This window comes from Paenibacillus selenitireducens (genome assembly GCF_002021565.1).
Classification (GTDB): domain Bacteria; phylum Bacillota; class Bacilli; order Paenibacillales; family Paenibacillaceae; genus Paenibacillus_K; species Paenibacillus_K selenitireducens.
In genome coordinates this window covers 57,672-115,342 of record NZ_MSZX01000011.1, presented here as the reverse complement: position 1 = coordinate 115,342, position 57,671 = coordinate 57,672, and the positions used below count along the sequence as shown (strand labels likewise).

Here is a 57,671-nt window from a genome sequence, read left to right as displayed (position 1 = left end):
CAAAGGATGGATGTTCAGATCCTGATCACGCTTGGCAGTATGGAATCCAGTTATTTGGAAGTATCCCAGAGCTATGGGCATGCCAAACGGTTGCAGGAGTACTTCCTTACCAATTCGGAAGATGCCATTATCCGTTATGATCAAATGATGGCGTCCGATCATCCGATGGGGTCCGCTCCCATCGACATGTTCGAATACGAACAGCTCCTGCTTAGCAAGAATAAACCAGCGCTTCGCACCTATATCGACTCCCTGTTCGCGAGGCTGCAATCCCTGGAATCCATCACGCCCGTCCAACTCCATAACTGCGCCATCGATTTAATCTTGTGTACGAAGCAAGTGGTGAAAGACAATAAGCTGAATCACGAACTGGCTACAAGCGGATATAAGCAGCTATTTACGGCGCTATTCCGTGCCCATACCATGAGTCAATTGACGACCCATGTGAAATTTATTGCCGACTCTGCCATTGATTATCTATCGACGGAAGATGACGAGTTCAGTCCGATCGTCAAGCAAGTGCTGCATCAGATCAAGACAAGACATGCTGAGGAGCTGTCGTTGAAGACATTAGGGCATAAGCTCAACATCCATCCGTTCTATCTCGGACAATTATTCCAGAAAGAAACCGGCGAGAGCTTCTCCGATTACTTGAATGCCTACCGAATCAAGAAGGCACAGCACTTGCTGAAGACAACCACAATGAAGACAAGCGAAATATCGAGAAATATCGGATACTTGGAACCCGGCTACTTCTATAAAATGTTCCGAAAATATACCGGCTTCTCTCCTACGGAATACCGCGGCCATCAGAAATGATGCCCTTCTTCTCCTGATGTGCATGACATGACATGACTTACTCATGCCATGACTCGCTCATGCCATGAGAAAAACCGTCAGGGGATCACCCGACGGTCTTTTATTATGTGAACCTATACGTTGGTGGATAGGTGAGATGGGTTGGTGTTTTGCGTTTCAGCTGTCGTAGATACGAAATCTTGTCAAATGAAATAAGCTCTTGGTGTATGTCGGACATGAGAGACCTTATTGTTTGCTATGCTCATAGATTAGCCGTTTTTGCGGACCTAGATGCCCTTATTCCATCCGAATTATGAGTTTATAGCTTATGTTTAGCATAATAAGTGCTGCTGTGTCCGTTCACCCTGCATTTTGAGTACTTTTGGCATAATTAAGGTCTCCTGTGTCCGTTCATTGCTCACTCCGTTCCCTACACCCTAATTTGATCTCAGCAATCTCTCAAAAAGTTATACATTCTAGAATGTCAAAAAAATCGCTAATGCATTTCGCATTAGCGATCTTTAAGATCATCTATATTATTTCTCTTTTGCAATATACCAGTAAGCAATCCCGACGAACAATGCCCCTCCGACGATATTCCCTAAGGTGACTGGAATTAAGTTCGCCGCCAATCCTGCGAACGAAACCGTCTCAGGATGCGGGATGAATAATGAAATCGATAATAATGTCATGTTCGCAACGCTGTGCTCGAAACCCGAGGTAATAAAGGCAAATAAACACCAGAAGATCATGATCAGCTTCGCTGTCTCTTCTTTCAATTTCAAGGAACACCAAATCGCCAAGCATACGAGTATATTACAGAGAATGCCGCGCATGAATAGCTCCATGAAAGGCGCGTTCATTTTGGTGCTGGCAACCGAATTGATGAAATCCGCAACACCCCCTGTAGCGAGTCCCGTATAGACGAAAATGGCTGCAACCAAGATCGAACCCGCGAAATTTCCGATGTAGCTATACAGCCATATTTTCAACGTATCCAACCAGGTCGTCTTCTTCTCTAATGTGCTCACGGTCAGAATGAAGTTATTCCCCGTAAACAACTCTGCGCCCGCCATAATGACGAGACTCAAGGCAATCCCGAAGGAAATCCCCATGATGATCTTTGTACTTGGTACATGAGCCGGCGCCAACAATCCACCAATCGTGAAGATCAGAATAATTCCCAATCCGACGAATAATCCTGCCAGCATCGAAGATGTAAGATATTTTCCTTTACTGCGATTCATTAACGAGACCTTCGCAACTCCCGCTTGATTAATCGTCTGAATGATATCCTTCATCCTAGCCGAGGCCCCCTATATACACGTATCCATCAATGATCTCGGTCTCATACGTCTGAATGCAGCCGTCATCCGGTTTCTGTACTTCGCCGGTAACCAGCGAGATTTTCCAATCATGTAATGGACAGAAGACATATTCACCCGATACGATACCTTCGGCTAAAGGGCCGTCCTTATGCGGACAACGGTTACTCACGGCCCGAACATCGCCATTCGATAATCGAAAAATCGCGATCGATTGATCCTTTACTAGTACTTCTTTTCCGATTTGTACGGCCAGGTCTTCCAGCTTGATGACTTTGATTTTATCCGTTGTCGTGCTCATCGTGATCGCCCCTTTATCGTTTTTCGATGCTATACATATTCTGGCGTTGTTCGTCTTCTAACGTTGCTCTCCATGCCTCGCGGTACGTGCCCCGCGCCTGCTCGAATCTTGCTGCTAATTCAGCAACTTGGCTTGCTTCGCCTAATGCTGTGCGAACGGTCTCTACGCCAACGCGCTCCACCCACGGAGCTGTACGCTCACCGTAGATTCCCGACTCCCGATACAATTGAACATAAGCTTTCGCCATCAATACGACTTCGTCTTCCGTTGCCACCGTAGTTAAGCTGTCGCATTCCCGTACTTCCGTTCCGCCATTCCCGCCAAAATAAAGCTGGTATCCATTCTCCACGCAGACGATTCCGAAGTCTTTGGTTAGTACTTCTGCGCAGTTCCGCGGACAACCTGTCACACCCATTTTCATTTTGTGCGGTGTATCGACCATCTCGATCTCTTGCTCCAGGCGAATGCCAAGTCCCAGCGAATCTTGCGTCCCAAATCGACAGAACTGTGAGCCTACGCAAGATTTCACATTCCGAAGCGACTTCGAATACGCGTATCCTGACTTCATGTCTAATTCCGCCCATACATTAGGTACATCTTCCTTCTTCACACCGAATAGACCTACACGGGCCGCGCCAGTAATTTTCACCAACGGGACATTATATTTCTTCGCCACTTGTCCGATCCGAATCAGATCATCCGGCGTTGTCGTTCCCCCGTACATCCGTGGTACGACGGAGAAGGTTCCGTCCTTCTGAATATTGCCGTCCATCCGTTCGTTCACGAATCGGGATGCTTTGTCATCTTCATACTCCTCGGGACGCAGCATGCGAAGATAGTAGTTCAAGGCAGGACGACACTTCGAGCAGCCTTCTTCATGCTTGAATCCAAGAACCATACGAACCTCTTTCGGCGTATGCATGCCTTTCTCCTTAATCGCTGCAACCACTTCATCCCGGGAGAGTGTCGTACATCCGCACATGCCGCTGACTTCAGCCGATGCATCGAATTTATCGCCTAACGTATGCGCGAGGATCGCTTCCACCGTACCCCGGCATTTGCCGCAAGAACCGCCTGCTTTGGTTACGGCTTTCACTTCGTTGAACGAAGTCAATCCATGTTCCAGAATGGCCCCCACGATCGTGCCTTTGGTCACCCCGTTACACCCGCATACCGTCTCATTTGCGCTCATCGAAGCTACATCGAGCCCGCTCTCTTCCCCAGCTTTGTGAAGGACTGAAGCACTTGTAAACTCTTGTACATCGGCTCCCTTCTTCAACATGCTGAACAAACGTGTACCATCCGACGCATCGCCGTATAATACTACGCCGACGACTTTGTTGTCTCGAACTAACACTTTTTTGTAAGCGCCTGTGAATTCATCCTGAACGACAATCGATTTGGTATTCTCGCACGGATGAATTTCGCCACCGGAGAACAGATCACAACCTGCCACCTTCAACTGGGTCGATAAAATGCTTCCTTGATAACCCATTGTCGGCTGCCCCGTCAAGAAATCCGCTAACACGATGCCTTGCTCATATAATGGCGCGACGAGTCCGTAAGCAATGCCGCGATGCTCCGCACATTCACCCACCGCATAGATCAATGGATCCGATGTCTGCATGTAGTCATTGACTTGGATCGCCCGATTCACATCCAGTCCCGCTTCTCTCGCAATCGCCACATTCGGACGAATCCCAACGGCCATGACGAGCAGATCACACTCGACACTCGTACCATCATCGAACCGAAGACCTTGGACGCGCTGCTCCCCATAAATCTCCGCTGTTTTCTTCTCCATTAAGAATTTCATGCCTTGCTTCTCAAGGTCCTTCTGCAGCAGCTTGGCAGCCGCGTGGTCGAGCTGCATCTCCATCAGGTTCGGCAGCAAGTGAACAACATGTACATCCATTCCCCGATCCAATAATCCACGAGCAGCTTCCAATCCGAGCAGTCCTCCGCCAATGACCACGGCTTTTTTGTATTGCTTGGCTGCATCCATCATGTGCTGTGTATCCTCAATTGTGCGGAATCCCACCACGCCTTCCAAGTTATGACCTGGAACAGGCAGAATGAAAGCACTCGAGCCGGTCGCGATGATTAACTCGTCATACGGAATCGTTGTTCCTTGATTCGTAACCACGTGACGCGCTTCACGTTCGATATGCGTGACACGTTCATTAGAGATGAGCTTGATCTGATTGGCTTCATACCAATCCCAATCGTTAATATTAATATCGTTAAATGTCGTCTTTCCTTGCAGGACATTCGATAGCATAATGCGGTTATAATTCGGGTATGGTTCATCCCCGATCATCGTGATGTCATACATATCGGGTTGTCTTTTCAAAATTTCTTCAATACAGCGTGCCCCCGCCATCCCATTGCCGATCATCACTAAACGTTTTTTCATCTTCACGCCTCCGTTACTTTGTGAAAATAAGTACATGAGTGGATTATATAAGAAATGAAAAAGGAAACGAGTGATTACGATCACTTTATTTAGTAAATTTATGGGTCAAATTTTCATGGGAACAAAAAAAAAGCTGCCGCACAATTGAACAGTGACCCGATTATGGATACTTTTGAAAAAGTGTCCATCTTGCGGGCCACAGTTTAACTAAGCGACAACCTTCTTTTCCAATGTAGGAACACAAATGAACTAATTGTTAGAAAAATTTCACCGTGATTTGTGGCATGCGTCACTGTATTTTAAGCGAGGATATCCTTAGGACTTTGGAAATTTCATGAAGTGAGCGTCGCAGTCTGTAAATCAACAAAACCCATCCGCGTGGGATGGGTTTTGCACTAGCCTCTATGAAACTGTTTTATGGGTACACTACCTCAGATCATGCCGCTTACTCGACGTCACCTGTCCATTCGTTCATGCCGCCGTCCATGTTAATCACCTGAAAACCTTGCGATTCTAAAAATTGCGCAGCTCTCATGCTTCGTCCACCAGCTTGGCATACGATAACGTATTCTTTGGCTTTATCCAATTCATGCATTCGGAATTCTAATAATCCTAGCGGGATGTTGATCGCTCCCGGGATGATCCCTGTCGCTACTTCCTCAGGCTGTCTTACGTCAATGATGTTTATCGGTTCATTCGCTTGGACTTGTCCCCATACGGCTGTCGGTTGGATATTCTTCATGGTTCAATCTCCTTCTGTAATTCGTTGATATGATGAATATTATATACCCTATGGGGTATATAATCAACTACAAGTAAACCTGTGACTTAGAGTAAACGAAAAAGAAAAAAGCATACCACCTGGACACTCGTAAGTATCCTCGATGATATGCTCATGCGAACGGGCTAGACCATCGCAATAAATTCATTCTCCGATATGACCTTGAAGCCTTCCCGCTTCAATAACGCGGAAGTCACCCCTTCACCCGGTATCCGTTGATTCGAAAACGTTCCGTTATAGATCATCTGGCTTCCGCATGAAGGGCTGTTCTCTTTCAACACGATATACGTCGCTTCAACCTGCCTAGCCAGCTCTAATGTCAGATTGGCGCCTTTTAAATAGAGTTCCGTTACATCCGTTCCAGACTTGTCGATAATTCGGGCCGTGCCGCCTAACACGTCTTCCCCCGTCCCTCCCACAATCTCAGCAGGTTCGCGGGGTGTCGTGAATCCTCCCATCAATTCCGGGCATACCATCATGGCTTGCCCGTCTTCGACGAGTTGTTGAATCCGTTCTACTAAACGATGTGTACCATTATAGCGGCATTCGATGCCGCCGAGGCATGAGCTTACGATGATCATGGGTGAGTCCCTCCTTTGTGGAAATTTAGTCGTTACATATGAGTTACATCGGAATTTTTCAATCTTGTTTGAGTAATTTCTTCATTGTAGAGAAAAATATTACTGTAAGTAATACAACATCAGTAATATCATATCACGTATAAATTTATCGGGTAAATATTTTGATAAATACAATGCTAGATTAGAAAGTGAGAAGTTGATAAAAGATTTAAATGAGAAAAACCGTCAGGTGATCACCCGAAGGTCCTTTATTGTGTGAACCTATACGACGGTGGATAGGTGCGATGGGTTGTTGTTTTGCGTTTCAGCTGTCATAGATAAGAAATCTTGACAAATGAAATAAGCTCTTTGTGTGTACCGGACATGAGAGACGTTATTGTTTACTATACTCATAGATTAGCCGTTTTTCGGACCTAGATGCTCTTATTCCATTCAAATCATGAGTATATAGCTTAGCTTTAGCATAATAAGAGCTGCTGAGTCCGTTCGCCCTGCATTTTGAGTGCTTTTGACATAATTAAGGTCTCCTGTGTCCGTTCGTTTCTCGCTCCGTTCCCTGCACCCTAATTTCGGCAATCTGTCGAAACGTTAAAAATTCTAGAATGTTAAAAAAACCCGCCCCTAGCTTCGCCAGAGACGGGTCTTCTTCTACTTTCCCTTACACCATGATCTTACAAATATCATTCGTAAACTCAACCGGATCTTGCACCGATAAGCCTTCAATCAACAACGCTTGGTTGTACAACAAGTTCGTGTACAGACTTAGTTTCTCTTGATCCTTCTCGAATGCTGATTTCAAGGATTGGAATACCTCATGGTTCACGTTGATCTCAAGCACTTTGTCTGCTTTGACATCTTGGCCGTTCGGCATCGATTTTAGAATTTTCTCCATCTCGATCGTTAACTCGCCCTCGGTGGATAAGCATACCGGGTGGGTTTTCAAGCGTTTGGAGGCTTTAACATTGCTTACTTTGCCCGCAAGAACGGTCTTCATTTGCTCGAAGAGGTCTTTATTATCTTTCTCTTCGGATTCAGCTGCCGCATCCTTCTCATCCGCTTCGATTCCAAGATCGCCGCTCGATACGTTTTTGAATTCTTTCTCTTTGTACGTCATGATCATCTTGATCGCGAACTCATCGATATCGTCGGTGAAGTATAGGATCTCGTAGCCTTTGTCCGTAACGATTTCCGTCTGTGGAAGCTTGTCGATCCGCTCAATGGACTCCCCAGAAGCATAGTAGATGTACTTCTGATCTTCAGGCATTCTGGACACGTATTCGTCTAATGTCACCAGCTTCTTCTCTTTGGAAGAGTAGAACATGAGTAAGTCTTGAAGATCTTCCTTATGCATGCCGTATTCGTTATACACGCCAAATTTCAATTGTCTGCCAAAAGCCGTATAGAACTTCTCATACTGCTCTCTTTCGTCTTTCAACAAGCTTTGCAATTGAGCTTTGATTTTGTTCTTGATATTCTTCGCGATTAATTTCAATTGGCGGTCATGCTGCAGCATCTCGCGGGAGATGTTCAAGGATAGATCCTCGGAATCAACCATCCCTTTCACGAAGCTGAAGTAATCCGGCAGCAAGTCGCTGCATTTGTTCATGATCAACACGCCGTTGGAATAGAGCTCTAGACCCTTCTCATACTCCTTCGTGTAATAATCGAACGGCGTATTCTCTGGAATGAAGAGAATGGATTGATACACGATTGCGCCATCCGCGCTAATATGGATATGTTTCAACGGCTTATCGAAGCCGTAACGTTTCTCGGCATAGAACTTCTCGTAATCTTCTTCCGTAAGCTCGTTCTTATTCTTGCGCCAGATCGGAACCATGCTGTTCACGACTTGCTCTTCCTGGTACTCTTCGAATTCGTTCTCTACGCCTTCTTTTGGACGCTGCCCTTGGATATCCATCTTGATCGGGTAACGAATGAAATCCGAATATTTCTTAATGATCGATTTCAGACGATATTTTTCTAAGTACTCATCGTATTGATCATCTTCGGTATTCGGTTTAATGTGCAGGACAATCTCTGTCCCTACGGAATCCTTCTCGCAAGGTTCGATCGTATAACCGTCTGCGCCTGTGGACTCCCAGCGATATGCCTCTTCGCTTCCTAGCGCCTTACTCGTCACCTTCACGACATCGGCTACCATGAACGCGGAATAGAATCCGACCCCGAATTGACCAATAATGTTATGTCCGTCTTTGGCTTCGTTGTCCTTCTTGAATGCTAGCGAACCGCTCTTCGCGATAATCCCTAGGTTGTTCTCCAAATCTTCTTGCGTCATCCCAAGACCTGTATCGGTGATGGTTAACGTTCTGTTCGCTTTATCTGCGGTTACTTTAACGTAGTAATCTTCTTTGTTGAACACCAATTGATCATCGGTTAGCGCTTTGTAGTAGATTTTGTCAATGGCGTCACTCGCATTGGAAATGAGCTCTCTCAAGAAGATTTCTTTCTGCGTATAAATGGAGTTAATCATCATTTCCAGTAGTCTTTTCGATTCTGCTTTGAACTGTTTCTTAGCCATGAATGGGGCTCCTTTCGATATCTAAAAGATGAGATGATGAGATCATGCCTATCATTATATTAGCACTCCATTCACCAGAGTGCTAATTCTTCTTTTTATATAACATAACCGAAAAAACAATGTCAAGGGAATCCGGGCATAATATGCATAGAAAATGGTTTTCCTGTAAGCAAAGATACAAAAAATAAACCTCTCACTATTCAAAGCGAGAGATTTAATTTTAGGTTGTAGATTTCATTACAGGAATCATGTCTTTTCGAATATACACGTTGCAGAACAATCCTAGCACGAACATCCAAAGTATGATATTACCACCACCATAGGACAGTAAAGGCATGCCACCGCCATTAAGCGGTATGACATTCGTAAGACCCAGTATATAAAGCACGGCATGCAGCATCATATAAGTTGCTGCTAAACGCATGATACCACGTCCCAACTCATGCTTCACATTAGCTGCTAAACGATACATGACCCCGACCAGCAATCCAAACACGGCTAACAATAATAAACCACCGATCCACCCAAACGTGTAAATGATGAAAAGCGTCATATTCTCACTAAATAGATACGGGATATGTAAAGTATCTGTCAATCCGTGCCCTAACCATCCTGCCTCCGTAAGTGCCGCTCGTGTCTGATCGTATACGTAGGAGTCTCCTCCTTTTCCTTCTCCCTGAAAAATTCCATATTCCATCCAGCTTATCAGCCTTCTTCGGATATAATCGGAAGAAGCAAGTAAAGATAATCCACCAATGCACAACATCCCAATGAAGATACCTATTCTCTTCCAAGAGATACGAAGCCACTTACTCCATAATAAAACAAGCCCGGTCATATAGATCATAATGGCAAAAAAACGCAGCTCATACACATAAAAAAGGATGGGAACCATGCTAATGAATAACAACTTCCATTCCTTTCTCTTCAAGCTTGAGGTGCTTTGCTGCTGAATTTGTGTATACCAGAGATACAGACCTAACAGTAACGGAAATGGAGATAAACTGAAAATATTTATATATGTATTAAATCCTAAATTCAGAAAGGTATGGCCATTGACTTTCATGCCGAACATCTGAGCCGCAACCATAGTTGCCAAAATTAGCATCAATATAAACATCCCTTTATTGAGCCACTTTCGATAATCAATCGCGCATATGACCATAAAGAATATCATGCCGATGCCCATCATATAGATATGCTTCGTCGTTAAAGACAAACCATATGGATCACTCGGTTTCATTTCATAGATGTACATCGTAAGACAGGAAATCGAAATCCATACCACCAACAGAAGCCAGAGTAACCAGGGCCAACGTGCACGATGGACTTTGTTTAATTGCCTGGCCGTTTCAAGAGGTTCTCCCATCTGCCGTACAGCCGCTGCTTCAGCATCTGCTAGTGAAGCACCCAATCGTATCTCTTCATCCACTCGACTCTGCATATGGTCATAGAGTTCTGCTCGAATAAGGGGGTACATCTCCCTTGCTTTCACCTTCGACTCCACTTGTTGAATAAAGTGATCCAGTGCTCCTTCGATCTCCTCTTGAGCAGAACCTCCATTGTCTTTGGTTCCCTTAAGGCGTCTCATGAATCGCGTTAGAATTCCCATTGAACAAGTTACACCTCCCCTATGACGCGATCGAGTGAACCGCGAAATAAATCCCATTCCGCCTTCTTCTCTTGCAGTAGCTTACGACCCTTGTCTGTTAAGTGATACGTCTTCCGTTGGCGACCATCCGCTTCACTCCATATGGCTTCTACTTGTCCCTCACTCTCCAACGTATGAAGAATAGGATATAGGGTGCCTTCTTTTAATGTAAATACACTGGAGGAGCGCTGTTCTAGCCTTTTGATTAACTGATATCCATACATAGGTTGTTGTTCGAGCATGGATAACACTAACAGGGTTGTACTTCCCTTCAACAGCTCCTTACTTATTTTCAAGTTGACACCTCCCATCTATCGCTCTATACCTAGATATATTATACATAGATAATCTATGTATGTAAATGAAGACATAAAAAAACCCTTCCAACTTCTTGGAAAGGGTCTACGACATATATCTCCGTATTTCATTTAACTATTTATACATCATCCGATGTCCCGGAAGTGGTTGCAGTGCTATCTGTCTTTTTCGTGCCTTTACTCGTATAAGGCTTCGGGGCGCTCTTCGCGCGGTTCGCACTCGCTTGCCAACGATTCCATCCCTTTTTGCCTGTCCCCCGGCCTATTCCGCTCTTACCTTTTGCTTTGCTCATATCATCACTCCGTTGGTTCTATTTTGTATTCGGTGATGATGATGCCCACATCTTTTCGAGCCACTTATCGAAGTCTGCGCCCTTTTCACCTTCATACATGTCATACACGTCGATTCTCATCTTACGCAGCTTCTCTTTGAATTCCTCATACGTATGATCTTTTGGCAGACTTTTCTTGATTCTGAGCAAGAGTTTTGAAATACCTTTTACTAACTCCTGCTTGTTCTTGCTTGGAAGTTTGACGTCTTCGCCCAGTGCTCTAAGTTTATGGTAAGCAGCTTCTTGCACGGTATATACAGGGTCATGATTCATGAGACGCATCAAAATACGAATGCTATCGTCCTGATTCCATTGACCGAGTTCTTCAACAGCTTGCAATCGTTCTCTCCAATTCGATGTACGATTCGCCGCTTTTTTGACTTCCTCGAATTTTTCGGTTAATTCATTTACTTCTTCTTCATAATTCAAGCCATTCATTTCCCTTCTATGTTCAGATCTCTGGACTTCCCTTAACTTAACACGGATACCCGGTTCTTTCAAATAAGAATCCACAAGACATACATTATATATCATCTTGTCCACTATAATAATAGGATATAATAGAAAAATCCGAAAAAGGAGAGATAAATCATGACGAAGAAGGTTATTTTACTGACGACAGACAGCTTGGGTCAAGGAGATCCGGCATTAGGACAGACCATTCTGGAAAATTATTTTGCCTTGGTCAAGCAGCAAACCCCATTACCTGCAGCGATTTTTTGCATGAACCGTGGGGTATTCACACTAACCGCTGCATCGCTTGCCTCCCTGCATCTAAAAGAACTCGAGCAGCAAGGTGTTCCCGTATTGGCATGCAAAACCTGCGCCGAATATTACCATATCGAAGACAAGCTAGAGGTCGGCGAAATCTCAACTATGAAACGATTCGTGGAGTTATCTGCCGATTACGAAGTGATCACCCTCAACTGACCCCAACAGTATATGCATTTGTATATAAAAGGCCCCAGATCCCATTCATCGGTGCACGCGTAGGTGTGACTCCAACGACGAGAATACGGGGTCTTTTTTTCTTATGAAATGCGATCTAAAATAAGGACATGAACCGAATTCGGAGGTAATAGGTATTCTGCTAACTTGCTTTTGCCCCGGTTGCCCCGTAACTTTTCATGATGTGCTGCATTCCTTCACTAGCTTCAACCGAACCATCCGGCATCACCCACAACGCCTCCACGCCATCCAGACGCTCAACAAGCGCTCGACTCTCGTCAAAAGGGATCAGGAACACAACCGTCGATAAAAAATCGGCTAGACCGGAGTCTTGCGTGACGACCGTAACCGCCCGGTAATATTGCCCTGGCATGAGCGTATTAGGATCAATGAGATGATGAACGGGCTGCCCATCCACCATATAATAGCGTTGATAATCGCCGCTGCTCACAACCGAAGCATCCTTCACAAAAATCGTATCCAATAAATTACCGTCATCCGTCGCGATGAATTTATCGGGGTTCTGAAGACCTACCCCCCATCGCTTGCGAACACCGTCAAGGGGTTGGCCAATTGCTCGTATATTTCCTCCAGCGCTAATGAGGGCCGACTGCAATCCTTCAGCTTCCATCTCCTTAGCCACCAGCTCTGTCGCATATCCTTTTGCCACGGCCCCAACATTCAAGCTCATCTTGGGATCTTCCAGATACACGGTGCTCTTTGCCGTATCCACAATCACTCGATCGAGACTCATGTGCTCCGCGGCCTTCTGCAAATCTTCCATCGGCGGCAGCTGTGCATGTTCCGGATCATCCATGCCCGCTTCGCGGTAATCATGCCAGATTTGCAAGACCGACCCCATCGCAATATTCGTCTCGCCAACCTTCGCATACCACGCCTTCGAGAACTGAATCAAGTGAATGATATCGGGATCCACCCTAACCGGCTGAATACCGGCTTGGTCATTTATTGTCTTGATATTGTTCAAGCCCTCATAATTATTATAGATATCATAGAGCTTATGAAGCTCTTGGAACCGATCATGAATTCGTTGAAAATACTGCTGAAATTGCTCCTCGTTCTCCGTATAAGCAACGACCTGTGTTAGCGTGTCGAACGTGTCAAAGAAGCTATCGCTGTATTTCGAATAGATTGGCACCGTCTGCTCTTGCACGGGCTTCGCCATACAGCTTGTCAGTAATAAAATGACCAGCATAAGAGCTGCAACCCGCTTGCTCCCTTTTCGTATGGTAACCATTCTTCACCTCCGATCACGTATACATGATCATGTATCTTAGCCTCCAGCTATACAAAACTCCCCCATGAGAGGTGGGGGAGTTTCATTCATATCACTCGGAATAAGACGGATACTATTTCGCGTTATCGAAAGATTTTACAAGACCTGCAATGTAGCTCTCCACACTGATCGTAACCGAAGACGTCAATTCAGCTTCGTCTGGAACCGCTGGGTGCGACGCATCTTTTTCTTTGGTTTTCATGCTTTTGATTTCATCGACATTCTTGCCGACCATCCAATCACCAAGCGCTTTCGCTTGCTCATACCAGTCTTTGCCGATCGAAGATGCCTTCTTCATGCCATATTCGTCAGCAAGCTCCACTTTCGTCTTGAACTCGCCGTTTTTGTCAGTCGTGATTTTGCCAGCTTTATCGAAGTCAATTTTGGTCTGTGCATTATCGATAATGGTACCTGCTACTTTACCCTCGTTATCGAAAGCGGTTGCAACCATAATCGTATTCACTTCAGCAGCAGGAAGCACTTCTTTACCATCCGCATTGGAATATCCTTTGGATTTAGCAGCTGATACGATATGACCCAGGCCTAATCTCTCAGCTCCGGCTTGGACCTCAATCGCATGGTCATAGGCTTCTACAACCCCAGCGATGTAACCTTCCACACTAACCGTAACGGAAGACGTCAAATCAGCTTCGTCTGGAACCGCTGGATGCGAAGCATCCTTTTCAACGGTTTTCATACCTTTGATTTCATCGATGCTCTTGCCGACCATCCAATCCCCAAGCGCTTTGGCCTGCTCATACCACTCTTTGCCAATCGTGGATGCTTTCTTCATACCATACTCATCGCCAAGCTCCACTTTCGTTTTCATTTCTGCCTTGATATCAGATGCCACTTGCATATCTTTATCAAAATCAACTTTGGATTGCGCGTTATCAATTTCAACTTTGACAACTTTACCGTCTTTATCAAAAGCTGCGGCAACCATAATGGTATCCACTTGACCTGAAGCTTTGTCGCCCTCTAAATCTTTGGATTTCCCGATGGTTGTAACATGTCCAAGACCGATCTTGGCAATGGAGCCTGCAGCTGCTTCTGTCGTTGTTTCATTGGAACCATTTGTCGTTTGCTCCGTGTTGGTCGTGTCTGTAGCTGTTGAAGATTCTTTAGCACCGCAACCTGCCAGCATCGAAATCGCTACCATGGATACTAACAAAATGGACAACATCTTTTTCATGTGATTAAAATCCCCCTAAAATACATAAATTTTTAGGTAAGTGAATATTTTCACTAACCATACTAAGTGAATGCTATCACAAAGTTTTCACAGGTACAATACGGGGAATCACTCTTCACAATCTGATCACAAATGAAAAACCTCTCACATCACGTTGCGAGAGGTCCTAATGTAACTATTCAGCTATGACGTCCAAACTAATCAATTGCTTCACGAATTCGGTGGAGTGCTTTGCAGCCGTATGCAAGTTCGCGTCGAACAGTTCCCCTGCTCCATGACCAGCGTTATCTGAGATCGCCCGGACCGCAAAGAATGGGATGTCCAACAAATAGGCGGTTTGGGCAATCGCCGCTCCCTCCATATCTGTCGCTCTGCTCTCGGGAAACCGGCTCCGAATCTGATCCGCTTGTGCTTGCGTGCCGATAAACGAGTCCTCCGTCGTAATCAGCCCTGTAACAACGTTGTGTTCAGCATTTCGCTCATTTACAAGGGTTTGCGCCAGAGTATACACATGTGCATCAACGGGGTATCGCGCAGGCATTTGCGGCACTTGCCCATAGACATATTCAAAGGCAGTTGCATTCACATCACTATAGGCCAACTCCGATGCCACGACCACATCCCCGATCTGCAGCGAGGAATCCAACGCCCCAGCAGAACCAATGTTAATAATCAACTGCGGCTGGAAGCGCTCGATGAGCAAGGCTGTCGTCAAAGCTGCGTTGGCTTTCCCAATACCGGATTGTAAGAGAACAATCTCCTGATTGTTCAGCTTGCCGGAGTAGAATACCCCTCTCCCTACTTTCGTCTCTTGTATCTCCTGCAACTCCGAACGAAGCAATTCTACTTCCTCGTCCATCGCACCAATAATCGCAATTGCCATCTATTTTTCACTCCTAATCTTAGATTTCCCCAGTGAATATATCGGATTTATTGTTGACCATCTTACCCTGAGAAATCCTGCATGTCAACAAGTATTTCGCTAATTTACAACACTTTACTTAGATAGTTCATAGGAATAATCAGAATTAATGATTTACAATAAATTCCGAGTGTGTTAATTTGAATTAAAACGTCAGAGAGGGAGATTCACATGGCAAAAGTCGAAAGTTTTCAATTGGATCACACGAAAGTAAAAGCTCCTTATGTACGTCTTGCCGGAACCGAAAAGAACGATAAAGGAAGCATTGTGCAAAAATATGACCTTCGTTTCCTTCAACCCAATGCGGATGCTTTACCAACCGCCGCCGTGCATACATTGGAGCATTTGCTAGCTACTTATTTACGCGATGAATTGCAAGGGATCATCGATATTTCACCTATGGGCTGCCGTACCGGCTTCTATCTCATTATTTGGGATGAACATGAACCTGCCGATGTCGCAGTGGCTTTGACCAAAGTCCTTAATCAAGTGCTAGAAACCGAGATTGTTCCCGCGGTATCTGCATTGGAATGCGGGAACTATAAGGATCACTCCCTGTTCAGCGCACAAGAATATGCGAGAATCGTGCTGGACGCTGGCATTAGCGACGATCCTTTCAGAGCGTAACGAGAAAGGAACGAGAGGCCATGCTAACGATAGATTTTACGGGGAAAACGCTCGTGGTTACTGGGGGCTTAACAGGCATTGGCAAGGGGATTGCCGATCTCTTCCTCCAAGCTGGCGCGAATGTCGTTGTCGGGGATATCGCTTGCAAGCCAGGCATCGAACAGATCCATGAGAAGCTCGTCTATACGCGAACAGATGTCACGATCCAAGAGGATGCTGAGCTGTTAATTGCTTCTGCCGTCGAGACCTTCGGGCGCATCGACTTTCTTGTAAATAACAGCGGTACGTCCACGATGGATTTCGCCGTAGATATCAAAGAATCGGATTGGGATAAAGTCATGGACGTGAATGCCAAAGGCGTCTATCTTGTCTCGCAAGCAGGCGCGAAGCAGATGCTTCGCCAAGGGGATGGCGGGCGTATCATTAACATTGCCTCCCAAGCAGGTAAAAACGGCTACCGCTGCATGGGCAACTACGTGGCATCGAAGCATGCTGTACTGGGCTTTACCAAAGTCATGGCCTTGGAATTAGCCAAGGATAACATCCTCGTCAACGCCGTCTGTCCGGGTATTGTGGAGACAGAGATGAAGCAACGCGAGCGCGTCGAAGGCGGACTCCTTCGCGGCATGACCGCTGCGGACATCTTAGCCGAGGATCAATCCCAGGTACCGCTAGGTAGAACTGCACAGCCCGAGGATGTCGCCAATGTTGTCTTGTTCCTAGCAAGTCCCTTCTCGTCTTACATGACAGGTCAAGGGATTAATGTAACCGGCGGTATGACGATGAATTAACATCATGTATTACAAAGGGCAGCACCCGGATAACCGGGGCTGCCCTTTTCAAGTTAATTCGATAATCCGGATGCCCGAAGCGTTCTCATGATCGTAACCGCTGCTTGCGCTTTTGTGACATGGGATTGTGGACTTAGCTGCGTATCGGAAACGCCGAGCAAAATTTTAAGCTCCACTAGCGTCGCCAGTGCTGATTTTGCATACGCAGAAATGTTCGCTTGATCGTTATACCGTTCCAACGATGCGGTATTTGCAGCACCCTCGATGCCGACAGATTTCAAGGCATGGGTTAAGATCACCGCAAGTTGCTCACGCGTCACCGGAGCGTCTGGATCGAACGTCGATAGGGTCATTCCTTGAATCAACCCCGCCTTCTTCGCAGCCGCAATCTCTCTCTCATACTTCGATCCCGCATCCACATCTGTGAATCCAGCGGATGAGCCATCCGGTAGGATACCAAGAGCTCTTACGATAACCGATGCCACCTCAGCACGCGTTATATAAGTATTTGCGCCGAATTGGTCTTCCTTCTCTCCGAACGCAATCAACTTGGCAACCGCTTGAGCTACATCTTTCTGTGCCCAGCCCGCCGTAACGTCCTTGAAATTATTCACATTCGTTTCGATGATGGCATAAATTCCGTTGCCTTGCCGCTTCAACTCGACGGTTACCGTTCCATCCCCATTCACGGTAATGACAGTAGGGACGGAGCGTATCTCATTCGTGTCAGGGAGGTAAACTACGCCGGTTGCACGTTGGATATCGATGTCCTTTGCTTTGAACGTAAATTTGCGGCTTAATCCCTTTGCACCGAAGTCCGTAATGAGTTTAGTAGTCTTATCCGCATGTAGCATCTCGATTTTCACTTCAAAGGCGGAGACCCGTACCTTAGCGCCCTGCACTAATTTCGATATTTTATCCAAGGTGTCTTGGGCCGGGGATTGGATTGAGATTTTCACATCTGTCGACCCATGAATCGAATGAATAGGGATAATATGCTCAACGCCGTTCACGATCAAGGTTAGCGATGCCTTTTCTCCTTTTTTGGCGATGGCCTCAATGACTTCTTTCGGCAGGCTGATTTCAACCTGTTTGGCTACGTCAGTTATATTAATTTTGAACGATGAAGAAGCAGATTGGTTAATCGCCTTGAGCGCTGCATCCTTCGGTAAAGTAACCGTTAATTTGTCTCCGTCTTTCTTGATTTGCGTCTCTAGCTGATCCTTCGGTGTAGAAGGTTGTGTCGGTGTTGGTGTTCCTGGTGAAGGTGACGGCGACGTTGTTGTCGGCGGGTTCGTCGGTGTAACCGTGTCAGCTTGCGTTTTCACGTTCAGCACAGGACTGTTTACGGATACTTCTTGCACTCCCTCGCTGGATTTCACCACGGCAATCACATGAATCGCATAGTTCGTGTTCGCGTTGAGTGAAGTTAATTTGTATTGCGTGTCTGTCGTATTAGCTACCCATTGCTTATTCACATACACTTCATACCCCGTTGCCCCAGCCGATGCGTCCCATTTCAATTGAATGGTGTTCACGCCGGTTGACGTGGTTGCGAGATTTTGCGGAGCTTTGATTGCAGATGCATTGACTGTGCCATCGATCGGCAAGTCTTTTAGAAGTTGGGTGGATAATGTTTTGTTCTTATCCCCGTGAACTTCCCAGCTCATCACGCCTGCGAGATCCAAAGATTTCAGCATAGCAGCGGTATAAGCCATTGTTTCTTTATCATTGTAAGTAATAAATACCTTCGTATCCGGGTTATACACGTAAGCTACTTTGGAAGCTTCATTCCAGTAACGAATATAGCCGTTTTTGTTAATATAATTATTCTCAAGATCTTGGAAGTCAAAAATGCCACTCTCCCATGTTCCAAAGGCCGTGCCTCCGCTGCATTCTTGGTATTGTCCGTTCCCGGTCGCAGGACATCCTGCCCAACCTTTGCCGTAGAAAGGAACACCAACGACAACTTTATAGTTCGGTACGCCACCTTTGACGAAGCTTTGCGCTGCACCTTCAACATTGTTACGTGGGGCTGTTGTCGCTGCTTTTGGATGATTCTTATCAAAATATAACGGTGCGTTATGATGGGCGAGTTTCTCCCAGCTTCCGCTGTAATCATACGTCATCATATTAATAAAATCTAAATATTTCGAAGAATTGGCTAAGTCAGCATTCACAACAAAGTTATCGCCCTGCGCAGCTGCTATTGTCTGGAGATAATATTTGCCGTCTTCAGATCCTGCTGCGTCTAGCGCTTCACGAACAGTTTGCATTAACAGCGTAAAGTTCTCTTTATCTTGCGGTCCTCTTGAGTTCGACTCTTCCCCGCCTTCAACCGGATATTCCCAGTCAATGTCGATACCATCCAACTGATATTGTCGGAGGAACTTAACAACCGAGTTCGCAAAGGCATGGCGGGTTACTTCGTCAGCAGCCATATTGGAGAAATTCCTAGACCACGACCAACCGCCTACTGAAACTAATACTTTCAGTTTTGGATGGCTTTGCTTAATCTCTGCAAAGGATTGTAAGTTCTTCAGATCAAAATCAGGGTCGCCAATAATCATTTCTCCATCAAAAACATACTTGTTTTGTAATGGCAGGTCGACGTTCTTGCAATCCTTACCGTTAGTGCCTATCTTTTGCCAACATAAATCAGTAAATGCATAATTAATATGGGTTACTTGGTTGACATCAATATCCGTTGGCTTATAGTTTCGGCCCTCCTCGCTTAAGGACCAGGAAGTATAGTACGTAACAATATTATAATTGCTTCCGGGTACGATCTTCGCTTCTACACTTTCAGGTGATGTCCACAAGCTGTTTTGAGCTACAACTTTGAAAGAATAGGATCGCCCCTCTGTCAGTCCGTCGACCAAATATCGATTGGAATCGCTGGACCCTATGCGTTGACCGTCCTGGTATATTTCATAGCTCGTGGCCCCAGGTGTAGGTCCCCACCCCAATGCAACGCTTGTTCTCGTTGCCGTAACGGCCTGCAGGTCTGTTGGTGCTGCTAATTCTCCCCATTTCATCGTTACTTTGTTGCTTTTTGCTGATACCTTCGCAGCTTCTCCTGGTGCAGCATACTGCGCTCCCACCATGAAGGAATACACCGCACCAGTTACGGTTCCTGCTGGGATCGGATAAGTAACCTGGTTGGTTCCATCCCAAATCCCTGTTATCCATTGATTGTTTGCATAAAGGTCATAGCCGTTTGCTCCAGCCGACCCTCCCCAGCTTAACGTCACGGAATCCTCAGTAACATCCTTTATTTTCAAATAACTAGGCGGGCTTAATGGTGCCTCTTCGTAGATTTCCATATTTTTCGTGGTTGTAAATTCCAGGACGTTACTTCGTCGATCTTCTGGAATATCTTTTCCTGTATTCTGCTTATCTTTCTCCCAGACAATAAAAATTCGATACTTGGTCTCGGGCTGAAGACCGGTAATCTTGCGCGTAGTTGAATTCCCCCATGCTAGCCAAGCTCCCGTATCTGCGTTATACACTTGCATATCATTTGGTTTATTCGGAATGAAATCCCACACCAGCGTAGCAACATTATGCGTTACATTCTCGATTCGCAAGTTTTGAGGAGGATTGATAAAAGGATCCACGACTTCTCCCCCAAGTGTGGTGAATTCAATGACATTACTCTTGTGCTCAAGGTTAACTGGTCTAACTAGCCATGTAATATACAGCTTATACGTGGTTTCAGGTTTTAAATTGTCAAGGGTCCGACTGCCGCTATTGCCCCAAGTGAAATACTTGTCATCCTCGGCGAGCCATACTTCAATATCGTTCTTAACAGGATCTTTATCCCACTGGATGGTTGCGCTAGTATTGGTTATGGAGTCTTGTAGAACTCTTAAGTTTTGCGGAGCTAAGGGGTCTCCATATGTCGAAGAAATTACGGAACTACTAGGATCTGTTGGTTGCGGTGTTATCGTATTCTCAGCTGTATTCGTTTCACTCGAAATTTCGGCGCCTGTGTTATCGGCTGCATATGTCGTAGGCGAGAATAACGTACCAAACACTAATGCAAAACTTAACAATAAAGTCATGATATGAGACGATTTCTTTCGAACAGCTTTTCGCAATAAGATCACTCCTATGAGAACTAGATTTCGATGAGAAAATAGAGTTGCTTCGGAATCATGTTGCATCATGCTCGGTGAAGTTTTCGTAAGACGGTGTTGGAAGTTATACATCGTGGTTCGTTCAACATTTCTTCTCTTCCTTATGAATCGATCCCCCCGCACCTCCTCATTCTAAATGTTAAATTTATGTAAAAACTTGTGCTAATCCCATCATGTAATGGGCTGAGATATATGGGAAGGGAGACATTTCCACAATCGAGGGATAAAAAAAGATGATTTGCGAGAGGATCGTTGGATACTATAATTTTCCGGAGTTTTCCATCACGAGTTAGGTGTTAGATGAGCTAAATATACGAAGAGGAATTTGGTCATTCTGATTCATAGAGAGGAATCTCGCAGATCTAAACGTAGGTTATGCACTTCAAAATCTGCGAGATTTCTTATTTTATTCGAGGGAGTTTTTAAGCAGCTTTGTTACTATTCAGTCTACCTCTGGGGCTTCTAACTTTAATAAGGTATCCGCCACTTCGCATCCATTCACCACGAGGACAATGCGATGATCGCCTGGGTAATGACGGCGCGTGGTCAGGTCTGCCCAGCGATGCGTTCGTTTCCCAGTCAGGCGCGTGCCCCCGGATACGGTCTTATCTGACAAAAGGAACAATTTGCGAGACGTTTGCCCTTTCGCCTTCACGAAATAAATGCCGTATTCGATCCGAATTCGGACCGGCTCTCCTTCACGAACGCTGAGCGCATATTGCAGCTCGCAGGTCTCGCCGATCGTCAGTGCAGACGGCTCAGCCGCCATTATCGCGGAAGTGACTAACGAGGTCGCATCTTCGGCATAACCGAAAATGCCCATAATTTCAGGGTCCGCCTTGCGCACCAAGGTTCTGCACCCATGCCGTATGATCCAGTCTGTATCCGGATGCACCCCCTTCCAGCGTCGAGCCGTCTCCAGCACGATGGACGGGTGATCCTTCGCGATATCATTCAGGTTATTAGCCACGCTCTTGCGCACATATAGGGATGGATCTTCCTTTAATTGTTCCAAAACGGGGAGCACCGGAGCTGGGTCACGCTTGAACATCGCTAGCGCAACACCCCATGGCAATCTCGGTCGACAACCCTCGCTGGCAAGCCGCCTTACATGCTCATTCGGATGTTTTGACCAAATCGTCATCTGCCGCATCGCACGCTCTGGGTCACGCAGCAGGAACGGCCGGATCGCAAATTCCGATGATGATCCTCGCGTGAACGCCTCCAATGCTTGCATGGAGAGGTCCCAATGTTCGTCAGCTTGTCCATACACCTCTACGAAATCAGGGAAGAACAAATACGGAAAGCCCGTGCACGATTCAGATAAAACAAATAGGATATCCAATGCGTCTTCATAACGCGCCGGTAAATATCTCCCGAGCATGTCACTGATTCTGCGCATCCGAGCTTTTAATGCAAGCCCCTCCCATGATTCATCCATAACGGCGGCGAGGAATCCCTCCCGATCGAATGCATCATACACAACATGCACCTTGTCCCCGAATTCGCGCAGGAACGCCTCGCTATATATATCCTTTAAAGGTTCTGCCATCGTCAGCATCCTCCTTTTCTTTAAGCCTTATTTTACAGAATGATCTACTTTCGTAGTATACACGTTCAAAGTAGACAACTGTATGTCAAGTTACGCAGATAGAAAAAGGAGTTATGCTCCTTGCAGCTTATCTGCCGCTTGAAGTATAACCCCTGATGCCTATTCTATCCTTCAGATTCTAACCTCTGATCTGCTTGTTTTCCTTCTTTTTGGTAAACCACTCGGATTTGGGCTTACGCTTTGGGTTCGCCTTGGGTTTCGCAGGTTTGAAAGCTGCTGGTCTCGAAGGTACTTCTACTTTTACCGTTGCAGTCGGTTCCATCATCTTATAGGCCTGGTCTTTGACTTCAGGAACCTTCTTCCCGATCAATTTCTCGATATCCTTGAGATAAGGAAGCTCTTCACCATCGCAAAACGAGATAGCGATCCCGCTCTGTCCAGCTCTCCCCGTACGTCCTATGCGATGAACATAGGTTTCTGGAATATTCGGAAGGTTGAAGTTAATGACATGCGAGAGCTCCTCGATATCAATGCCTCTTGCCGCAATATCCGTGGCTACTAAGACTCTCGTAACCCCGCTCTTGAAATTACGCAAGGCGAGCTGGCGCGCATTCTGAGACTTGTTGCCATGAATGGCTTGCGCCGTAATTTTCACTTTGGTCAGTTCACGAACCACACGGTCTGCACCATGCTTCGTCCGCGTAAATACGAGTGCCGTAACGATAGATTTATCTTGTAATAGATGATTTAATAGATGCTGCTTGTTACCCTTATCAACCCTATATACCGATTGTTGGATCCGGTCTACCGTAGAAGATACCGGCGTAATTTCCACCTTCACGGGGTTCACGAGCAGTGTTTTAACCAATTTAGAGATCTCTGGGGGCATCGTTGCTGAGAAGAAGAGCGTCTGTCTCTTGCGAGGCATTTTTGCAATAATTCTCTTCACGTCATGAATGAAGCCCATATCTAGCATCCGATCCGCTTCATCCAATACCAGGATATTGACGTATTGTAGATCGATACATTTTTGATTGATTAAATCGATAAGTCTGCCCGGCGTTGCGATCACAATATCTGCCCCGCGTTGAAGCGCCCGCTCCTGTACCTTCTGCGAAACGCCGCCCACGATCGCGGTACAACGTAAATCCGTAAATTGACTATAGGCTTGGATGTTCTCTGCAATCTGCAGCGCAAGCTCTCTTGTTGGGGATAGAATCAGGGAGCGAATACGGCGTACCGCAGTTAATTTACCCTGTTGCTGCTCCAATAACAACTGAATCATAGGTAGAGAAAAGGCAGCTGTCTTCCCCGTTCCTGTCTGCGCGCAGCCAAGTAAATCTCTGCCGGCTAATATAGCTGGAATCGACTGCTCTTGTATAGGTGTTGGTGTCGTATAGTTCTCTTTGTCTAAAGCTTTTAAAACCGATGGTATTATATTCAAATCATGAAATGTCATTATAATCTCCTTTATGTGAAACACATCTATTTCATAGGTACGAGTCTCCACAAATTCCCGCAATATGTCGTAACATATAATGATACCACAGATCGACGTACAAAAAGAAGCGGTATATTTCACCGCTTCTGCTCATCGAGGTATATGCTTGTATCCGCAAGCCCAATTTAGATTTTCCCAATCTCCTGATCGTCCGACACGTCCTCATGTGTCTCTATCACATAATTCACAATTTCCTTTACTGTTGTGTAAGCTACACCTACATAGGTATCTGCAGCGCCATAGTAGATCGCGATTCGGCCTGTATCAGCATCGTGCAGCGTTGCACACGGGAATATAACATTGTTCACAAAGCCCCGCTCTTCATACCAGGTTTCCGGCGTCAGTATGAAATTCGCGGAACGATATTTCACGCGTGAAGGCTCGTCATGATCTAAAATAACCGCTCCCATTGAATATACAAAACCGTTGCAGGTGCCCGTTACCCCATGATAGAACATCAGCCAGCCTTCCGTCGTTTCAATGGGTGCGGGACCGCCGCCAATTTTGACGGTTTGCCACCATCCCTGCCCGCCTTTGCTCATCACATGCCGATGTTTGCCCCAATGCACAAAGTCAGGACTTTCGCTTAAGAACACATCACCGAACGGTGTATGGCCGCTATCGCTCGGGCGTGATAACATCACGAAATTGCCGTTTATTTTTCTAGGAAACAACACACCATTACGGTTAAACGGAAGAAACGGATTTTCCAGACGAATAAAAGTTTTAAAATCTTCCGTTTTTGCAACACCGATCGCAGCCCCATAGAAATCCGTGCACCAAATCATATAAAATGTATCCTCGACCTTCACAAGCCGAGGGTCATAAGCATAACGCGGATGACACGGATTTCCTTCCTCATCAGTAAAATCAATACGCTGCTCCTCAATCGACCATGTTAATGCATCGTCACTCCATCCAAGGTGCAGGTGTGGGCGCCCGTTAATCGTTTCTGCGCGGAACACCCCGACAAATCGTCCCTCATAAGGTGCAACCGCACTATTGAAAATTCTAGCAATTCCTTTGACCGGATTTCGATCAATAATCGGATTTTGTGCGTGCCTCCACACCGGGCCAGCATTTGGTTCCGGTTTGTCCTGCCAAGGCATATTGGATAAACGCTCCCCGATAATCTGCACATGTTCCATGTTGTAAAACTCCTCCCTGATCACACCGGGTTCATTTGAATCCCGTCATTGTAGAACCGGCACGCATGAAATATTTTTGCCCGAAGAAGAACAGGATCAGCATCGGAATCGTCGACAATGCAGCGGCCGCCATCAGCAGCTCCCACTGGGCGCCGTGTTCCTGTAAGAACCCTTGCAATCCCAGCATAAGTGTCCATTTATTACTATCGTTCAAATACAATAACGGGCCGAGGAAATCTGTCCACGTGCCTACAAACGTAAACAACACGATAGTCGCCAAGATCGGCACCAACTGAGGCAGCATCATCTGCCAATAAATACGGAATTCCGAGGCGCCGTCAATTTTGGACGCTTCCGATAATTCCTTCGGGATCCCCATATAAAACTGGCGAAGCAAGAAAATAAAGAACGGTGCTCCGAAGAACGATCCGATCGTAAGCGGCAAATACGTATTGATCCACCCCAACTTGCTGAATAGGATATAAGTCGGAATCATCATGACCTGCGGCGGAAGAATCATCGTGCCTACAATAATGGCGAATACAAGATTGCGCCCCCTCCATTGGATCTTGGCCAATGAATAAGCGACAAGCGGTGCTGAGAACAACTGTCCGACAATGTTAATTGCGCACAATAACAGTGTATTGCCTACATAATGAAAAAACGGAATGGCTTTCAAAGCCGTCGTGTAGTTACTCCATTGGAACTTCTCCGGGAAAAATACAATCGGAAGTCGGAAGATATCCTCTGGCGTTTTTAGCGAAGTGAGTACCAGCCAAAAAAATGGAAACAGAAACACTAACCCGCCTGCGCCCAGCAAAGCATAAGGGATGATAGAATGACGTAATTGGTACCCAAAGCTGTGTTTTGTTCGCATTTTACTCCCCCCCGTAATAGACCCAACGCATGGATGTTTTGAAGATAACAATCGTAATCAGCACCACGATAACAAACAATACCCACGCCAGCGCGGAAGCGTATCCCATATGCAAGAACGAGAATGCTTCTTGATACACGTTCACTGCGTAGAACAACATCGACTGGTCTGGACCACCGTTCGATCCACCCATCAGAATAAACGATTCGGTAAAAATTTGAAACGCTCCGATCAGGCCCATAATCAGTTGAAACAACGTAACTGGAGATAAGGCAGGCAATGTGATATGGCGAAAACGATCCCATGCGTTAGCGCCATCGATTTCCGCTGCTTCATGAAACATTCTTGGAACGCCTTGCAGCGCGGCCAGGAAGATCAACGCGCCCGCTCCAGCTCCCCAAAATCCCATAAGAATCAATGAAGGCTTCGTAAATGCGGGATCGGTAAGCCACGAGGGATCCGGGAGACCTAAAGCGCGCAATATGATGTTCAGCAATCCGTACTGCGGGTTTAATATCCAGCTCCACAGCATAGCTCCCGCCACGGCGGGAATGACAGACGGAAGATAAAAGACGGTCCGAAAAATCGCAATTCCTTTGACTTTCATATTGAGCATCAAAGCAACAAGCAAGCAAGCTATGAGATTGATCGGTACCGCGATAAAAGCCATAAACAGCGTATTCTTTAAAGATTTATAAAAATTTTCATCTTGGAAAATCGCAATGTAATTGTCGAGTCCTACCCACTTCGGGGGTTGGAATAAATCGTAATCCGTCATACTGTAATAAAAAGACATGACAAATGGGAACAATCCCAAAACCAAAAAGCCGATTATCCACGGGGACGCGAATAAAAACCCGGTCAAAAAGCTTTTGCGTGAAGTATTCATTCTATGGCTCCTCGCTTTCAATTAACAGATGCGGGGTTCCGCTGTCCAGCGGCCCCCCTTCAATGCAGGTTATTTCATCGTTTTGGCGACAAGGGGCTGTATTTGATTCTTAATATTTTGCAAAGCTTCATCAAGCGTCACTTTGTCCCGGAGGAAACTATCGTACTGTTTCCAAACTTCTGCCATATATTCATTGCCGAACGGCAGCGTTGGGAAAGATTTAATATTCGGCCCACCCAGATAGGCAAGGAAATCCTTAAAGCCCGGAACGCTCGCTAATGCCGGGTCGTCCGCCGCGCTTTTGCGTGGAGGCAAATTACCGATTTTAGACATCAATTTCACACTGCTCTCCTTCGAGAGCAGCCACTGCATAAATTCGTACGCTTCTTGAGGATGCTTTGCCCCTCTTGGAATGTACAGAATCGTTGTCAGCAGCTGACCTGCATCCTTCAAGCCCGGATCGCTCTCGTCGTACGGCACAGGTGTCAGGCCATAGTTCAAGTTTGGCGCATATTGCTTGATAAATGTAGGCAGCCATTCGCCATCGATTGTCATCGCATATTTGCCGGTGAAGAACGGGTTCTGTGCTGACGCATAGTTGCCAAGCGCAGAAGAAAACCGATCCAGCTCTTTCGAGTCATATTTAGACCACATGCCTTTTACGTACTGAAAAGCTTTTTTGATGCCCTCGTTGTCCGACGTTACTTGTTTGTTCTGATCGTCCCAGAACAAACCGCCGAATGCGAACGAAGTCGCGAAAGGATCAAGCATTGGAGGTATAGCAACTCTTTCCAGACTCTTTCCATTCATTTGGGTCAGCTTTTCCGACATGACCTTCAACTCGGCCATCGTTTTAGGCGGCGCGTCATAACCCGCCTCCTTCAGCAAGTCTTTGTTGTAGAACAACATCTTGACGTGAACGGCAACTGGCAAAGCATATATTTTACCGTTATATTTCACAGCGTCGAGGGCGGCCGGAATAAAATCGGACAAGTCGGTTTTGTTCTGAGAGATGAGATCTTCCAGCGCCATCATTGCCCCTTTAGAGCCCCATGCCCCGACATTGGCAGCGTCGTTCGTCGCAAGATCCGGCGGATTACCGCCTGTAATGGCCGCCATTTGTTTTTGGTTGTCCCCTTGCGTCAGCCCTTTGACTGTGATACGATCCTGGCTTTGATTAAACTCCGAAATCAGGCCTTCCATCGCTTCGCCTTCTTTTCCGGCCCACCCGTACCAGAAGTTCAGCTCGACCTTTTCCTTAGACGTTTCCTTATTTGGCGCTTGTGAAGCGGAGTCCGTTCCTCCGGATTGGGAAGAGGAGCAGCCAATTACTGCCGTTAACATAAATACAGACACGATAGTTGCAATCCATGGTTTAATCTTCATACGTTTCATCTCTCCTAGGAAATCGTATTTTTTGATTCTAAATCTACAACGCTTCGGATCTGCAGCGCCTGTTTAAATTGCTGCAAATCAAGCGCTTTCGACATATCCTCTTTGCGTACAACCACTTGCTTGATGCTGCCTGCGGACACATCAAAATAGTTGTCACTGAACTTCGCATCTGCGCCGATCAAATCGAGCTCAACATATTTAGCGAATGCAACCGCATGAAGATGAAGGATAAACGCTTCCTCCCTTTCTTCAACGTCCGCAGTAATATGTGGATCGAGGAACTCAAAATGCTTCGGTTTTGTAAACAGAATCGTACCCGTTTCCGTCTTTTCCCCATGCTCAATCAGCGAGTATTCGAGATATACGCGTCTGCGCGCTTCCCCCGCCAATTCGGCTTGGAAGTCCAGTTGTTCAATCATCGATGCCGTTAACGGGGCTACCTCAACCTCTTGTCCTCCGCTTGCCAACACATGTTCCTGATGATCGCGAAGCTGCCATTCCACACGTCCCTGGAACACGCCCGTTCGGTCGTTGGTCACATGCAGCGAAACATCGCTTTCACCTTCGCAGGCGGACAACAGTACCGGTGTGTAGAATTTTTTAGCGAAATAATGCAGCGCTTTCCAGCGTCCAAAGCTGTCAATGCTTGACCACGAAGCAACCGGCCAGCAATCGTTCAATTGCCAGTACAAGGATCCCATGCAGCGTCCCCGATGGCGGCGCCAATGTTCAACTCCGTATTTAATTGCTTCCGCCTGCAAAATTTGCGATGCATACAGCAGCGAATCAAAATCTTTTGGGTACTTTAGATACTCGGACAGGTAATACAATATTTTACCGTTCGCCGCACCGTTCTTCTGATGCTTCTCCATGATGTAGGAAAAGATGTTGCGATCTTCGGGCAACGTGTAGCTTTCTACCGTCTTCAGTGAAGGAAACGATTGGAAACCGTACTCCGACGCAAAGCGGAAATGGTAATTGCGGTATTCTGTGAACGGCTTTTGGCTGTGCCAAACTTCCCAGTAATGAACGTCACCGCGATTCTGATCATTCGGATCGTCGAAGCTTCCGCCCGAGGATGGAGACGAAGGCCAGTAATACCTTTCCGGGTCGTGTTTGCTGACCAGATCGGGAAGCAGAAACTCGAATTGCTTAATATAATCTGTGCGAAGCTGAGCCGTCTTCGGAAACCCCCAATGAGCCCAGCCCTCTTCCATTTCGTTGTTGCCGCACCATAATCCAAGACACGCATGATGCCGAATGCGGCGAATATTGTCTTCAGCTTCCTTGGCGATGCTCTCTGTAAACTCCGGCGTCATTCGATATACCCCGCAGGCGAACATGAAATCTTGCCAGACGATAAGGCCATATCGATCACACAGGTCGAAGAAATCGTCATTTGGATAAAATCCGCCGCCCCACACCCGAATCATATTGAAATTCGCTTCGACACAATCACGCAGCAGCTGTTCGGTTCGGTCGCGGGTACTCCTCGAAATGAGGTTGTCCTCCGGTATATAGTTGGCGCCCATGGAGAAAATGGACATGCCGTTGATCTCGAATTCGAACGATTCTCCCCATTCGTCCGGTTCCCGGCGGATGCGAATGGTTCTAAGCCCGATGTTCATCGACTCTTGATCGATCGCCTCTCCTCCTGCGAGCAGGCGAATCTCCAGACGATACAGAGGTTGATCCCCATAGCCGTTAGGCCACCACAGCTGTGGATATGCAACTTCCAGCTCAATCCATTCTTCCGTGGCAGACACCGGCCTGATCGACTTCGCTGCCTCTTCGCCATTCGGAGAAGTAAGCACCGCTTCAATTGCGTATTCTGCCGCAGCATTCCACTGTTCAATCCGATTGCGGACGCGCAGCGTCACCCGACCGTTGTCATGCTGCTGGGTCACATACACATCTTCAAGCCGTCCATGGCTGTAGCCTTGTAAAGAGATCGAACGCCAGATGCCTGCATCTGGAATTTTGGGCCCCCAATCCCAACCGAACATGTAATGAGCTTTACGCAGGTGAGGATAGCCGTCCACCGTACAGTCAATCCCCCACAGCTTTTGTTCGTCATGTTTGGCTGTGACATATTGAACCGGGGAGCGAAACACAATTCGCATGTCATTTTGTCCGGCTTTCAGCAGACGCTTAACATCAAATAAATAAGTGCGGTGCATGTTATCTGTTCTGCCGAGCAATTGACCGTTGACTTCCACTTCAGCCAGCGTGTCCAACCCTTCGCAACGAAGCTCCAGCCTATCGCTGCCGAGCAATTCGGGATCGACCGTGAATGTGTGCACATATTCGTAATCGTTCTGTGCAAGCGGTAAATATTTATCTTCGTTATCCCGGTAAAACGGGTCTTCAATCACTTTCGCGTTCAAAAGGTCATTCATAACGGAACCGGGCACAGAAGCTTCGTACCAATCCGTTTCCGAAAGGGCTTTCATTTTCCACTTGCCTTCGAGTTTCAACTCAACCAATTACGACACCTCTATTTCCATGATGTTGTTGTTTTTGTTAGTGTTTAAACAACGGCAGTACATCCGCATTCACACGAATCAATTCGCGGATCGCCTCTTTGGCCGCCGCCTTCTGTGTAATGGCTGGATCGATATCAATCGCCTCGTCAACCAAGTCCATATCGCCCGTTACCGCAGCGCGAACACTGCATTCGTGCACGCGGGAAACTTGCTCGCACAGCTGCCGGACCGGTTCAGGCAAATCGCCAACAACACAGCCTTCAACCTTGCCGTTCGTTATGTTTGCCGGCACTTCCACGATAATTTCGTCAGGCAAGTTACGAATATATCCACGGTTTGGAATGTTCAGCATGTTCTGCTTAAGCGACGTATTCGTTGCCAGTGCGTGGATGACCAATCCCGGCCGTTCCCAAGAACGGTTCTCCAGCATCTCCTGCCATGGGTATCGGCCATTGGCCGCTTCCTCCAAACGCCGCAGCCGTTCTACACGCTCCTCGTCAGACCCGTGATAACCTCCATGCTCCGAAACTTTAATCTCATCAGGAAAAGGCAAATATTCACCTGTATGGCTATCACCCGCAAGCGGCACCGAACCGTACTGCTCCAGCCATCCCGGTGTACGTGGCTGCCACTCCCATGCCCCCCGACGTACAGCTTCATTCGCCTCGGCCAGCAAATCTTCTCCGGTGGACCGATCGCGTACAGACAGCAGCCAGCTAAAATGATTCAATCCAGCGCTGACGACATCCAGCTCCTCGGCATGACGATGCAGCCACGAAGAAACATTGAGGTAGCCATCTACGCCGCCTTGAGCCACGCTGCAAAACCCAAGACCCCGAATACTCGAATGGCGCGCAACCGCAGTCATGACACGAGGCAGCGGGTTGCTGACATTAAGCAGCCAAGCATTGGGACATACCCGCTCCATTTCGCGGACGATATCCATAACGAGTTGAACGGAACGAAGTGTATAGGACAACCCCCCTACGCCTCCACATTCGCTCACTGGCTCCTTGATACCGTATTTCAAAATAATTTCGCGGTCTGTGTCATACCGTTTGATTAAACCTGCTGCTACTGAAGTGGTGACATAATCAGCATCTTTCAGCGCAGCGGTCAGGTCGGACGTCGCCTCGATCGACATACTCACGCCGGATTCCGCCGCCATAATGCGGGCAATCTTAGCCATGCGCTCTGCCGATGCAAGGTTAACATCCATAAGCACCAGCTTGCTTCCAGGCAGCTGGCTTTCCACGATCATGTCATATAATAGGCTCATGCTGAATACAAAGCTTCCGGCGCCAATCATAGCAATTTTCACTTGTTTCATACTTCATTCCCTCCCCAAATTTATAATTGCAAGGTGTATTGAACATCTGCCAGGCGAATCCATTCACCTTCGTCAATTCTGATCCGATCCGCATCAGGTTCGTTACCGTTCAGCTCAAGCGTAAGTCGACTGCCGCGAATTGGCACTTGCGCCGTAACTTTACCCATCTGCGGCGGCACATTCGGACGAATCTCCACCTCGAACGGCCCAGGCTTGATCCCAAGTACGTCACGGACAAAGAACATTGTCATCTCCGACCAGATCCAGACAACCGGCCCGCTCCGTGGAGCGTTCGTGCGAATAATCGGCACATATTCGTGCCAGACGCCGCCGTTGCCGCCTTGATTGTGCGCGAACCAGGAAATCGTCCTCAACGCGCGTTCATACTCGCGAGTCGCCAGATTGGCCCGAGCCACAAACATACTGGCAAATCCCCATGGTCCTGGCGTATCCGGCTCGCTGCTGGTATGATACCGGTCATAACCGCCGGTTTCCCAACGCATGTTCCAGAGCGATTCCATGCTGTCAACCGTTTGCTTGGGCACGGTTCCGGCCGGATCAATCAAGCCGTATACAACAGACAGCGTCGTAACCGTATCCGGATTCAAGCGGCTAATCCGATCATTGCCGAGCGGAATGTCGTCTGGCAGCTTGACTGTTGGCTTCACCACATCCTGAACGGAGCCGTCCAGCCCTTTGCGTTTCGTTAGCTTGCCGTCCACGATGAAGGAATAAACCGGATGGTGCAAAACATTGTTCCAGATTCGTTCCGACTCTTCCAACCAACGGCTGACGCGCGCGCGGGCTTCATCCGTACCGACTGCTTGAACGAGCGATTCCGTCGAACGCAGGCCGATGACCGGCCACATCTGGTATGCAAGCTCGTATCCTTCCTCGATGCCGTGCATCTCCATGCGCTCCCAGAAATCTCGGACATTATGGAAAAGTCCAGTTTCCGGATCCTTGCAGACCGAAGTGCAGAGGCGATTCGCCAGCGCTTCGATCTTTGGCCAGCTCTTCCGAATGAAATCCGCATCCTTCGTCCAGTTATAATACAAGCCGAGACCGAACAGTAATTGCCCTGATTGATCGAACTGCTCCAAATGTTCAGGAGCGAACTGATTGTACAGAATGGTACGCCCTTGATCGTCAACGAGATGGTTGACAAGCCGTTCGAAAATGGCACGTGCTTCCGAGTAAAGTCCGCTATGGATAGCGCCAATTGCAGCAAAGCTCGCGTCGCGCGTCCATTCCATACTGTACTGCCAAATGCCGACATTCACCCGTCCGCGATCGGAGGAGCATATATTGATGCCGCGTACAGCCGATTGATAGACATGATTAGCATCCGAATGTTCACTAGTAATCACAATGCCCTCGGCCCGTTTCTTCTCGACCGCACGTTCTTCCGACTTCACATCTTGTTGGGAGAGCTTCTCGTACACCTCGTAATCGATGTCGGTTCTGTCAAGGAATATATATCCGAAGGCAGCTGTCGCACTTGTTCCTGGGTACAGTTCATTCCACTCGTACCCGATCACCGATTGCTCACCACTCTCGAGGACTGGTTTTTCCCCAGAACCTTCTACCCCGATCAAACCGATTTGAAATTTCTCCCCAACTGCAACGTACCCCCGTTGATCCAGCAACGTTTCGCTGCGGTTGAAATGATGAGGATTCGGTGTAAATCGGGTCGAGCATTTAACTCGACAGCTGAAATCTCCTTTGTTATGTAAACGAATCTGGCGGTATACAATCGGTTCGCTAATCGAAGCAAAGTATGTCTCCGTCACCCGAACCGGCCCCGCCCACCAAGTCACATCGACGATAGAAGACCCGTCCCGGCGCCACCTCGGGCGAATGTTGCTCGTTACGGCACGGAATTCGCGCCCATCCACAGCTACCGTCAATACGGAAGGTTCAAGCCCTTCCTCCTGGCTGAACAAATAAGAGTAGTCTTTCGCTTGCGCTTCCTTAAAATAATGTGGGTCTTGAACAAAAAATGTAACTGGCGATCCAGGACCGCTGTTATCAATCTGGACAACCCCAGTTACCTGTGCATTGCCTACCATGTAATAGTCCCGACCACTCGTGAAAATTAGCTTATGCCATTCCTGCATGTTCATTGGATCGTATACCCCTTTCCATTTGCTTACTCCCCTCATCGGTTAATAGATAATTTAAGTTAACGATAAAGTTATAAACACATAATATAGTGAATGCGCTTACCCGTCAATCTTTTTTATACTCGATTTGTATCCTGTTTCAATTTGATATTCTCTTGCTATATGTAATGATTTGATCATTGAAAAACAGATGAATATCCAAATAATAATTATTTCATTTCAGAAATATACTGATTTGACAGCTGGACAATAACTAATTAATATTATTAATAAAGGTTACCGATAAACTAATAATTATCACATTATTTATAAGGGAGTAAGAAAAATGTATACTAATCCAAAGGGCAGGAATCGAAATAGATGGGAGGGAATTTGTTGAAAAATAATATAACGATGAAGGACATCGCAGATCGATTGGGCATCAGTGCTGTAACCGTTTCGAAAGCGATTAACGATAAAGAAGGCGTTAGCGGGGAACTCAAGGAGAAGATTAAGAGTCTTGCCTTGGAAATGGGTTACCGTTATAACGCCGCTGCCAAGTCGATGAAGGACGGTCTGTCATACAATATCGGCGTTGTCATTCCTGAACGGTTTACCGGGTTAACTCAATCCTTTTATTTAAGAATATACCAGCAGATTTCCAAAAATCTGGAAGAATGCGGTTACTATAGCACTTTGCACATTTTAAATAGTGAAGACGAAGAGCAGATGACGCTCCCTCGCATCTATTACGAGAAAAAAGTGGACGGGTTTATCATTCTCGGTCAGGTCAGCAAAGGATATATTGAAACGATACAAAAAATGGAGCTGCCCAAAATCCTTCTTGATTTCTACGATGAACATGCCGATATCGATTCGATCGTGACGGACAACTTCTACGGCGCTTATGAAATAACCAATTACCTCATCCAGCAAGGCCATCGTCAAATTGCGTACGTAGGTAATCTATACTCCACGAGCAGTATTCAGGACCGGTTTCTAGGATACTTCAAATCATTGCTGGAGCATCGGATTCCATTGCAGGATCATCTGATCTTAAACGATCGGGACGAACGGGGGAAATTTATTGATATTGAATTGCCGGAATCACTTCCGACCGCATTTGTATGCAACTGTGACCAAGTGGCTCTTGAGCTCATCTTCAAATTGAAAAAGTTAGGATGCGACATTCCAAATGATTGCTCGGTGGTCGGCTTTGATAACGATATCTATTCAACATTGTCAGAACCGCATTTAACGACCGTTGAAGTGGATGTGATCATGATGGCTCAAACCGCTGTTAAGTTAATGATGGAGAAAATACGCAACCCTCATCGGAAATCTGGAAGAATATTGGTACAAGGAAAAATTATTTACCGCGACTCTGTTCGCAAATTGTAAATCGGTTAGAAAGCTGCAAGCAATCCTCCTTGGAAGACATGTACGATGAAAGAATGTACACGTTATCTTTAGGGGGATTTTATCGATAAGCAGCAAAAAAAAGGAAGAAGCAATACCTGCCTCTTCCCCTGTCCTTCCAACGCCTCAATCATTCAATTTACTATGCTTACGTGAATACATAAAGTACACGACCGTACCAATCCCAATCCATATGACAAAGGCAACCCACGTGATCAACGGTAAACTTACCGCAAGGTAGAGACAAAACAACGCACTGATGGCCGGCAGCACAGGTACGAAAGGAACCCGGAAGGAAGCCTTTAGTTCCGGAAATTTCTTACGTAACACTATGATTGCGATGGATATTAACGTAAAGGCAGCGAGCGTCCCCATATTCACTAAATGGGCAAGCGTCGTTAGATTGACGAAACCTGCAATGCCTGCGGCCACAAACCCGGTTAACCACGTGTTGACGAATGGCGTCTGTGTCTTCGTATGAACTTTGGAAAATTTCTTCGGTAACAACCCGTCACGACTCATCGCGAAGGATAGCCGAACTTGAGCATAGATTAAGGCAAGAATAACGGTCGTAATGCCGAATACCGCCCCAATCGAAATGATACCCGCGAGCGAATTTTGACCGACGGATTCAAGTGCTAATGCGACAGGCGCACCCACATTTAGCTTGGTGTACGAAATCATGCCTGTTAAGACACCGGATACCGTCATATATAAAATGGTGCAAATGAGCAAGGAAGCAATGATTCCGATAGGCATCGTTTTCTTCGGATTCTTCACTTCTTCAGATGCCGTAGCGATCACGTCGAACCCGATATAAGCAAAGAATACGGTTGCCGCCCCCGTTATGATCCCGTTAAATCCAAAAGGTACGAAAGGCACCCAGTTATCCGGTTTCACGTACCAAATCCCAACAACGATAAACAGCACGATGACCGTTAGCTTCACGAACACCATCACATTATTAAACTTGATGCTTTCTTTTACCCCTTTACTCACAAGGGCCGTAATCGCCAAAATAATCAGAACGGCCGGCAAATCAACGATTCCCCCTTTACCTACACTAGGAGCCGAAGATATGATTGCTGGGATCTGGATATGGAACCCTGCGAGCAAGGATTGGAAATAGGCGGACCAACCTGTTGAAACGGCGGATACTGCGAGGACATATTCGAGCATGAGATCCCATCCGATCAGGAAAGCGAACAATTCCCCCAATGTTGCATACGTGTAGGTGTACACACTACCTGAGACAGGTACGGCCGATGAGAACTCGGCATAACAGAATGCAGCAAGCGCACAGGCAATTCCTGCGATCACAAAAGACAACATAATCGCGGGTCCTGTCGATTCCGCCGCTACGACACCCGTCACCACGAAAATACCTGTCCCGATGACACATCCTACGCCAAGAAAGATAAGATCCATCAAGGACATCGTTCGTGCTAATTCTTTTTTCTCACTTTGAGCAAGCATGTGGCTCAGTGACTTTTTGCGGAAAAGCTGATTCAAGTTTATTCCTCCTAGGTGATGGGCGTGCAATAGTATGGATATAGTATTCCAAATATTGATAAATCCATGATGATTGCACACCCTCTGGATGCGGACAATCATTTTTAAGAATGTACCATAAGAGGAATCTTCTAATTGGTGATTTCAATCACATCTATCCATCTGCGAAAACAAAAAAAGAAACCCAGCGTTTTAAATAACGTGGGTTTCCATGCTATATCCACCTTCACCTACTTCTTAGCCAAAAAAGCATCGATTTGCTTCTGCAACTCCGCTTGGATCCGCTTCAGGGAAGGCCCGGCCTCCGCCTCGAACTTCTTCAGCGTCTCCTCCGGATCAAGAACACCGTTGAACAGGGCAGGATAATACTTCGCCTCGACCGTATTGTATTGGCTAAGATCATTCTGTACAGCTGCCGAATCAAAATCAAACCCGGTCAGAACATCCCTCGTGAAATTGTCCGCATCGCGCAGCACAGCTTCAAATTCATCGTATTTCTTGTCACGTTCGGCATCCGAGCGCTCATCGATGGGATTCCACACCCATACATAGCCAAATCCCCAATACCCCTTCGTATCCAGCAATTTATATTCCATGTCGCCAACCGGTTCCCAATGCTTCCCTTGGATGCCGTAGGACAGCAGGTCGTAGTTCTCCTTCTCATTGGCCCAGTCCATGAACATCACGGCCCGTTCCTTATTTTTGCTAACCTTCGGCACCGCAAGGAAATTCCACTGCTTGAAGTTCGACATGTTCGCCCCTTTCGTTCCATCGAAGAACGTAACGGTCTCCAGATCGCCGCCAGGCACATTGCTCTTGAACTGCTGATCGAAGGAGAGTCCTGTACCGAACGATCCCTTGGTGACGATGGCCGCTTTACCGCTTAAGAAAGGCTGGATGAAATCCTTCGCCGTTAAAATATCTTTATAAACAAGCCCGTCTAGATACATCTGTCTAGCTTCCTTCAACCACGTCATCACCGGCTCCGAGTCCTCAAGCAGGTTGTATACCTTACCATCGTTATTTTTATAGTACAGCATCAGACTGCTTCCAAGCGCATGTGTAAATCGGACATGGGTATCGTAATCAAATTGGCTGCGCAGACCCACAATGGAATACGTCTGCTGCCCGGAAGTCCCCGCTGCCATGAACGGAGCAATGCCTGGTACTTGTTCTTTCACCTTATAAGCAAAATCGATGAGTTCCTTCTGGGTCTTGATTGGCGGAATGCCTAGTTTCTCACGGAGGTCTTTGCGCACAACATAGGAATTGCCCGTCCCATAGACGAGTCCGAGCGGCACCGCCATAATTTTACCGTTATATTTGTTCGCATCCCACATTTGCTGCGGGCGCTTCTCCAGCACATTCTTGCCGTACTTCGCAAGCAAGTCGTCCAACGGCTCGTAGAAGCCGTCAGCAATCATTTGATTAATGTGAAGCCACGGCGCGTCGAAGATCAGATCGATATTTTCTCCAGAAGCAAGCGTTACTTGCGTCTTCTGGCCCAAGTCGGCCCATGGCACGAACACGATGTCCAATTTGACATTGATCGTGTCCTTCATTCGCCGCTCCGCTTCCGCGATGACTAAATCCATATCGGGCGGACGATCCCCCGGAATCATAATTTTCAGGGTAACCGGTTCCAATTTCGTGCCTGCCGCTTCATTTCCTGTGGCGCTATCTGTGCCGGATGGTTCATTCGCCCCTTTCGAGCAGCCTACGATCAAAGATATGGATAATAGCAGCACAAGCGATAGATTCCACCATCGTTTAATTCTCATTCTTTTGCTCCTCCTATAATTGTTCTGGATTAACCCTTAACCGATCCTAGCGTCATGCCTTTAATAAAATACTTCTGTACGAACGGGTACACGAATACAATCGGCCCGATCGTAATGCATACAATAGCTAGCTGCATGCCGTAAGTGGGAACGACAATATTGTAGTCCGTCTGGCTGCCGCCCACATAAGACATGGCATTCAAGTTGGACATCAGCTGCCTGATCATCATTTGCAGCGGATGAAGCTTGTAATTATCGATAAACAGCAGCGATAAGTACCAATCATTCCAATATTGCAGCGCATAGAACAGTGCAACCGTAGCAATCACCGGTAGCGATATCGGCCAGATGACACGAATGAAAATACGGATGTCATTCGCCCCGTCCACGGTCGCTGCTTCATTCAATTCATAAGGCAAGGAGCGATAATAGGATACAAGGATGAACGCGTAGAAAGGATTCAGCAGGTACGGGAGGACAAGCGCCCATAAGGAGTCCTTGAGCCCGAGCCAGTTTGCGATGAGGATGTAGAACCCAACCAGCCCTGCCCCGAACAGCATCGTAAAGAAGGTTAAGAAGGAAAGAACATGCCGATACTTCACTTTCGGATGGCTGAGGACATAGGCAAAGGATGCCGTAAGAAGCACGCCAAGCACCGTGCCTGTCACCGTGACGAACAACGTGACGCCATAGCTGCGGAACACTTGGTTTCCGGACAAAAGCATGGTGTAGGCATCCAAGCTGAAGGAAGTCGGAAACAACTGATACCCAGAGGTTTGAATCAGCGTTTCATTCGCAAAGGAGTTAATCAATACAATCCAAAATGGGATAAAACAAATCAGTGCAAAAATGATCAAAAACACGTACACAAAACCAAGGAACAATCGTTCTCTCATGACTATCACACCTTAGAACAATCTAGAATTTGGATCAACTTTGCGTGCAAGCCAGTTGAAGAAAATAACCACGATAAGCCCCATAAAGGACTGATAGAGAATGATGGCGGAGGACATGCTGAAGTTGCCCATCTGCCGAAGCGCGCGATACGCGTACGTATCAATAACATCCGTCGTTGGGAACAATACCCCGACATCCCCGATAATCGCGTAAATCATGCCGAAGTCGCCATAGAAGATCCGGCCGATGCCAAGGAGCGTCATGATGATAATAATTGGACGCAATAATGGAAGCGTAATGTAGATAATTTGCTGAAAGCGGCTGGCGCCTTCCAATTTGGCACTCTCATAATACTCCGAAGAAATGCCCGTGATCGAAGCCAGAAAGATGATCGAGTTGTAGCCGGCGACTTTCCAGACGTACACGAACGTCAGAATCGAAGGCCATACACTCGGCGTCAGATACCAATCCACCCCTTCGAATCCAAGGGAAGTGAATGCCTGATTCATCATGCCCTCTGTTGAGCTGAACATCGTCTGCACCATCATGCTGACGACCAGCCAAGAAATGAAATACGGCAGGAATACAAAAGACTGCGCCGTTTTCTTGAACCACTTGCCCGTGACTTCATTGAGCAGCACGGCGAGCACAACGGCCGATCCGAGACCGAACACTAGAAACAGCCCGTTCAAGAATACGGTATTCCACGTCACGCGCAGCCAGTCTTTACTCCCGAAGAAAAACTCGAAATTTCGAAATCCTACCCATTCGCTGCCGAACAACCCGTCAGAAAGACGGTAGTTCTGAAACGCCAGCAAATGCCCGACCATTGGCGTATAAGCAAAGATGAGCAGGAATAGGATGCCTGGGAGTGCCAGCACATACAAATACCGATTCTTCACGATTTCGTGGATAAAACCGTTGACCCCTCCTTTATTCCTCCGCAATGGCTACCCTCCCCCCCTATGTCCATGTGATCAATCGTCTGTCGGAGTTATCGTAACAGCCGCAAAGCAGCCACGGATAGTTCGCAATGTCCGAATGAAGTTCTCAAACGGCTGCTGCATAGGTCATCATTAGCCTAGTTAGGTTCTGTGCTCTCTGCCATCGCCGCTTTAACCGCTCGCCTCGTCGACGCCTAGCTGCTGATATCGATATTGCGCCGGCGTCATACCGGTTGCTTTTTTGAAAGCCGTAAAGAAATGACTCTTCGTCAGAAAACCCGCCTGCTGCGAAATTTCAGCAACGCTCGTATCCGAATGTTGAAGCAATTCCTTCACCTTCTCAATCCGCATATTCAGAATGTAATTGGATAAGGACATGCCATACTGGTCTAGAAACAACTGGCGCACATATTTGGCAGACAAGGCAATGTGATCGGCAATGTCATCCACGGACAGCCTCGGATCATGAATATGACACTGAATATATTCGATCACTTCCTCGACGTTCTTCACCTTGCGATTGATCCTTTTCTGGTCGCCGAGCAGGGAGATCATTCGTACAATTTCATCCTTCATCCACCGGTGTATATCTTCGAGCTTCGTGAATTTCTTGAGTGAGTTTTCAATGCCTTCCATACTGTTCAGGGTCGTCCGTTTGCTAAACGCTTTGACGAAGGAGAAAAATAGCAAGCGAAGCTGGAATTGGCATTCGGCGAATTTCATCGTCTGCAGCCGGGCAAACAATTGCGCAAGTAGGTCAAGGGATTGCTCTTCCTTCCCGCTCCGTATGGACTGAATGAGAAGATCCAGCAGGGTGTCATCCGGTTGAACCTGTAAGTCTGCGTATCGCTCATATTCTTGCTCGGTATAGATTTTGTCGTCGCCGCTCACGAATTTGAACAACGTCCATTCGCATAAGTCATCGTAAATCAAACGCAGATCATCACGAACATGCCTTGTCGTACTGCAAGCGACGATGATGTTAATGCGAACATATTGCATGACTTGGCGGCGCATCTCTTGCAGTTCCTCCAGCACGTCATCGGCTTGATCGGCGACACCAATCAGGAGAAGCAGGTGGTCCCCTCCGAAATCCACGACTTCGATCGAACGGTCCTTACAGCTAAGCATCTCTTCCGCAATGTTGCCAACGGCGTATTTCAGCAGTCGCCGAGAGGCGAAATCGTATTGTTCCGAGATCTCGTAGTAAGCATCGATTTTGACGACAGCCAGCCTGATCCATGTATGCTCGAGGATCTTGGATTCGCGAGCCAGAGCCTGCCTTGCCTGTTCGCTCAACCTGCCCTGCAGTATCCATTGCCTTAAATATTCTGTCTTAATCAGGGTGTAGTGATCACGTAACAGCAAGACGCTTTGCTGAATCGCATCATAATCGCTTGCGGCGCGGATACGCAGCTTGCCATGGAGTTGGTTCGCGAGCCTCCGGAACGGCTTGAAGGAAAGATGCGAGTTCCAGAATGCGGCCAGCAGCAGCAGGAAGAGCAGCAGAATCGAAGATAGCAGTATCGCCTGTTGAAAAGCCGTCGCCTGCTTACGGAACTGCTCCATGCCAGACAGCGAATAGAGGGTCCAATCCTGGGAATCTAAATCGGCATAATTTACGTAAGTCTGTTCCCCGTCCACCTTCATCTCGAAGGCGCCTTGACTGGCCGCTGTTCTCGAATGCATGACATTCTTCATCATTTCTTCATCCATCTTCCCTAAAATAACCTGTCCCGACTGATCCATCAGTGTCACTTGATGATCCGTGCCGCCTCCTCCGGAGATGAGGTACTGCTGCATGACATGTTTATTTAATAGAACAACCAAATAACCATATTGCTCTTTCTTCACGTAGGAAGGCGGAAGCAGCAATGTCAGATACGATTTACTTCCTGTTTCATGGTAAGAATACCGCAATAAGGCCGGATCCTGCCGCTTCACCCGTTCCAACATGATCTTATCCTTAAATTCTTCAAATGGAAGCAGACCCACATCGAAATCGATCACTTTCTCCCTGCGCATATTAAACAAGTAAGCGCCTTCAAAAAAGGATTCCTTGGATAAGTATTTGGACAACGTTTGAAGGGCAGCTGCATCCAGCAATGGATCATCCTTTTCGGAATACATCCAGTTCTTAATGGTCTGATCTTCATACATATTCAAGCTGTACCATTTCAGCTTGGCGAGGATGAATTCGGTACGATCCAGTGTTTCTTCAATGCGGTCATGGTTGATCAAACCAATCTGAGAGGTGGCATAACCTGCGAATCGCTGAATCAGAAAGTATGAAAATGGAATGATCACGAGGATGATAAAGATGCCGCTCCACGCAAAGATACGCAAGTACGTAGGTTTGAACATAAGCCGATCGCTCCCCTCTACCTATTCAAGGATAATATACTGTGCAGTATTATATCCTAGCCCGATTGCCTTTGCCCAGTTCTCGTTCGCCTGTCAAGTTCTCGATTGTCTCAAAATCAAAAAAAGCAGATCATCACAGCCACGAAATTTTTGTACCTCTTTGATAACATTTGGCCGAATGTGCTCTTTCTACCTATAAATTCTTATCCGTTAAAAAAAAGCTAGCATCGGTTACACCGATGCTAGCTTCATGAAAGGATATTTTCCACGACTACAAGACGTGGTATTCGAAGTACTACGTTATATCAGCTTGCGGCTATACCATTTCTCGCCTCGAAACCGCCAGACAAAGATTGTACCGCGAATCCCCCATTCGATCACCATCGCAATCCATACCCCCATGATTCCGAAATGGAACGTAATCCCTAGAAGATAGCCCAGAATCACGCGGAACAACCACATCGACAGCAAGGAAGAGATCGACGTAAAGTTCGAATCGCCTGCCGCCCGTAATGCGGAGGGCATGATGAAGCTGATGGACCACAAAAAAGGCTGGATAATCGCTATGAGAACCGTGAGCCCAAAAATGGTTGGAATGATTTCTTCCGGCGGTGAGAACAGCTTCACGATCATCGGGAATAACGGCAATAGGATCGCTGCCGCGACCACGAAGAATAGGGAGGAAAGTCCGATAAACGATTTGATGAACTTTCTTGCATCTGCAATGCTCCTACGTCCGATACACTGACCAACCACCGTTACAACCGTAATGCTCAACGCATTCCCTCCGATTTGAAATAACAGCGAGATCGAGCCGGCAATCGCATTCACCGTTATCGCGAGCGTTCCCAATTGAACAATAAACGTCTGCGTTAGCAGTTTACCCCCATTGAAAAACATCTGTTCCGCAGCAAACGGAATGCCGATGAGCATAATTTTTTTCAACATCGACCAGTGAAGCTTTAACGCATTGCTTATTTGGAAGCGTAATGTCTGATTATATTTCACTAAATAGATTAACGAAACGGCCATACCCAACACTCTGGCTATAATCATCGAGATGACTAGCCCCATCACGCCCATATCAAACACCGTGATCAACAATACATTTAACCCTAAGTAGGTTAGATTCATAATTAACGATAGACCCAAGCAAGCTTTGGTCTCGGCAACACCTCTTAACGCGCCCGTTACCGCTTGAAATATGGCAATGAACGGATACGAAATACAACTTCCGATCAGAAAGATCCTTGCATTCTGGAAAACCCCAGCTTCAGCTTGCCCGAATAGCAAGTTTAACGTTGGTGTATGAAAGATGATGATGATTCCACTAATCACGACAGACAATATAGCCACGGCGGATATCGCTTGCGAAGCAGCTTCGGACACCATCTCATGATTACCTTTACCTTTATACTGCGCCACGATGACCGTACCACCCGTCGCCACCGCGACAAACACGTTGATTAAGAAAATATTAAGCGAATCGACCATGCTCACCGCACTGACAGCAGCTACCCCGGAGGAGCTGATCATCGCTGTATTCAGCAAACTCATTAAGATAATAAACGCTTGGTCTACAAAAATAGGAATAATTATTGCAATAATTTGTTTGTAATCAATCGAGTCCCCTGTGAAATATTTGTTCATCAGAAAGACGGATTTTTGTTTGATACTCGGCCCTATTGTACTCACTACATCATCTCTTCTTCGGGTATTCTGCCAAGGCATATCGTCAAATTTGACATTCAACCTATTATAGCACTCTTAGATGGGGCGTGGCGTGATAAGTATTGCCGGATTTGGAAGTTCGCTTGTTGCGATTGACAAATTGGCATCGTCTGGAATATATTGTTTTTATGAATTAAAAATAAAATTATTCATATGTTCATCGAAGTGGAGTGAAACGATATGGTTCGAAAATTTGAAGATCGTGAGAAGGAAATGATCCACAGCAAGCTCTTATCCCAGGGAAAGCAGATGTTTGCAACATTAGGACTGAAGAAGACAAGTATCTCTGACTTAACGAAGGCAGCCGGAATTGCCCAAGGCTCCTTCTATATGTTCTACCGTTCGAAGGAAGAGTTGTATTTTGAAATTCTGGAACAGGAAGAAGAACGCATTCGACACCAACTCGTCGAGCAGCATTTCTCCTCGGGGACGATGACTCGGGAGTCTTTCCGGCAGTTCCTCCGTCATTCGTTAGACATTATGGCTGATAACCCGCTCATTCAACAGCTGTACGATTCGGAACAATTGGAAATGGTCATGCGCAAGCTCCCAGAGGAAAAGATGCTTGCGAATTTTCAGGAGGATGCCCATTTTATCGTGCCATTTATCTTGCAAGCGCAGGAACAGGGACAAATGATTCAACGGGATCCGGATACCATCGTGAGCTTGATTCGCTCGCTCGTACTCCTCTCCTTGCAGAAACAACAAATCGGTGAAGAACGTTACGGCGATACGATGGATCTTTTGGTAGAACTCATTGCCAATGGGTTGATGTTGGAGTGATGATGGAGTGATGATGAAAAAGGAGATGCCGACTATGATTGAAGTAAGCCAGCTGCGTTTTACTTATCCAGGGAGCAAGGAGCCGACGTTAAAAGGACTTAATTTTGCAATACCCAAAGGTGAAATCTTCGGATTCCTCGGGCCATCAGGCGCCGGAAAGAGTACAACCCAAAAAATTCTCATCGGCATCTTGAAGCGCTATGAAGGGACAGTCCGTGTCATGGATCGAGAGCTGCGGGATGTGAAGTCCGATTATTTCGAGCATATCGGCGTCGCTTTCGAGTTCCCTAACTTCTATCATCGATTCACCGCACTTGAAAATCTCTCCCTCTTCCGTTCGCTGTATCATGGCAAAACCGAAGATCCCCTTCACCTGCTCGCCATGGTGGGCTTAGAGCAATACGCGAGCACGAAAGTAGCGGATTTCTCCAAAGGGATGAAGATGCGGCTCAACTTCTGTAGGGCGTTGTTGAATCATCCGAGCATCTTATTTCTGGATGAACCGACATCCGGGCTGGATCCCGTTAATGCGAAAGTGATGAAAGACCTCATCCTGGCGCAACAAGCCAAAGGAACGACGATCCTCATCACCACGCACAACATGCATGCAGCAGATGAGATCTGTAACCGCGTCGCATTCATCGTAGACGGTGAGATTAACTTGATCAATTCACCGCGTGAGCTCAAAGTGCAGCGCGGCAGCAAACGCGTACGTATTGAATATACCGAAAATGAACATGTCCACCATGCCGACTTCGATCTGCAGCAGATCGGTGCCAATCCTGCATTCCTCCAACTGCTCAAGAACAAACCGATTGAGACGATGCATTCGCAGGAAGCCTCCCTGGAGGAGATATTCATCGAAGTTACAGGGAGGAAATTAGGATGAGACTTCGTTCCGCGATGATGTATGATATGAAGCTCCAAATCCGCCACGGATTCTATTATGCATACGTGCTGATTGCCGCTGCCTATATTGTGTTGCTTCGTTCCTTACCGCTCGACATTCGCGAAACCGTAGGGACTGTCATTACGTTCTCCGATCCTAGCGTGCTCGGATTTTTCTTTATCGGGGGTCTCGTCCTCCTGGAGAAAGGACAGAACATCTATGACAATCTATTCGTGACTCCCTACAAGCCCGAGGAATATATCATCTCGAAGACGTTGTCCCTTACGCTGTTGTCCGTCGTTACCAGCTGCATCATTCATCTGAGCGCCTTCGGCCTGCATCCGAATCTATTTCTATTCTTGCTCGGTGTGACCATGACATCTATCTTCTTCACACTGCTCGGTCTTGGGCTGGCCGTCCGCTGTCAAACCTTAAACGGATTTTTCTTGATGTCGACCGTATATACCTTTGTGTTCGTCCTCCCGCTTGTCGACGTCATTGGCGTGTGGACGACACCCCTGTTCTACTTCATTCCAGCCAAGGCCTCGCTCATGATGATTCAATCCCCCTTCAATCCGCTCGGGACGGGTCAAATGATTTATGCCATCGGAACGTTAACGGCTTGGATCGGGATCGCTTGGATGTGGACGCGGTTTTCTTTTCGCAAATTTATTACACTTCAAATGGGTGGAGGAGATCCTCAATGAACCGTGTTCTTCATTTGATTCGTGGGGATTGGCGTCAGATTACGCGTGACCCGATGCTGATGTTGACCTTACTTGCGCCAGTTATTCTGTTCTTTTTTGTACGTTTTGTCACGCCATATGCCGCTGAACTTGCCCGTGTGCACCTCCAGCTAGACTTGACCGTCTATTACGACAGCTTCTTGAGTTTCATGATTCTCCTGATTCCATTAATGCTCGGGATGATGTCCGGCTTCGTCATGCTCGATGAACGGGATGAGAATGTCATTAGTTATTACGCCGTTACGCCATTAACCAAGCAGGGTTATTTCCTGTATCGCTTGGCGGTGCCGTTATTGATGTCGATCCTGTTTACCTTCTTCCTGCTCGCATACGGAGGGCTTGCTCCTATTCACATCACGCAGATCGCAATACTCTTGCCCGTGACGGCTCTGGAAGCGCCGCTCCTCACCCTGTTCCTCGTGGGCTTTGCCGCGAATAAAGTGGAAGGATTAGCCCTGTCCAAAGCAGCCGGATTGATCGTCTTCGCTCCTGTCCTTATCTACTTCCTCCCCATGCCTTGGCAGCTGTTCGTAGGGATTCTCCCTTCGTATTGGGTATCCAAAACATTGCTTGTCGGACTCGAACAAGGTGCGTCGGCGAGCTTCATCTATGCGTTCATCGGGCTGCTCGTGCATCTGCTTGTTATCCGCGATCTTTTGCGTCGGTTCATCGCGAAGCTGGATTAAATGAAAGTCGGGAAGGGTCTCCCCTTCCTGACTTAAGACTGTCGAGGAACCCCCGTTATTTGGCAGGGTACTGAAAAAGTATCTTCAACCTAAACAAGCGAGCCCTTCCTCGGTTTTTTTCATCCAATATAGATGAGCCTTGTTATTCATCTATATTGGATGAATACAGGATAGGACGTTCGAATGACTTTGTTACTCATCTATGTTGGACAAATACAAGATAGGATTCGCGAATTGAGGATTATTGGTGTTTTTCATCCTCGTATGTTGGAAATATACACTATAGACGCTTAAATATAGGCAAATCCGTTAAAGTTAATGGATTTATCCAACATAGCAAAGTTCATCATCATTATCTTCATCATCATCGTTATAGTTATAGTTATAGTTATAGTTATAGTTATAGTTAGAACATTAATTTTTCTGTGCCCTCTTTTTTTGAAAGGGAATGGAAATGCCTAATTTCCACAACAAAACTTGGGCTCTCAGATCTTTTTTCAAATCGGTTTTTTTCTACGAGATGAGGGTCCACTAAAAATATACCTGTTTATTTGTTCAATATGCCATACAGCATCTTGGCAATTTCCGCCCGCGTCACAGATCCACGCGGATCAAAACGGTTATCGCCTTTCCCAATAAAAGATTTCCGCTTCTTGAAGACTGCTTACAGCAAAATGGTGTGAAAAATCCCTTAAGCTGCAGTTCGTTTTCCAGCTTCTGAAACTGCTTAAAAAAGCCTGGGATCTCAGATCCCAGGCTTTTGCTGTTGCTATAAATCTTTGTTGGTTCGTATTTCACCGATTGCGAGAGGTTGAATGATGGGAAACGTTAGCTCAAATTGCCAGGTACAGACTTGGTCAAGCGTCCTGTCTTGATTAATGCAGGCTTTGCTGCTGGACGAATTACTTTCACATTACTCACCTCCTTACAATAAGCATTGGCTGTACGAAGTTCGTATAGCTCTCTTCCATTCCATGATCAGGCTGGCTTTAGGACTAGATTCAGCCTATTGCACAGCTGATTCGCAAGCCCCAGATTGAAGCCATATCGTGCGCAGCACCTGCTTAATTTGACGCTTCTCGTAGGAGCATGGACGGTTGCCCGTCCGCATCCGATAGAGTGGACAATGATTGCCTTGACAGGATGGACGGAAGAAGCAGGCTTGGCAGTCCGCATCCGTTTCTTCTCCCGACGTCGTCCATAAGGCCATCTTGTCCATATCGACGTCGAGCGTGCCGTCCTCATGAATACGTCCTAATTGATTGTTCTCTTGTTCGAACGTAACCGAACATTTGTAAAGGCGTCCATCCGACCCGACAATCAGCGAATTCGGCTTCGCTGCATAACAGACCGCCCCTGTCGGAAGCAGAATGTCTTTAATAAAGGAGCTTACAGGCAGCCCCGCTTGAATCGCTTCTTCATTAAGCGCCCATATTTCCTTATCCTTCGTGCGAGCATCACACACAGGAAGCGTAAGATCGTTTTCTCCCCCCATGCAGCCGACAGGCCGAAAATAGACGGCAAACCGCTCATCGTCTCCGAACAAATCGCGCAGTACCGGAATGAATGAATGGACAGCTTCCAGATTGCTATTATCGAAGTTCACTCGAATGTTGATCTCGAACGGGCGATCAACCTGCTTGAGGGAAAGCAAGTTTGCTACAATGCGTTCATAGGTATCTCCGCCCCCAACTAGTCCCCGCCGAGCGTTATGTACTTCTGCAGGGCCGTCCAGCGTAATCATGTAGCGATCGACGTGTAGATCAAGCAGCTGCTCGAACAGCTCTCGTGTTAAGTAATAACCGTTCGTTGATATTTCCGCATGATACTCGACATCATACTTGTCGCAGACTTCAATGAAAGACGCAGACAACTGCTCAATCACGCGTGGAGCAAGCAGCGGCTCCCCGCCATGCCAGCTGATGTTAATGAAGTTGAGCGTCTTCGCCCGCTGCTCCATGTAGGCGATCAGTCCCTTGATGACTTCACTCCGCATGTTTCCACGCGGGAAGTATTCATAGCAATAGTTGCAGCGGAAGTTGCATGCTTCGGTAACCAGCAGCACGAGATGCATGGCATCGAGCTGGTGCATCGACTGATGAAGGAATTGCGCCCGCCGCAGCTCATCTGTATCCGCCGAATCAAGGAAACCTTGTTCCCGCAGTTCCTTGTAAATCTCATGATCTGGCTCCATATCCGATTGTCCCGGGCGAAGCCAAGGCAGCACACGCATCCGCTCTTCCGCCGAGAAGGCAGCAATAGCTCCCGAATAACTGTTGTAAAGAACAAGCCCACCATCATCTACTTGCGTCTGGGCATTGAAGCGAGAAGGGCGCCATTGCACGGCATGCTGAGCACGGTTTACGGGCAGATGCTGCGTCTCGTGATCAGAGTCTAAGCATGCTTTTGAACAAGTGGGCTCTAAAGAGGCTTGCTTCATTTTATATGTTGGCAATTGTTGTGAAGCTTGTTGTGATTCGTCTTGTGCCATGTAACGTTTCCCCATCCTTTTTACGGCTAGAACTTGGTATTTCATGCTCATATATGATGCCGTATATAAGGTACAGTGACAATGACACCCGTCACGATTGACACTACAATTAATCACCAAACTTCACCTCGGCAAAAATCCACTTATGTTTTCAGACCGATTCAGATTCAATAAACAAAGATAATTTCCGCACAGCAAAAGAAGCTGCTCTCCCACACAACATGTTCTGGGAAAACAGCTTCCTGTTTGTGTAACGCTTAAGCCTCACCTGCCGGTGACGTGAACTTTGCGCTAAGCCAGTTCGGAATCGAGCAAACCGTATTTCGATTTGACCCGCAGTAGTATTTTTAACCATATTGCCGAGAAAATTGAAATGAAAAATACATTCGACAAGGCATGGGCAAGATCGAAATAGAAACTCGCCACATAAGCGGATGCGAATACTTTCCAGCTTAAATGATCATACATGCCGATCAAAAACCATAGATTCATGATCCAGCCGAACAGAAAGCCCCACGAAAAGCCGAATATATTTTTGCCCCACAGACTTTTCATGAACCGCGTATTTCTCAACAATCCAGCTGTAAACCCGATCATGCCCCAGCAGAACATTTGCCATGGCGTCCACGGACCTTGGCCAAGGAAAATATTGGACACGACTGCCGCAATGCTTCCTACAAGAAATCCGACCTCAGGCCCGAACACGAGAGCTGACATCATAATGACAAAAGAGGTTGGCTGCACACTCGGCAGCGGCGCGAACGGGACACGGCTCACTGCAGCGATCGCGCCAAGCATCGCGATGAGAAGGATTTCCTCTGCCTTCATCGTCTTCCGCTCAAAGCGAATGTAAAAAGGAAGCATTGCCAATCCAATCATCAGAAAGCTCAAAGGCATATAGTATTTATCCATCCATAGCACAACCGCAAGTACGACGATGGCGGCTGCTAAACTGCCGAAATAGAGCATGCGTTTCATTTTCCCCATTGTTTCCATACATCCTTTACCGTGATCGCTGCTGGCAAAATGTCTCCTACCGTACGATGAATGGTCGTCGTGTAGAAATAATTGTTCCGCAAAAATGATCGTGTGTCTTCAACGGCGACCATCGCTCCGTCGAACAACAATCCGCATCGGGTCGCATAGGAAGCTGCGAACTCAATATCGTGGCTGACCATCAATATCGTTGTTCCCGCTGCACGGATCATTTCAAGCAATTCCGCCAATGTATGCTTGGATATAGGATCCAGCCCCTTCGTCGGCTCATCGAGCAGCAGCAATTCCGGCGCAGCCAACAGCACCAGAATGAGCGCAACCTTCTGCTGCTGACCCCCGCTTATGTCAAATGGATGCTTATCCATAATATCTTCAATTTCAAATCTCTCCACAAGCTCGTTCAATCTTGCTCTGCTGCTGTGCTCACCCAAGCGTTTGAGACGATCCGTCAATTGTTCTCGTACGGTATCTCTCGTAAAGTAGAGCATCGGATTTTGCGCTACGTACCCGATCTTCAGGCTCCTGTCGAGAGCAGAACCTCGAAGCAAGGACTTGCCCGCGTACAGGATATCCCCTCTTTGCGGTGTAAGTGCGCCTGCGATTTGCTGAAGAAGCGTGGACTTACCTGATCCATTGCCGCCAAATAGAGCAAAGAACTCGCCTTTGTGAATCGATAATGATAGACGCTTCAAAACAAGAGGAGCCTTCTTATCGTAGGTGAAATAGAGCTCCTTGCATGTAAGCAGCGATTCGAGTTGTTGTCCCTCATTCGCTGGCGGCGCAGACACAGCTTCCTCATGGGTATTCAAACGATCCCTGTGAGCTTGTATCCATTTCCTGCCCTCTTTCACACTTACGGGAATGTCCCTGTTCTCCTCGGAATGGTCTACTTCCAGGTAGAGCTGACTGATGGACGGAAGATACGGTATGAATGACGAATCACGCGCACTCCATATCTGCTTCATGACCGAATTTGGAGACCCGCAATATACCACCTGTCCATGCCTGAGCATCACAAGCTTCGACGAAAGCGGTACAATCTCTTCAATCCGATGCTCACTGATAACAATCGTGATGGAGAACTCCTCGTTAATACGGGACAGCAACTGAATGAACTCTTTAGCCGCAATCGGATCCAACTGTGCCGTAGGCTCGTCAAGCAGCAGCACCTTAGGTCGCAGCGCCATAACCGATGCAAGATTGACAAGCTGTTTCTGCCCGCCGGATAGTTCATGAATCGGAAGGTAGAGCCAGTCTTCCATACCGAAAAATTGAACAAGCTCCCCTACCCTTCGCTGCATGTGTGACGTAGAATAACCGAGATTCTCCATCGCGAAGGTCAGCTCTTGCCAGACGGTGTTCATAACGATCTGATTATCCGGATCCTGGAACACCATGCCAATCTCTTCGATCGAGCTTCGCTCATCCACCTGGTCCAAGGGCAATCCGCGATAATAGATTTCGCCGTTTCGTATGCCCTCCGGCCGAATTTCCCGCTTCAATTGCCGAAGCAAGGTCGTCTTGCCTGATCCCGAAGAACCGCACAGCAGCACGAACTCTCCCTCTTCAATCGTGGCAGATATATGCTGTAGTGTCTTATCTGAACAGCTAGGGTATTGAAAGCTTACATTTTCGATTTGATAGTGCGCCATAACAGCTCCTCCTTTCCGTTCATCACGATCGGGATGAAGACAAATATCAAGTAACATATCAGATGCAGCCAGAGCTGTGGGGACCATTCCAGCGACTGCAGTCGAGGATACACCTGGAACCGATTGACGCCGAACAATCCTCCAATAACGATATTGGCGCCCGTCACAACCATGATCCAGAATACAAGGATATCTCTTCGATCCATTGGGTACGATACGCTGCTCGTTCTCTTCCCGATCCCATATCCCCGTGCCCGCATGGAACTGGCTGTCTGCAGTGCCTCTTCCAATGACCAGCTGATTAACGTATGCAGTGTCTCCATCCCCTCACGCATGAGATGTCTCTTATTTGCTCTAGGATGCAAGTAACCAAGTACGCGCTGGACTGTCATAATTTGCTTCAATCGTCTGGTAAGCAGCGGTACAAACCGGAGGGTTACTGTAATGATAAAAGCGGTTCTCGGCGCAATTGGCGTCAAGAGATATAATAATTTTTCAGGCGTTATTACGAGATTATAAGCAACAAACGCCAGCAATATATTGAGCAGCGACAGCGCGAACAATGCTCCATAGGCGATCGATTCCAATGTAATCGGCCGATCGAACACATATCCTAAGATGGTGGCTCCACGGCTGGAGAATAAGGGATTCGACACGAAAATAATAATGGCGATAATCAAGTAACCCTTGATCCCCTTTTTGAGCGCTCGTCCTCCATCCAAGGATAGATTCAGCACAACGATCCCGATCAAAGTGAGAACCGAATATACCGGGTGGGTATACATCATGCATGCCAACAATAGGACGGCAAAATAAGCAAAACATAATCGTGGATGTAAAGTAGAGAAACCATGTATCATATTAGCTCTTCCCATCCCATAATCCGTCCTCAGCGCCGGCTCCCACGTCTTTGCCTAAGTCTTCCGTGTACAGCCACTGAATATAATCGCCAGGTTTGATCGACCATACGCCTGCACTGCGATTCGGAAATTTATTATTAACGCTGTACATCCACCCGCTTCCTGAACCATTATCGAACTCATATAAATTATCAATGCCTTTGATATATGCGGTGGCACCAGAGCCGCTGTATTCCATTTGAATCTTCGAGGCGCGTGTTGCTTTCTTCAATATATCCAGCACTGTCTCCGAATCACCGATGTCAATCTCCTCCGTGCTTAAAATCGTGCCGACATCTGAAGAACCCACAATCGTAATTTGCACGGTATCGGATGAAGGTAGTGCAGCTCCCGGTTGAGGCGTGGGCGTGTTACCGGTCGAAGATTTCTCTCCCTGCTTCTCGCTTTCCTGCTTCCCTTTCATAGCCGAAGTGTCCTTGTTCTTCGCTGGGGAGGAGGAAGGCTTGACTCCTTTATCGGAAGGAGCCTCTTTCGTATCCTGGTCTATTGGTTTCTCAGCCTTGGAAATCTCGCTACCAGTCGCGCTCGAAGCCTTCTCGTTCCCAGCTTCATTCTGTTTGGATTGGGCAGCAGATTGCTTCTCCGACTGCGATCCAGGCGTTGCCCCATTCGGCTTCGTCGTCGTACCGGTTGAGGAATCAATCGAATCCTCGGAAGTATCCATGAAGTTTTCCTTGGATGTGTCCTTGTCTGTAGTCTCCTGTCCCACAACAGCCGACGAGGCTGTATGTATTGCATCCTTTGATTGTTCACTGTTCCCACCATAAATCCATACTGTGACAAGCACAATTGCCAATACGGCGAATACGCCAAGCAAGTAGTTTTTTTTACGCCATAATAATGCTAACCAATCGGACATGTCCTCACCTCAAAGCCTTACATAATCGTCTATGATACTATGTTTTTTTGAACTGCTTGTGAAAGGGAAAGAAGGAGATTGCTCTCCTTCTTTCACCCATCCTATTATTGAATGTCGTGCAGTTTGACGATGACTACCGCGGCCATTTCTCTTGTTACCTGTTGCTGTGGTCTAAAATATCCGTCATCACCGGACATAAGTCCTGTTTGATAAGCATAATTGACGTAAGGCAATGCCCATGCAGACACTTGCTGTTGATCTTTCAGATCTGCAGAGGTATCGGTGTTGTTAGGCAAACCGTTCAGTCGTACCAGAACTGTCGCCATCTCTTGTCTCGTAATGGCTTGATTGGGTGCAAACGTATCGGCAGTGACACCTGAAATCAATCCTTTTTCCTTTGCAATGGCAACATAACCTGCATACCAGGACTTGGCGTCAACGTCTTTGAACCCTGTGTTCGTACCTTTCGGCTCCAAGCCGGCATTTCTGACGACTAAAGCAGCGAATTCGGCACGAGTCAGCTCACGCTTCGGCTCGAATCGGGCTGTTTCCCCACCCGTTCCTTGCATCAATCCAAGTTCAGCTGCCTTGTTGACCGCTTCCTTCGCCCAGGCAGCTATGGAAGCTTCGTCTGTGAATGGATGAGCAGGCGTCTCGGGTTTCGAGGTACCGGCTGATTTCACATCCGTCATATCGAACAGGCTGTTGTGATTGTTCAACAGGCGATCATAGGCTGCGAGCGCTAGCGTCGCTTGCTGTGTCGCCATATAATTGCTGGCTTCTCCGCGTCCATGAGCGAAGCCTCCGTCTTTATTGAGATACGTGTGCAATGCTTTCAACAAATCGCCGTCTTGCTTCACAAATCTCTTATCCCTCAGGCTGTTTCCAAGACTGGACAGGGCGATGATAACTTGTGAAATACTCTCACTCGTTTCGACACCCGAAACCTTGAATCCACCGTTAGGAAGCTGCTGAGCCGACAGCCATGTCAATGCCTTATCCGTTGCTGCCTTGACCTCTTTTCGGTCTTGATATTTCGCCAAGGCTTGCAGCGCCATGGCAGTCATATCGATATCACTTACAGCGTTTGACTCTTTGCTGATTGGGAATCCACCGTCCGAATTTTGCTGGTCTAGGATCTGTTGAACGAGCTTATCTCTTGTCCAGAGCGCATCGCTTGGGATCGTGGCCTTACTCGCATCCAAAGCTAACATGGCAAATACAAGCCCATTTGTCCCTTGATTTTTCATACGCTCGTGATTATAAATTTTCTCTAGGAAATTATAGCCCGCGATGTTGCTTGGGTCCTTGCCTATGGCCATGACCGCCAATGCCATGCGTTCATAATCTGTAACCAAGCGGAATTCGCCCTTCTTCTCTTTCACGTAGCTTTCCAGTACCGTGTAGTACGCAGATGGCACTTGTTTGCCGGAACGTGCTAATGCCATAACATCCCAATCGTTAAAGTTATCTTGAACAGAGAACTTACGGTTGTTTAAGATCCATGCAGCGGAGCCGTTAATAAGGCCCTGAAGCTTGGCTGACTCTTCGATCTGGTTCCCGCCCGTTGTTCCCGGAGCACCCGGTTGCCCCGGCTGACCTGGAATACCCGGTTGTCCTGTACCGCCATTAAACCCGCCGTTAATATCTTCACCCAGGTTCGTCGTATACTTCCAGCGGAGCGTATCACCATTATTCAATGTATATAGACCTGCACTATAGTTCGGGAATGTGCCATTGACGGTATACATCCATCCGCTTTGAGGTCCTTTATCGAACTCTCCCAGGCCGTCAATAGCTTGGACATAAAGCGAAGCTCCGGAACCAATGTAGTCGATCGAGATCCCTCGTTGATCAACTGCTCTTTTCAGTGCTGTAAAAGCAGTATCTCCATCCTGAATTGTAACGCTAACCGGTGCGATAATATCTCCTTCACCTATGGAGCGTTTATCAACGGACAGTGTAATGGTTTTCGTAATCGGAGGAACTACACCGCCTCCGTTGCCCGATCCATTGTCTCCTCCAGATCCGGTTCCGCCACCATTGCCATTGCCAGAACCGTTATCTCCCCCGCTCGTTCCCTTATCTTGTACAGTATAGGCAACAAACTCCGTAAAGTGCTTAGTCTTAATGATTAGATCTCCGTCATGAACATAAGCGTAAACCTCGTCACTACGTGCCGACGAATCCTCATATTTCGGAATCTGTGTAAATGCTCCGCTTGCATCGATAAATCCAGCTTCTGCATGTCCTTGACCCTTCAAGGTTAATGTCACATGCTGGTTAAAGCGGATATCCTGATCACCGCCCACTTTGACGCGCTGATCTATTCCCTCGACCTCTTTGTTTGCAGAGGATAATGCTTCATTTATCTTGTTAAGCAAAAGATCATCATTGGTATTTAAGCGATACGGTAATTCAAGCTTGTTATCCCATGCTGAAATGACATTCGTGTTCGGCTCAATTTCTAAATATGTACTGTCTGTTGCCGATGTTACATGCGGCAGTTCGATCTTTGGAAATACAAGCGTAACTTTTCTTGAGGACAGCGGATCCTGATCCGACCCGATACTCACATGGGTTTCATTCTCGTCAATGACGATCGTCTGGTCATCATTTGGATCCGGAACTTCATTTACGCTTACTATAACTTCATTACTTACTTCTTTCCCTGCTGTCGCTGCTGCCAGCGCTTGAACGGAAATAAGCCCTGGAGCCGCTTGACCATCGAATACAAGCTCAACTTGTTGATTCG

44 protein-coding genes (2 of these 44 cut by a window edge) are annotated in these 57,671 nt (G+C 47.0%); 9 read left to right on the top strand and 35 right to left on the bottom strand.

What is annotated here, in order from left to right:
- On the top strand, positions 1 to 819 hold the 3' portion of the coding sequence (locus BVG16_RS24355) for a response regulator transcription factor (RefSeq protein ID WP_078501804.1). 771 nt of this gene lie to the left of the window's left edge; the window shows 819 of its 1,590 coding nt (coding positions 772-1,590); its start codon lies beyond the left edge, outside the window; the stop codon is at positions 817 to 819.
- 515 nt (positions 820 to 1,334) lie between these two features.
- Here BVG16_RS24355 and BVG16_RS24350 read toward each other — a convergent pair.
- The 10 genes from BVG16_RS24350 to BVG16_RS24305 form a co-directional block, all read right to left on the bottom strand.
- A complete protein-coding gene (locus tag BVG16_RS24350) occupies positions 1,335 to 2,099 on the bottom strand; it encodes a formate/nitrite transporter family protein (protein ID WP_078501803.1) in 765 nt (254 codons plus the stop codon).
- A 1-nt stretch (position 2,100) separates the two neighbouring features.
- Complete coding sequence (nirD, locus tag BVG16_RS24345) at positions 2,101 to 2,424, bottom strand: nitrite reductase small subunit NirD (protein WP_078501802.1); 324 nt, start codon at positions 2,422 to 2,424, stop codon at positions 2,101 to 2,103.
- 13 nt (positions 2,425 to 2,437) lie between these two features.
- On the bottom strand, positions 2,438 to 4,840 hold the full coding sequence (nirB, locus tag BVG16_RS24340) for a nitrite reductase large subunit NirB (protein WP_078501801.1): 2,403 nt from the start codon (positions 4,838 to 4,840) through the stop codon (positions 2,438 to 2,440).
- A gap of 445 nt (positions 4,841 to 5,285) precedes the next feature.
- Positions 5,286 to 5,582, bottom strand: coding sequence for a rhodanese-like domain-containing protein (locus BVG16_RS24335; protein WP_078501800.1), 297 nt, complete (start codon positions 5,580 to 5,582; stop codon positions 5,286 to 5,288).
- 164 nt (positions 5,583 to 5,746) lie between these two features.
- Complete coding sequence (locus BVG16_RS24330; RefSeq protein WP_078501799.1) at positions 5,747 to 6,202, bottom strand: DUF523 domain-containing protein; 456 nt, start codon at positions 6,200 to 6,202, stop codon at positions 5,747 to 5,749.
- Between the two features lie 658 nt (positions 6,203 to 6,860).
- Positions 6,861 to 8,741 (bottom strand): molecular chaperone HtpG, encoded by a 1,881-nt coding sequence (htpG, locus tag BVG16_RS24325; RefSeq protein WP_078501798.1) that lies wholly within the window; start codon positions 8,739 to 8,741, stop codon positions 6,861 to 6,863.
- 220 nt (positions 8,742 to 8,961) lie between these two features.
- Positions 8,962 to 10,353, bottom strand: a complete 1,392-nt coding sequence (locus tag BVG16_RS24320; RefSeq protein WP_158081777.1) for an FtsW/RodA/SpoVE family cell cycle protein — start codon at positions 10,351 to 10,353, stop codon at positions 8,962 to 8,964.
- An 8-nt stretch (positions 10,354 to 10,361) separates the two neighbouring features.
- Positions 10,362 to 10,688 carry a PadR family transcriptional regulator gene (locus BVG16_RS24315; protein ID WP_198957530.1) on the bottom strand — a complete coding sequence of 109 codons (327 nt, stop codon included), beginning with the start codon at positions 10,686 to 10,688 and terminating at the stop codon, positions 10,362 to 10,364.
- Between the two features lie 140 nt (positions 10,689 to 10,828).
- The gene (locus BVG16_RS24310) at positions 10,829 to 11,002 is read right to left on the bottom strand and encodes a DUF3934 domain-containing protein (RefSeq protein WP_078501795.1); all 174 of its coding nucleotides are present in this window, start codon (positions 11,000 to 11,002) and stop codon (positions 10,829 to 10,831) included.
- A gap of 18 nt (positions 11,003 to 11,020) precedes the next feature.
- On the bottom strand, positions 11,021 to 11,470 hold the full coding sequence (locus tag BVG16_RS24305) for a HEAT repeat domain-containing protein (protein ID WP_408635379.1): 450 nt from the start codon (positions 11,468 to 11,470) through the stop codon (positions 11,021 to 11,023).
- Positions 11,471 to 11,632: 162 nt separating this feature from the next.
- Here BVG16_RS24305 and BVG16_RS24300 point away from each other — a divergent pair, with 162 nt between their 5' ends.
- Positions 11,633 to 11,971, top strand: a complete 339-nt coding sequence (locus BVG16_RS24300; RefSeq protein ID WP_078501793.1) for a DsrE family protein — start codon at positions 11,633 to 11,635, stop codon at positions 11,969 to 11,971.
- Between the two features lie 160 nt (positions 11,972 to 12,131).
- Here the strand turns inward: BVG16_RS24300 and BVG16_RS24295 are convergent, their stop codons facing one another.
- The 3 genes from BVG16_RS24295 to BVG16_RS24285 form a co-directional block, all read right to left on the bottom strand.
- A complete protein-coding gene (locus BVG16_RS24295; protein ID WP_078501792.1) occupies positions 12,132 to 13,247 on the bottom strand; it encodes an FAD:protein FMN transferase in 1,116 nt (371 codons plus the stop codon).
- A 112-nt stretch (positions 13,248 to 13,359) separates the two neighbouring features.
- Positions 13,360 to 14,481, bottom strand: coding sequence for an LptM family lipoprotein (locus tag BVG16_RS24290; RefSeq protein ID WP_078501791.1), 1,122 nt, complete (start codon positions 14,479 to 14,481; stop codon positions 13,360 to 13,362).
- Positions 14,482 to 14,656: 175 nt separating this feature from the next.
- The gene (locus BVG16_RS24285; protein ID WP_078501790.1) at positions 14,657 to 15,364 is read right to left on the bottom strand and encodes a 5'-methylthioadenosine/adenosylhomocysteine nucleosidase; all 708 of its coding nucleotides are present in this window, start codon (positions 15,362 to 15,364) and stop codon (positions 14,657 to 14,659) included.
- Positions 15,365 to 15,574: 210 nt separating this feature from the next.
- On the opposite strand from BVG16_RS24285, the gene BVG16_RS24280 reads away from it, so the two are divergent.
- The gene (locus tag BVG16_RS24280) at positions 15,575 to 16,030 is read left to right on the top strand and encodes an S-ribosylhomocysteine lyase (RefSeq protein ID WP_078501789.1); all 456 of its coding nucleotides are present in this window, start codon (positions 15,575 to 15,577) and stop codon (positions 16,028 to 16,030) included.
- Between the two features lie 20 nt (positions 16,031 to 16,050).
- A complete protein-coding gene (locus BVG16_RS24275) occupies positions 16,051 to 16,821 on the top strand; it encodes an SDR family NAD(P)-dependent oxidoreductase (protein WP_078501788.1) in 771 nt (256 codons plus the stop codon).
- A gap of 53 nt (positions 16,822 to 16,874) precedes the next feature.
- On the opposite strand, the gene BVG16_RS24270 is transcribed toward BVG16_RS24275, so the two are convergent.
- The 10 genes from BVG16_RS24270 to BVG16_RS24225 form a co-directional block, all read right to left on the bottom strand.
- Positions 16,875 to 20,924: a glycosyl hydrolase family 18 protein gene (locus tag BVG16_RS24270; protein ID WP_158081776.1), complete on the bottom strand. Its 4,050-nt coding sequence runs from the start codon at positions 20,922 to 20,924 to the stop codon at positions 16,875 to 16,877.
- Between the two features lie 481 nt (positions 20,925 to 21,405).
- Positions 21,406 to 22,515, bottom strand: coding sequence for a hypothetical protein (locus tag BVG16_RS24265; protein WP_078501786.1), 1,110 nt, complete (start codon positions 22,513 to 22,515; stop codon positions 21,406 to 21,408).
- A gap of 178 nt (positions 22,516 to 22,693) precedes the next feature.
- Positions 22,694 to 23,974 carry a DEAD/DEAH box helicase gene (locus BVG16_RS24260; protein ID WP_078501785.1) on the bottom strand — a complete coding sequence of 427 codons (1,281 nt, stop codon included), beginning with the start codon at positions 23,972 to 23,974 and terminating at the stop codon, positions 22,694 to 22,696.
- A 167-nt stretch (positions 23,975 to 24,141) separates the two neighbouring features.
- Positions 24,142 to 25,164 carry a glycoside hydrolase family 130 protein gene (locus BVG16_RS24255; RefSeq protein WP_078501784.1) on the bottom strand — a complete coding sequence of 341 codons (1,023 nt, stop codon included), beginning with the start codon at positions 25,162 to 25,164 and terminating at the stop codon, positions 24,142 to 24,144.
- A gap of 31 nt (positions 25,165 to 25,195) precedes the next feature.
- Positions 25,196 to 26,041 carry a carbohydrate ABC transporter permease gene (locus BVG16_RS24250; RefSeq protein ID WP_078501783.1) on the bottom strand — a complete coding sequence of 282 codons (846 nt, stop codon included), beginning with the start codon at positions 26,039 to 26,041 and terminating at the stop codon, positions 25,196 to 25,198.
- 1 nt (position 26,042) lies between these two features.
- The gene (locus BVG16_RS24245; RefSeq protein WP_078501782.1) at positions 26,043 to 26,930 is read right to left on the bottom strand and encodes a carbohydrate ABC transporter permease; all 888 of its coding nucleotides are present in this window, start codon (positions 26,928 to 26,930) and stop codon (positions 26,043 to 26,045) included.
- Between the two features lie 69 nt (positions 26,931 to 26,999).
- A complete protein-coding gene (locus BVG16_RS24240; protein ID WP_078501781.1) occupies positions 27,000 to 28,316 on the bottom strand; it encodes an ABC transporter substrate-binding protein in 1,317 nt (438 codons plus the stop codon).
- Positions 28,317 to 28,330: 14 nt separating this feature from the next.
- The gene (locus BVG16_RS24235; RefSeq protein WP_144027479.1) at positions 28,331 to 30,811 is read right to left on the bottom strand and encodes a beta-mannosidase; all 2,481 of its coding nucleotides are present in this window, start codon (positions 30,809 to 30,811) and stop codon (positions 28,331 to 28,333) included.
- Positions 30,812 to 30,848: 37 nt separating this feature from the next.
- A complete protein-coding gene (locus BVG16_RS24230) occupies positions 30,849 to 32,141 on the bottom strand; it encodes a family 4 glycosyl hydrolase (protein ID WP_078501780.1) in 1,293 nt (430 codons plus the stop codon).
- Positions 32,142 to 32,161: 20 nt separating this feature from the next.
- On the bottom strand, positions 32,162 to 34,267 hold the full coding sequence (locus BVG16_RS24225) for a glycoside hydrolase family 15 protein (RefSeq protein WP_078501779.1): 2,106 nt from the start codon (positions 34,265 to 34,267) through the stop codon (positions 32,162 to 32,164).
- Positions 34,268 to 34,642: 375 nt separating this feature from the next.
- On the opposite strand from BVG16_RS24225, the gene BVG16_RS24220 reads away from it, so the two are divergent.
- Positions 34,643 to 35,647, top strand: coding sequence for a substrate-binding domain-containing protein (locus BVG16_RS24220; protein ID WP_233147161.1), 1,005 nt, complete (start codon positions 34,643 to 34,645; stop codon positions 35,645 to 35,647).
- Between the two features lie 144 nt (positions 35,648 to 35,791).
- Here the strand turns inward: BVG16_RS24220 and BVG16_RS24215 are convergent, their stop codons facing one another.
- From BVG16_RS24215 to BVG16_RS24190, 6 genes are all read right to left on the bottom strand, one after another.
- Complete coding sequence (locus tag BVG16_RS24215; RefSeq protein ID WP_078501777.1) at positions 35,792 to 37,177, bottom strand: amino acid permease; 1,386 nt, start codon at positions 37,175 to 37,177, stop codon at positions 35,792 to 35,794.
- 230 nt (positions 37,178 to 37,407) lie between these two features.
- Positions 37,408 to 38,958 (bottom strand): extracellular solute-binding protein, encoded by a 1,551-nt coding sequence (locus BVG16_RS24210; RefSeq protein WP_078501776.1) that lies wholly within the window; start codon positions 38,956 to 38,958, stop codon positions 37,408 to 37,410.
- A gap of 29 nt (positions 38,959 to 38,987) precedes the next feature.
- Entirely contained in the window at positions 38,988 to 39,854 is an 867-nt protein-coding gene (locus BVG16_RS24205) for a carbohydrate ABC transporter permease (protein WP_078501775.1), read from the bottom strand.
- Positions 39,855 to 39,866: 12 nt separating this feature from the next.
- Positions 39,867 to 40,802: an ABC transporter permease gene (locus BVG16_RS24200; protein WP_078501774.1), complete on the bottom strand. Its 936-nt coding sequence runs from the start codon at positions 40,800 to 40,802 to the stop codon at positions 39,867 to 39,869.
- Positions 40,803 to 40,970: 168 nt separating this feature from the next.
- Positions 40,971 to 43,163 (bottom strand): helix-turn-helix domain-containing protein, encoded by a 2,193-nt coding sequence (locus tag BVG16_RS24195; protein ID WP_078501773.1) that lies wholly within the window; start codon positions 43,161 to 43,163, stop codon positions 40,971 to 40,973.
- Positions 43,164 to 43,463: 300 nt separating this feature from the next.
- Positions 43,464 to 44,813 carry an MATE family efflux transporter gene (locus BVG16_RS24190; protein ID WP_408635380.1) on the bottom strand — a complete coding sequence of 450 codons (1,350 nt, stop codon included), beginning with the start codon at positions 44,811 to 44,813 and terminating at the stop codon, positions 43,464 to 43,466.
- 261 nt (positions 44,814 to 45,074) lie between these two features.
- On the opposite strand from BVG16_RS24190, the gene BVG16_RS24185 reads away from it, so the two are divergent.
- Genes BVG16_RS24185 through BVG16_RS24170 form a run of 4 tightly spaced genes read left to right on the top strand, consistent with a single transcriptional unit; the run spans position 45,075 to position 47,998 of the window.
- Positions 45,075 to 45,677, top strand: coding sequence for a TetR/AcrR family transcriptional regulator (locus tag BVG16_RS24185; RefSeq protein ID WP_078501772.1), 603 nt, complete (start codon positions 45,075 to 45,077; stop codon positions 45,675 to 45,677).
- 34 nt (positions 45,678 to 45,711) lie between these two features.
- Positions 45,712 to 46,566 carry an ABC transporter ATP-binding protein gene (locus BVG16_RS24180; protein ID WP_078501771.1) on the top strand — a complete coding sequence of 285 codons (855 nt, stop codon included), beginning with the start codon at positions 45,712 to 45,714 and terminating at the stop codon, positions 46,564 to 46,566.
- Positions 46,563 to 47,273 (top strand): fluoroquinolone export ABC transporter permease subunit, encoded by a 711-nt coding sequence (locus BVG16_RS24175; RefSeq protein WP_078501770.1) that lies wholly within the window; start codon positions 46,563 to 46,565, stop codon positions 47,271 to 47,273. The genes BVG16_RS24180 and BVG16_RS24175 overlap by 4 nt, the downstream gene beginning before the upstream one ends.
- On the top strand, positions 47,270 to 47,998 hold the full coding sequence (locus BVG16_RS24170) for a hypothetical protein (RefSeq protein WP_078501769.1): 729 nt from the start codon (positions 47,270 to 47,272) through the stop codon (positions 47,996 to 47,998). The genes BVG16_RS24175 and BVG16_RS24170 overlap by 4 nt, the downstream gene beginning before the upstream one ends.
- 1,006 nt (positions 47,999 to 49,004) lie before the next feature.
- Here BVG16_RS24170 and BVG16_RS24165 read toward each other — a convergent pair.
- The 6 genes from BVG16_RS24165 to BVG16_RS24140 form a co-directional block, all read right to left on the bottom strand.
- Positions 49,005 to 50,489, bottom strand: coding sequence for a radical SAM/SPASM domain-containing protein (locus BVG16_RS24165; protein ID WP_233147160.1), 1,485 nt, complete (start codon positions 50,487 to 50,489; stop codon positions 49,005 to 49,007).
- Positions 50,490 to 50,780: 291 nt separating this feature from the next.
- On the bottom strand, positions 50,781 to 51,467 hold the full coding sequence (locus tag BVG16_RS24160) for an ECF transporter S component (protein ID WP_078501909.1): 687 nt from the start codon (positions 51,465 to 51,467) through the stop codon (positions 50,781 to 50,783).
- Entirely contained in the window at positions 51,464 to 53,137 is a 1,674-nt protein-coding gene (locus BVG16_RS24155) for an ABC transporter ATP-binding protein (protein WP_078501768.1), read from the bottom strand. The genes BVG16_RS24160 and BVG16_RS24155 overlap by 4 nt, the downstream gene beginning before the upstream one ends.
- Positions 53,110 to 54,012: an energy-coupling factor transporter transmembrane component T gene (locus BVG16_RS24150; protein WP_078501767.1), complete on the bottom strand. Its 903-nt coding sequence runs from the start codon at positions 54,010 to 54,012 to the stop codon at positions 53,110 to 53,112. The genes BVG16_RS24155 and BVG16_RS24150 overlap by 28 nt, the downstream gene beginning before the upstream one ends.
- Complete coding sequence (locus BVG16_RS24145; protein WP_078501766.1) at positions 53,999 to 54,916, bottom strand: DUF4430 domain-containing protein; 918 nt, start codon at positions 54,914 to 54,916, stop codon at positions 53,999 to 54,001. Before BVG16_RS24145 ends, BVG16_RS24150 begins: the two co-directional genes overlap by 14 nt.
- A 104-nt stretch (positions 54,917 to 55,020) precedes the next feature.
- Positions 55,021 to 57,671 carry the 3' portion of an S-layer homology domain-containing protein gene (locus BVG16_RS24140; RefSeq protein ID WP_233147163.1) on the bottom strand. The gene runs 1,498 nt beyond the window's last position, so 2,651 of the gene's 4,149 nt are visible here — the last part of the coding sequence; its start codon lies off the right edge, out of view; the stop codon is at positions 55,021 to 55,023.

Coding starts and splice junctions, on each gene's coding strand:
- htpG (WP_078501798.1), bottom strand. CDS start 8,741: ATGGCTAAGAAACAGTTCAAAGCAGAATCGAAAAGACTACTGGAAATG.
- BVG16_RS24240 (WP_078501781.1), bottom strand. CDS start 28,316: ATGAAGATTAAACCATGGATTGCAACTATCGTGTCTGTATTTATGTTA.
- BVG16_RS24190 (WP_408635380.1), bottom strand. CDS start 44,813: ATGAACAAATATTTCACAGGGGACTCGATTGATTACAAACAAATTATT.
- BVG16_RS24205 (WP_078501775.1), bottom strand. CDS start 39,854: ATGAGAGAACGATTGTTCCTTGGTTTTGTGTACGTGTTTTTGATCATT.
- nirB (WP_078501801.1), bottom strand. CDS start 4,840: ATGAAAAAACGTTTAGTGATGATCGGCAATGGGATGGCGGGGGCACGC.
- BVG16_RS24150 (WP_078501767.1), bottom strand. CDS start 54,012: ATGGGAAGAGCTAATATGATACATGGTTTCTCTACTTTACATCCACGA.
- BVG16_RS24155 (WP_078501768.1), bottom strand. CDS start 53,137: ATGGCGCACTATCAAATCGAAAATGTAAGCTTTCAATACCCTAGCTGT.
- BVG16_RS24290 (WP_078501791.1), bottom strand. CDS start 14,481: ATGAAAAAGATGTTGTCCATTTTGTTAGTATCCATGGTAGCGATTTCG.
- BVG16_RS24320 (WP_158081777.1), bottom strand. CDS start 10,353: ATGGGAATTCTAACGCGATTCATGAGACGCCTTAAGGGAACCAAAGAC.
- BVG16_RS24195 (WP_078501773.1), bottom strand. CDS start 43,163: ATGTTCAAACCTACGTACTTGCGTATCTTTGCGTGGAGCGGCATCTTT.
- BVG16_RS24335 (WP_078501800.1), bottom strand. CDS start 5,582: ATGAAGAATATCCAACCGACAGCCGTATGGGGACAAGTCCAAGCGAAT.
- nirD (WP_078501802.1), bottom strand. CDS start 2,424: ATGAGCACGACAACGGATAAAATCAAAGTCATCAAGCTGGAAGACCTG.
- BVG16_RS24275 (WP_078501788.1), top strand. CDS start 16,051: ATGCTAACGATAGATTTTACGGGGAAAACGCTCGTGGTTACTGGGGGC.
- BVG16_RS24225 (WP_078501779.1), bottom strand. CDS start 34,267: ATGAACATGCAGGAATGGCATAAGCTAATTTTCACGAGTGGTCGGGAC.
- BVG16_RS24185 (WP_078501772.1), top strand. CDS start 45,075: ATGGTTCGAAAATTTGAAGATCGTGAGAAGGAAATGATCCACAGCAAG.
- BVG16_RS24350 (WP_078501803.1), bottom strand. CDS start 2,099: ATGAAGGATATCATTCAGACGATTAATCAAGCGGGAGTTGCGAAGGTC.
- BVG16_RS24210 (WP_078501776.1), bottom strand. CDS start 38,958: ATGAGAATTAAACGATGGTGGAATCTATCGCTTGTGCTGCTATTATCC.
- BVG16_RS24255 (WP_078501784.1), bottom strand. CDS start 25,164: ATGGAACATGTGCAGATTATCGGGGAGCGTTTATCCAATATGCCTTGG.
- BVG16_RS24230 (WP_078501780.1), bottom strand. CDS start 32,141: ATGAAACAAGTGAAAATTGCTATGATTGGCGCCGGAAGCTTTGTATTC.
- BVG16_RS24160 (WP_078501909.1), bottom strand. CDS start 51,467: ATGAAACGCATGCTCTATTTCGGCAGTTTAGCAGCCGCCATCGTCGTA.
- BVG16_RS24265 (WP_078501786.1), bottom strand. CDS start 22,515: ATGGCAGAACCTTTAAAGGATATATATAGCGAGGCGTTCCTGCGCGAA.
- BVG16_RS24285 (WP_078501790.1), bottom strand. CDS start 15,364: ATGGCAATTGCGATTATTGGTGCGATGGACGAGGAAGTAGAATTGCTT.
- BVG16_RS24245 (WP_078501782.1), bottom strand. CDS start 26,930: ATGAATACTTCACGCAAAAGCTTTTTGACCGGGTTTTTATTCGCGTCC.
- BVG16_RS24165 (WP_233147160.1), bottom strand. CDS start 50,489: ATGGCACAAGACGAATCACAACAAGCTTCACAACAATTGCCAACATAT.
- BVG16_RS24300 (WP_078501793.1), top strand. CDS start 11,633: ATGACGAAGAAGGTTATTTTACTGACGACAGACAGCTTGGGTCAAGGA.
- BVG16_RS24175 (WP_078501770.1), top strand. CDS start 46,563: ATGAGACTTCGTTCCGCGATGATGTATGATATGAAGCTCCAAATCCGC.
- BVG16_RS24310 (WP_078501795.1), bottom strand. CDS start 11,002: ATGAGCAAAGCAAAAGGTAAGAGCGGAATAGGCCGGGGGACAGGCAAA.
- BVG16_RS24170 (WP_078501769.1), top strand. CDS start 47,270: ATGAACCGTGTTCTTCATTTGATTCGTGGGGATTGGCGTCAGATTACG.
- BVG16_RS24295 (WP_078501792.1), bottom strand. CDS start 13,247: ATGGTTACCATACGAAAAGGGAGCAAGCGGGTTGCAGCTCTTATGCTG.
- BVG16_RS24250 (WP_078501783.1), bottom strand. CDS start 26,041: ATGCGAACAAAACACAGCTTTGGGTACCAATTACGTCATTCTATCATC.
- BVG16_RS24145 (WP_078501766.1), bottom strand. CDS start 54,916: ATGTCCGATTGGTTAGCATTATTATGGCGTAAAAAAAACTACTTGCTT.
- BVG16_RS24330 (WP_078501799.1), bottom strand. CDS start 6,202: ATGATCATCGTAAGCTCATGCCTCGGCGGCATCGAATGCCGCTATAAT.
- BVG16_RS24180 (WP_078501771.1), top strand. CDS start 45,712: ATGATTGAAGTAAGCCAGCTGCGTTTTACTTATCCAGGGAGCAAGGAG.
- BVG16_RS24280 (WP_078501789.1), top strand. CDS start 15,575: ATGGCAAAAGTCGAAAGTTTTCAATTGGATCACACGAAAGTAAAAGCT.
- BVG16_RS24260 (WP_078501785.1), bottom strand. CDS start 23,974: ATGACATTTCATGATTTGAATATAATACCATCGGTTTTAAAAGCTTTA.